Genomic DNA, 57,671 nt, shown 5'->3' on the forward strand with positions numbered 1-57,671 from the left:
AGTGTAGAGTGTTTCATAGGTGTCCCAAGGATTATCTTCAAGCTGCTTGTGGCCGAGACTCAGACGGCGGTTCTCTTTGTCAATGTCAAGAACTACAACGTCGATTTCAGCACCAACAGTCGTGAATTCAGATGGATGCTTTACTTTCTTGGTCCAAGAGAGATCGCTGATGTGGATTAAACCATCAACACCTTCTTCAAGTTCAACGAAGATACCGAAGTTAGTGAAGTTGCGAACCTTTGCCGTATGCTTGCTACCAACAGGATATTTGCTTTCGATAGCCTCCCATGGATCTTCCTTGAGCTGCTTGATGCCGAGGCTCATCTTGCGTTCGTCGCGGTCGAGAGTCAGAATGACTGCTTCCACTTCGTCGCCTACATGCATGAACTCCTGTGCTGAACGCAAGTGCTGACTCCATGACATTTCGCTTACATGGATAAGACCTTCAACACCTGGCTGGATTTCAACGAAAGCACCATAATCTGCAATAACGACAACTTTACCCTTTACATGGTCACCTACCTTCAGGTCTGGGCTGAGTGCATCCCATGGGTGAGGAGTGAGCTGCTTCAAGCCGAGAGCAATGCGCTTCTTATCTTCATCGAAGTCAAGAATAACGACATTAATCTTCTGATCGAGTGCAACAACCTCGTGTGGATCGCTTACGCGGCCCCAAGAGAGGTCTGTAATATGAATGAGTCCGTCAACACCACCGAGGTCAACGAATACACCATAAGAAGTGATGTTCTTGACTGTACCCTCGAGTACCTGTCCTTTCTCAAGGTGAGAGATAATCTCTTTCTTCTGTGCTTCCAACTCAGCTTCAATCAAAGCCTTATGAGAAACGACAACATTGCGGAATTCCTGATTGATTTTTACAACCTTGAACTCCATGGTTTTGCCTACGAATACATCGTAGTCGCGTATAGGATGAACGTCAATCTGGCTGCCTGGGAGGAATGCCTCAATACCGAATACATCAACAATCATACCACCTTTAGTGCGACACTTGATGTAACCCTGAATGATTTCCTCATTCTCGAGCGCTTCGTTAACCTTGTCCCAGCTCTTGTTCAGACGGGCCTTGCGGTGAGAAAGAACCAACTGGCCTTTCTTGTCTTCCTGGTTTTCTACGTAAACCTCAACCTTGTCACCGACCTTCAAATCTGGATTGTAACGGAATTCAGAAGCAGGAATGATACCATCGCTCTTGTAACCGATGTTAACAACCACTTCTTTCTTGTCGAGAGAGATAACAGTACCCTCTACAACCTGATGCTCCTGAATCTTGTTCAGGGTTTCGTCATAAGCCTTTTCAAGGTCTTGCTTGCTGACGTTTGCGCTTGAACCATTCTCAAACTCGTCCCAATTGAAGTCTGCCAATGGCTGTACGTTCTTTAATTCTGACATAAAAAATTTAATTTAATAAAGTTAGACTTTATGTGAATGTAGCGTATCTCTAATAAAGAGCATACGCTCGAAACGGGTGCAAAGGTACGGCTTTTCATAGGAATGAGCAATTCCTGGAAAGGATATTTGTAAATTGGTTAAAGTTATTTAACATTATAGTGTGGTATGTTTGGTCTAACGGATTTATGCATTCAAGCAGAACCTTCAACGAATATCATGGTTACATTTAAATCAGATGACGCTATGCCACAATGTCTGCTACTGTGTGTTTTTATGCTGTATCGTTTTCATTATCAATTGTGTTGGGCTTTCGATTCAAGGCAAATTACATGGTCATTTGATACGAATTATGCGGTTATTTCATAAAGATTGTAGCATGATTTAATAGTGTTTAGTGGGTTCTTTACAAAGAATTTATGTGCAGAAACGACACTTTGCCTTGGTGAGTGAATTGAATGTTTCGTGGCAAAACGCCTTTTTTATATTATTTTAAGTATCATTAAATATCACTATTATTGAGTATTGCCAGATCAATTGGTTCTTTATAATTTTGCATCCATAAACGAATCTTACAGTTTGTTTCTGATCAAACAACCACGATCTTTTGGACTTTGAGTGTTGCCAATATCATCTTTGAGATGGAAAAATGCATTGAGATGATTTATACTTATGAGTAAAGAGGAGAAGAGAAGTTGTTGTAAAGAGAATCTTATCTTTCGTTTTGGATAAAGATCTCAGATCTTTTAATCATCAATCTCTTGTAGTGTATGTTGCGAGGGTTATGGGAAAACATAGCTGAAGCTTTAAAGACATCATCAGAATGCATAAAAAATAAAGTATAATTTAACAGATAATAGAAATGAAATTCATGAGAACAATCTTCCCGTTGATTGTTATTTTCTTCTTGGTAGTGGCCTGTAGAAACAATAACGAGAATGATGTGCAGATGTCAAATGGCATAGCCCTTTCTGTGGTTGGCAATGCCTTTATGTCTGAAGATGATGCAGAGGGCGTTACACTCAATGTGTTGATAGCCTTTGCTCCCACAAAAGACGAGACCATAGAGTTGACTTTGGAGGGCAATGAAGACGACATCGTGCACTTAGACCATAATGTTTTGCATTTTAAGGCAAAGCAAAAGGAGGCTACTGTGAAAGTGATATCCAATGCTAAGCATGCGCTTTCAGTACCAAAGACGCTGAGTATAACCATCGGAAATACATCAGACCCACGAATGAAAGCTGCAGATGAAGGGGTGAAAATCGTGGTTACACCTGATGCCGACATCCCCGTTTTGACGCCTGAACAGCTGCAACTCATTGCAGGATATAAAGAAAAGTTTGGTTTTGACCTCACTTCTCTATTAGGCAAGGTGCCTGTTGAGGTCACAGTTTTATTTAACACCAAAGATAAAGAGGAATTTTTCAAGGGGCAATCCAAGGCTTCTTTTAAGGGGTTCAGCATCATCACGCTCAGTGAGAAGGCAACAGCCGATGCGCCGATACTAAAGATTGTGGACAATCCTATGGGGCTAACGTCATTCTTTTACGATGTGTTGAAAGCTAAAACCGTGGAAGATCATGAGTTCTTTTTGCAGCAACCTTATGGCAGTGCGATAGTGCAGGCTATTAATTACGATGCAACAAAGGAACAATTCAGCATGAGCCTCGACGATATTAAGCTCATTCCGTCCTCAGGTGAGGTGGAGTTTGTGGTTCAACGTTCTAACCACTACGACGAGATGATATCCGCTTTACCCTTTGTTTATTACTTTTCAGCATGGGAAAGGGTTAAGGAACTACGTGACAAAGGAACTTTGGTATATGTGAAAGAGAATGGAAAGATTGTGGGTTATCAAATTACCGACGAGTTTCTTTTAGCCGGTGGCTCGATTGATCCCCAACGTTGGCTTGGTATAAGTGATATAAGTCGCGACACATATAATAACACTCCTTCTGATTGGGTGACGCCAAAAGGTCATGTAGATTTTACGAAAGGGACGATGACATTTGTGTTTCCATGGGACTTTGAGGCGGCAAATGGCTATCAACAAGTGAGTGTCACCTATACGATGCACAAGTAAATCGCGAATATCTAATCATCATTGACAACGGCAACATCATTTAGTTTGCAATCCAACTTACTCTTGTAATGATAAGTTATCAGGTGATTTACAATGCAGCTATCAAGCATATAAACAATGAAAAGAAACATAAAATTCAATCAACAATGAAAAGTAATCTAATCAAATTATTTCTGTTCGGATGCTTAGTCATGCCCTTGGGAGCGAAAGCAGCAGGGCCTGTGAAGTTCTTTTGCATAGAACTCCGGAACGGAACGAAGACAGAGTTTGCACTTTCTGACACACCCAAAATCACTTTTGCTAGCGGAAGCATGACCGCTTCGACAGAAAAACGAAACATTACCGTGGCTTTATCGGACATCGTTCATTACAGTTTTAGTGAGAAAAGTCTTACCGATGGTATTTCTACACCGTCCCAACGCCGTGTGGATAAACTGCAGGCAGATTACGATGAGGGGCATATTCGCTTGCGAGGACTCCTTGCTGGAGCACCAGTTAGTGTGGTAACAATCGGTGGGCGATTGGTTTTTAAGACACAGGCTTTATCAGATGGTTTGCTCGACATCAGCCTTTCGTCCTATCCAGCAGGCGTATACATGGTATGCACACCAAATGGTAATCTCAAGATAGCCGTTAATAAATGATGTAAGTATCAATATATTACACAGAATTACAACTTAAAACAATAATAAAAATGAAGAAGTATCTACTCTCAATTGTTTTCGCTTTCACCTTTGTAACCTTGTCTGCACAAACTTATCAGATGAAAATTGTAAAAAAGGGAGGTGAACTCGTGAAACTATCTGCTGATGATATCCAAGAGATTTCTTTTGAAGCAGATGAAAGTTCGCAACAAATTCCAAAGCATGTAACGCTATTTGGAGTGAAATGGGCAACGGGAAACCTACAATATGACAAAGGAACATGGAAGTTAGCCGACCATCAGTGGGATTATTTTAATCCTCGTTATGGATTTCATAGAAGCTCATCAGAGGCTTATAAGTTTGAGAAGATACAGGCTGATGACCAGATAGACCACTTCAACTTTGGTGTTTGCGGTAAGAATGCACTCACCTATTCGAAAGATGTGTATGGAAACACAACAAAAACAAATATTGCTGGGAAGATGTATACAGATGATAAGTTCCTGCACGAAACCACTGATTTCAGCCAAGCAGCCTTTGGTGACATTGCTTATTGGGCTACAAAAGGAAAGTATCGCTTACCATCTTATGACGAGATTTACAACTTAGCACAGCGCGGGAAGTGGCAGCTTGGCTATGTAGTTGTGGAAAACAATGACAGGATATATGGTTATTTAGTAACCGAACCAGGTGAAGGTGACTTTGCAAGAACCATTACTCGCCCTATACAACTGACGCAAGATGATCTCTCAAAAGGCCTATTTCTGCCTTTCGCGGGCTCTCGATATGATGACACAAAGGGAGTGAAATATGCAGGTTATGGTGGATATTACTCGGCATCTATTCTCTTTGAAGACAGTAAAGACTATGCACGCATGTTGGGTATAGATTGTGATGGCGTTAATGCTGATAATGGAGATAACTGCCGATATGGTCAGTCAATTCGACCTGTAGTAATAGAATAATTGCATGATAATAGGAAAAGACCACTCAAGAAAGTCTAATTGGCTCTTTTTGAGTGGTCTTTTTTTACCTAAGACTTATATAAAAATAATGAAAATGCTTATAGGGTGGTAGCAGAACTTGCTAGTATAGAGATGTTCATACGTTGCTGTTTTTGAAGCCCTTTTCCAAAACATTCCGATAAGCTATTTGCCTATATGTTGCCATGTAACGGTTGTGTAATTTCAACTGTATCAAGGCTCTAATCCTTCATATTTCACCTCATTTTGGATAATACGATTTTTAATCGTGTTGGCCAGATGAGAAACCTTTCTTCCGAGGCAAAGTTACATGATTTCAAAACGTTCTCCAAATTTTATTGCTAATTGTTGTGATAACATGTCTATAATTTGATCCGCCATACCTTCTGCAAGGATCGTTTCACGCTTTTTGACGGTCTGAGGTTCAAAGGAACCGTCACGGTCACGAGGAGTTTCTACTGTGACCTCACCATAACGTGTCTGCACTTGCTTAGGTATCTTACCATTACGGCGATTGCCTTTTGAGCGTTCTTCAAGAGAGAAATGGACATTCATCTCACCTTCAAGGGCAGCATTCAAAATGCGTTCCAACATTGGTGCAAAGCACCATCCTTACCAAATAATAGCTCTCCGTTACGAAGCTGTTCCACAGCTCTCTTGTAATTAATTTCGTTGTTGTCCATAAAAAATAAACTGTATAAAACTGTTTCTTATTGTAGCCTGCCACTGTTTACTTTACACTCTCAAATTTAAAGGGGGCGACAAGTGTTTGATACCTGTCGCCGTCTTTCGTGGGGTAATACTTGAAGTAAGCATCCATGTTGATTACCTTATTCTGTTTTTAACTGCCTATTGATGTAATCTCGCAATACAACAGCTTGGTTGTGGACTTCATCTTTGGCGCCGAACAGAATAGTTACATTGCTCTCTTTGAGTTGTTTTCGGCAAAGCTCAATGAATACATTTGTCTCTGGGTTCGCCTCAAGTTCTGTGATGTAGCGTTCTGTGAAAGTAGGGAAATTCTCAGGGATATGGCCGAACCATTTCCTTAATTCTGCTGAAGGAGCAATATTTTTCTCCCAAAGATCAATGTCAGCTTTTACTTTTGCAATTCCTCTTGGCCACAATCTGTCAGCCAAAATGCGATAGCCGTCGTGTTCATCGGCAGCATCATAAACCCTTTTAATCTTTATTTCGTTCATGAAAGCAAAGATACTAATATATATTAAAAGCGGGTAAGAATGAGGCAGAAAAATCTATTTAATTTGTAATTTTGCGGCTCATTAATATATTAGTTGTCGTGGAAATAAAGAATAAGAAGATAAAACAATTAGTCTCTTTTGTTATCTGTTTCGTAGTAATGGCCGTTATAGCTGTTGTGCGTGATGGGCAGATTTTGGGGCATAAAATGCGTGTAATGCCAGGTGATTCAATAGCAAAGAATATAGCTGTTGATACAATGTATCACACAAAGGATAATGTGACAGTTATCAATACGGCTTCTCTTGCAAAAGATGTGACGGGATTTGGAGGAACCGTTCCATTAGAGATTTACTTAAAGGATGGTAAGATTTTGAAAATCAAGGCACTGAAGAATCATGAAACACCAGAGTTCTTTGAACAGGCAAGTAAATTGCTGACAGCGTGGAATAGAAAATCCGTTGACGAGGCACAGCAACTGAAAGTCGATGCCATTAGTGGTGCAACATTCTCATCGCGTGGGATTATCGGTAATGTGGAACGTGGCCTTCAATATGCTGCAAAGAATGTGCATGAGAAGAGTTTCTTTGAAAAAATGGATCTTAATACCAAGACTGTTGCGGGTTTGATAGTCGTACTTTTAGCGGCTGTTGTTCCTTTGTTCTATCGTAAAAAGACCTATCGAACGATACAGCAGATACTGAATGTGGCCGTATTGGGCTTTTGGTGTGGCACGTTTATATCTTATTCCCTCATGGTTGGCTATATGTCAAGTGGTGTAAATCTATGGACTTCGCTTATCCCTGTCATTATGTTGATAACGGCATTTGTTTATCCTTTGTTTGGTAAAAAGTACTATTATTGTACGAATGTGTGTCCTTGTGGAGCACTTCAGGAGTTGGCAGGAAAGGTCAATAAGCATAAAAAGTTGAGAATGAGCCAGGAAACAGCCAAGCAGTTGGGACGCTTTCGCGAAATATTATGGGCCACACTTACGATGTTAATGCTGTTAGGCGTTGGCTTCCAATGGATGGATTATGAGGTGTTTGCAGCCTTTATCCTGCAAAGTGCATCGGTCGTTGTGTTGGTTTTGGCAGTCGTAGTGCTTGCATTGTCAATCTTTATACCACGCCCTTACTGTCGCTTTATTTGCCCAACAGGTGTTTTGTTCAAGATAGCTCAAAACTCGAAGTCATGAAAATACGTTTGATTTTATTTGATTTAGGTGGCGTCATCTATACCAGTGACCGCCATGAAGCGGTGAGACGCTTTGGAAGTTTAGGTCTGAAAGATGCTGAACATCAACTGAGTATGTACACCCAGACGGGCCTTTTTGGTGCACTTGAAGAAGGAAAGATTAGTGATAAAGAATTTGTTGCACAGCTTTCTGACAAAGTCGGGAAATCGCTTTCATGGGATGACTGCAGGCTGGCGTGGTTGGGTTATGCCACCTTTTTGCCGCAACGTAATCTCAATGTGCTACTTCGCTTACGTCACATGGGTTTTCGTTTGGCCTTGGCCAGCAATACCAATCCATTCATGATGTCGTGGATTGACAGCTGTGATTTTGATGGGAAAGGCAATAGTATTCGGTCTTATTTAGATGAACTTTACGTCAGTTATAAGATAAAAGCGTTGAAGCCTTCACCTGTTTTCTTCGAATATATCCTTCAGAAGGAGAAGATACAAGCCGAAGATGTGCTGTTCATTGATGATGGACCACGCAATGTTGAGGCTGCCCATAGCTTAGGCATCCATACTGTTCTGGCTGTGAACGGGGAGGATTGGACAGAAGATGTGTTGCGTTTGTGCACGCAAACAGATTTTTGATATAAATCAAGAAAGTAGCTTTTAATCAATGAAATGCGTCATGATATTTGGAGCATTCATGAAACTTGCCTAACTTTGCACATACAAAAGGTTAATAGATTGTTTAGGTTTTTAGTTATTAGGTTTAAAGATTGTGATTCTGAAAGGTATTAGTTTAAGGTAAAAGTCATAGATTGTGGATAACACCGAGTGAGCAATCACTCAACAATGAAATTTCAAATCACAAAATATAGCAGTCTTGGAAGTGATTCCGGGACTGCTTTTTTATGTCTGCTAACCAATGAATTCATTCTTAACTCTATTGATGACAGATGATGATGACTTATTGTTATAGTGGGAGATAAGGTTTCTGTATGCTGTAAACTCAAACGATAAGCTGAGTCTTTTGATGCATATGAACTCTAAGATGTTTACAAGTCCCGTCATCATTTACGCTTTCCCAAAAGCCTTCCTGTATCAAGAATAGTTCTCGTTTTGTAAGGATTATTGGCCAAAATCTATGACTAAAAAATTGCACCAAATAGAAATAGAAAAGCAGGAAAATAGGTTAAATCTTCCAATTTCAAAGTCTGCAGTGTGTAATTTGAGGCATACTACAGTGTAATTTGATGCAAAACGCGTGGCTATTTGAGTCAAAGTACACGATGAAATGGCGCATATTGCACTGTGATTTGATGCAAATTATGGCTGTTTTTTACATGATTTCACTTCACTTTTTCTCTTGAATTCAGTAACATGTTGATTGTTAGGAGCTTATAAACTATTGGAAAACAGCGGTTATTTGGAGCAGGGAAGACTCTCGTTTCAAATACGCAAATCTGACAAGGGTATTTGTAAAATCATTTGATAGCCTTGATTTTAATAGAATGGAGTTCGAAAGTTAGATTTTGTTCCCTTTGTCCGGACATGTTTTTCTCCGTGCATATGCACTTCAATGTGCCGATGATGTTAGGTTATAGTATTGCAGATGAAGATGTTGATTGGGCTTAAACTTTCTCTGCCTCTTGAATATTTATTAGCGATATCAACATACTTCCAGAGAAAATTCGTATTTTTGCAGGGTATTATTAAATAAAAACAATGACAGACATCATTACGAAATATTTCCCTCATCTTACGGAAGTGCAGTCCCGACAGTTTGCAATGCTTGATGCACTCTATCGTGACTGGAACAGTAAAATCAATGTGATTTCGCGTAAAGATATCAACAACTTGTATGAGCATCATGTGCTCCATTCCTTGGCAATTGCCAAGGCTATCCGCTTCAAGGAGGGTACGGAGATACTCGATTTTGGCACGGGTGGCGGTTTCCCCGGCATCCCTTTGGCCATCATGTTCCCACAATGTAGGTTTCGGTTGATTGACGGAACGGGTAAGAAAATACGTGTAGCCACCGAGATTGCACAGGCAATTGGACTGACGAATGTCGAGGCCTTGCATCGTCGTGGAGAGGAGGAGAAAGGAAAATATGATTTCATCGTGAGTCGTGCTGTAATGCAGTTGCCCGATTTGATGAAGATTATCCGCAAGAACATCCGTAAGGAACAGCGGAATGCTTTGCCTAATGGTCTGCTGTGTCTGAAAGGTGGAGACTTGCAAGAAGAACTCAAACCGTTCAAGAACATTGTAGAAGTGACTCCGTTAGCAGATTTTTTCGACGAGGAATGGTTTCGTGAAGACAAGAAACTTATTTATGTCCCAATAGGCTGATTATGTTAAAGATAAAACGCTTTTTGTGCAACATGTTGCAGGAAAACTGCTATGTTGTGAGTGATGAAACTGATGAATGTGTCATCATTGATTGCGGTGCTTTCTATGAAGAAGACTTAGCTGCAATCAAAGATTATATTCATTTTGAAGGGTTGAAACCGGTGCATCTTCTTGCCACGCATGGTCATATAGATCACAATTTCGGCAACGGAATGGTTTATAAGGAGTATGGCTTGAAGGTTGAAGTGCATGAAGGGGATAAGCCTTTGATGCTGAAACTCAAGGAACAGGCGCTTCAGATAGCGGGTGTGAAACTTGAGGAAGATCTGCCGTCGGTAGGAAAATATCTCACGGGTAAGGACACAATTGCCTTTGGCTCACATGTGTTTACGATTATAGAAACACCGGGACATTCTCACGGTAGTGTGTTCTTCTACGATGAAGAGGAGCATGTTGCTTTCACGGGCGATACTCTTTTTCAGCGTTCCATTGGGAGAACAGACTTTGAAGGAGGCTCAATGTTCCAGATGATACAGAGTCTTCGCATTGTATGTCAGCTTCCTGATGACACCAGAGTGTATCCCGGACATGGCCCGGAAACAACAATTGGCGCAGAACTTGCCACTAATCCCTATTTAGACCGTTAGTTTATGGCGGTGAACAAAGCAGAAAAAATCATCTTAGGTATTGACCCTGGAACGAATGTTATGGGCTATGGTGTACTTCGTGTGAATGGAAACAAGGCGAAGATGGAGGCTATGGGTGTTATAGATTTACGAAAGGTGCATGATCCTTATTTGCGTTTGGGACATATTTTCGAACGTGTAACAGGCATTATTGAGTCTTATCTTCCGGATGAGTTGGCTATTGAGGCACCGTTCTTTGGTAAAAATGTACAGTCGATGCTGAAGCTCGGACGTGCACAGGGGGTAGCTATTGCTGCTGCAATACGGCGTGATGTGCCCATTCACGAATATGCTCCGTTGAAGATTAAAATGGCAATCACAGGGCAGGGGCAGGCTTCTAAGGAACAGGTGGCGGGCATGTTGCAGCGTGTGTTGCATCTTGAAGAAGAAGACATGCCAAGATTTATGGATGCAACGGATGCTCTTGCTGCAGCCTATTGCCATTTTCTGCAAATGGGAAGACCCGAAACTGATGCCCGACATTACAGCAGCTGGAAAGACTTTGTCGTGAAAAACAAGCAGGTTGTTTCTAAGACTTCAAAGACTGTGGCAAGTGTTGTGAGACCGCATAAGATACCTTGAAACAAGGTCTCATGATGTTTTAGTAAGATATATAAAATAGCAATGAAAAGAGAGGTAAAGGCAGCTTTGTTTGATTTGGACGGTGTTATATTCAACACCGAACCGCAGTATACGGAATTCTGGAGGTCGCAATGCAGGTTGTATCATCCCGAAAAGCCCGGATTGGAAAATCAAATTAAGGGACAAACGCTCGTTGAAATCTATGAGAAATATTTTGCTGACGTGAAGGAAGAACAGGTAAAGATAACCGAAAGATTGAACGAGTTTGAAGCCAATATGCATTTTGATTATGTTGATGGCTTTCTGGATTTTGTTGCCGATCTGCGTCATCATGGTGTGAAGACGGCTGTTGTCACGAGCAGTAATGTTGCTAAGATGAACACGGTTTATGCGAAAAGGCCTTCTTTCAAGAGTTTGTTTGACCGCATTTTAACCAGTGAAGACTTCACCGCGAGTAAGCCTGATCCTGCTCCTTATTTGAAAGGTGCTGAATGTTTTGGCTTATCTCCGTTGCAATGTGTAGGATTTGAAGATAGTTTCAATGGCTTGAAAGCTGTCCGTGGGGCTGGAGTGTTCACGGTTGGTCTGTCAACTACCAATCCGAAAGAGGCGATTAAACCTTATGCAGATATTGTTATTCCCAACTATGTCGGCAAAAGCTATGACTGGTTGGCAGGCGAATTAGATTGATATATATTTTGACATGTCGTGTTTTTGATGTACTTTTGCATGCTGAAAAATAAAATGACATGGGATATTTATCAATTGACAAGAAAAAGATTACATCGAAAACCTTCGTGGAATTAAAGCAGGTTGGTGAGAAAATCACAATGCTTACCGCCTATGATTATACTACTGCAGGCATTATTGACGCTGCAGGCATTGACGGAATTTTGGTGGGTGACTCGGCTTCTAACGTCATGGCTGGCAATGAGACCACTCTTCCTATTAGCATAGATCAAATGATTTATCATGCAAGAGCTGTGGCTCGTGCTTGCAAGCATTGTTTGGTTGTCTGTGATATGCCTTTCGGAAGCTATCAGGTGAGCCGTGAAGAAGGTGTCCGTAATGCTGTCAGGATGATGAAAGAGACAGGCGTTGACGCCTTGAAAATGGAGGGTGGCATTGAAATTGCAGATACCATAAGAGGCATTATCGATGCAGGTATTCCTGTAATGGGACATTTGGGATTGACGCCACAGAGCGTACATAAGTTTGGTGGTTATGGTCTTCGCGCCAAAGAAGAAGCTGAAGCAGAGAAACTTCTGAATGATGCGCGGACGCTTGATGCTGTCGGTTGTTTTGCGATTACCCTTGAGAAAGTGCCTGCAAAGCTTGCGGAAGAAGTCACAAAGTCTGTTAGTTGTGCAACTATTGGTATTGGTGCGGGTAGCGGTACAGATGGACAGATATTGGTTTATGCAGACGCTTTGGGAATGACACAAGGTTTCAAACCAAAGTTCCTGCGTCATTTTGCGGATGTGAGTAAGTGTATGACTGATGGTGTTCAGGAGTATATTCACACCGTGAAGGCTTGTTCTTTCCCGAATATTGACGAAAGCTATTGAACTTATGGATACTCAAAACACCCCAATACATATTAATCTGTGGCATCGGGAGTTCTGGATGCTGTCGTTAGCTAATCTCTTTCTGTGCATGGCAATTTATATGTTGCTTCCCATTGTACCGAAATGGTTGATGAAAGTGCATCATACTGTGCATTGGCAAGTGTCATACGCTTTTGCTTTCTATGCCGTCGGATTGTTTTTCTTGGGTGGGTTCTGTAGTTATTTTGTTCAGAAATACCGACGCAACAGAGTTTGCAGAGTCGGTATTTTCATAATGATAGTGTGTCTGTATGCCATGACATTCTTCCATAGATTGGAGAGTTCTTATGTTTTCTGGGCAGTCAATATGCTGAGTTTTTTGCTTGGTGCTGTGTTTGGGTTAGTGCAAATGGTACTTTCAAGTACGCTGATTATAGATGTGTGTGAGTCATTTCGGCGCACAGAAGCAAACTATGCATCTTCTTGGTTCGGTCGTCTTGCACTCTCACTTGGCCCCATTGCAGGAATAATCATCAGCAGATTTTTGGGTTTCAATAGTTTTATTGTGGCTTCAGTATTGCTTTGTTTGGCGGCAGTTTTATTGATTTACGGTGTGAAATTCCCTTTTAAGGCACCTGATGACAATATTCCTCTTTATAGTCTTGACCGATTTTTCCTCCCACAAGGCAAGTGGCTGTTTGTCAATTTGATGTTGGTGTCGATGCTGTTAGGTGTTCTTCTTTCCATTTTTCATACGCTGACATTCTATGGAATGATGTTAGTCGGTTTTGCCTTTGCTATCTTAGCTCAGAAGTTTGTCTTTGTAAATGCCGATCTGAAGAGCGAAGCTATTACCGGACTTCTTGCTACTTCAATGGCTTTGTTGCTGTTATTGACACGTCGGCAATTGTCTGTTGATATTCTGGCACCGGCACTTATCGGGTTTGGGGTGAGCCTGATAGCTTCCCGTTTTCAGTTGTTTTTCATTAAATTAAGCAAGCACTGTCAGCGTGGAACCTCTCAAAGCAGCTATTTCTTAGCTTGGGAATCGGGGCTTGCATTGGGCCTGTCAGTGGGTTGGGGCTATCTTTATAGCCAGGAACAATTGGCTTTGTTTGTAGCATTGGGACTTGCAATCCTTGCTTTTCTCTATTATCAATTCTTCACTCATCGCTGGTATATGAAAAATAAAAACCGATAAATTGCGTTATAGCAATAATGAAACGGTTTTTATCAAGCATCTTTATTCTTGGTGCTTTGTTTGCAATAGCGTCCTGCAATGATGAAGAGACATTCTCTTTGTCGAGGGCAGATAAGCTGACTTTCTCAACAGATACGGTCAGTCTTGATACGCTCTTTTCTACTACATCATCTTCAACGTATCAGTTTTGGGTTTATAATTTGAATCGCTCCGGATTGCGGTTGGCTAACATACGGTTGGCACATGGTAATCAAACAGGCTTTCGGGTTAATGTGAATGGAACTCCCTTGAATGGCAATAATGGCTTTCAGGCGAGTGATATGCCCATTTATCATGGTGATAGTCTGCGTGTATATGTTGAAGCTACCGCTCCTAATACTGGAGTAACTGCACCGCAGGCATTCACAGAAGACCTTGTTTTCACTTTGGAAAGTGGGGTGGAGCAGCGGGTGAAATTACGTGCCTGGGCATGGGATGCCACGCACTTTGATTTCTTGGATGTACGCCATGACACTGTTATTGACAGCCCCTCGCGTCCAATTATAATTTCCAAGGGGATTAAGGTGAACGAAGGAGCTACATTAACTGTAAAGGCAGGTACAACGATTTACTTTAATCATTCGGCAGGTGTGGATGTTTTCGGTCGGTTGGTGCTTGTTGGAGAGGCGGGGAAAGAAGTGCTAATGCGTGGTAGTCGATTGGATAAGATGTTTGACTATCTACCTTATGACCGTGTTAGTGGGCAGTGGCAGGGATTGCATTTTCATAGTCCTTCCTATCAAAATCAGTTGAGTCATGCTGAAATCCATGGTTGTTTTGACGGGATAGTTTGTGACAGCAGTGATGTTAATCGTGAGAAATTGAGACTTGAACAGGTCACAGTGCATAATTGTCAAGGTGACGGTGTGCGATTGACCAATAGTAAAGCAACACTGGTTAATACGCAACTGACAAATACATTGGGCAACTGTTTGGTTGTTGATGGGGGAGATGTGGCTTTGAATGCTTGCACATTGGCGCAGTTTTATCCTTTCGACAGTAATCGAGGTGTAGCCCTACACATTGCCGCCAAACATGCTTTGGTGAATTTTATGGTAAGAAACAGCATTGTTACGGGCTATGCAAGTGAGCAGGTTGAAGTATCCTTGAGCAGGCTTTCTACGTCAGCTTATCGTTTTGCACATTGTTTGTTGCGTGCCTCTAAAACTCAGTCGGCTGATAGTGTGAACTATACTAATGTCATATACGAAGTTCCTACAGACACGGTTTCTATGGGAGCGAAACTCTTTCTGAAAGTTAATGGCAATCGTCAAGACTATGATTTTCATCTCAGTAAGCAGGCTTTTGCTATCGGTAAGGCCGATAAAACAACGGTTCCCTCTATTGATAGGGATGGAAAAAGACGCAATACTGTGCCCGATTTAGGTGCTTATGCACATCATTGAAATAAGAAGATAATACTCATGTTCGGGATATGATAAAATAAGGTCCATTACATGGTGTTGTAATTTGTATCGAATTACAACGCAATTTGAGTCATTTTACCGTGTAATTTGAGTCAAAATTGATTGTAACTTGCATCAAGTTGCATGGCAATCTGAATTAGGTTACACCTCAGGGCATTTGACATTGTCAAATCACGTCTGTTTTCTCATCTTCTGTTTCTGTAGATAGTTGTTCTTCATCACTAAGCGTCTGTCTTGTTTACGCAAGTTCGGAAAGTTCCAACCACCGCATGCTTTTCTCATCTAACAGCTCTCTCAATGCAGGGAGTTGTTTGCTTTTCTCTGTCAGTTCGTCTACGGATAAAGCGCCGGAGCATAAATCTTCTTCTATTTTCTTGCATTCGTTTTCCAACTGTTCGATTTCTTTTTCCAACTGTTCAAACTCTCGCTTTTCCTTGAAAGTCATCTTTTTGCGGTCGTCATGATGATAGTTGACTTTGGCTTTCACCTCTTTTGTCTTGCTGTTTTTCTCTGCTTCTTCCTTTGATTTCAGCTGTGACCACTCGCGATACTGCGTATAGTTGCCTGGGAAATCGGCTATCTGACCATTTCCCTTGAACACCAACAGGTGGTCGATGACTTTGTCCATGAAGTAGCGGTCATGGCTGACAATGATTACACAGCCAGGAAAATCCTGCAGATATTCCTCTAATACCTGTAAGGTTTGAATGTCAAGGTCGTTGGTCGGCTCGTCTAATACAAGGAAATTAGGGTTTTTCATCAGAACCGTACAAAGGTAGAGCTTGCGTCGTTCGCCGCCGCTGAGCTTGTAAACATAGTTGTGTTGTTGCTCAGGAGTGAACATAAAATATTGCAGGAACTGGCTTGCCGTCATGTGTCGGCCACCCCCTAAGTCTATATAGTCAGCAATTTCCGTGATAACATCAATGACTTTCTGTTGTTCGTCAAACTTTAATCCTTCCTGTGAGAAATAACCAAATCGAACGGTTTCACCAATATCAAACTTGCCACTGTCGGGCTTTACCAAACCCAACAGCATTTTAATGAAGGTTGATTTTCCTGTTCCGTTATTGCCTACGATGCCCATTTTCTCGAAGCGGGCAAAGTTATAGTAGAAGTCCTTCAGAATGACATTTTCCGGGCTCCAGGCTTTGCTGACATACTGACATTCAAAGATTTTAGAGCCAATATAGACATTGTTGGCTTTCAAACGCAGTTGCCGTTCTTCGATACGTTGCTTGGCTTTGGCCTCCAAGTCATAGAAAGCCTCTTCTCTGTAGCGTGCCTTATGACCACGTGCCTGCGGCATGCGCCTCATCCAGTCAAGCTCTTTACGATAAAGGTTGTTTGCACGGGCAATCTCTGCTCTTGTGTTGTCAATTCGTTCCTGCCTTTTTTCAAGATAGTAACTGTAGTTGCCTCGATAGGTATATATGGTTTGATTGTCGAGTTCAAGAATGATATTGCATACTCGATCAAGGAAGAAACGGTCGTGGGTCACCATCAACAAAGTTTTATTTCCACGGTTCAGATAGCCTTCAAGCCATTCTATCATCTCTAAGTCAAGGTGGTTGGTAGGCTCATCCAAAATGATGAAGTCGGGTTCTGTAATGAGAACATTGGCCAAGGCCACGCGTTTTTGTTGCCCACCGCTAAGCTGTCCCATGGGCTTTTGCAGGTCTGTAATCTTCAACTGCGTAAGAACCTGCTTGGCTTTCAATATCTTTTCAGGACTTCCTTCATGATTGAAGCAGGCATCAAGCACGCTCTCTCCCATATCAAACTTAGGACATTGCTCGAGATAACCGATGCGCAGGTCATTGCGGTAGATGCAGGCGCCACCGTCCTTGCTTTCTTTCCCCGTGAGAATAGAGAGCAGTGTGGACTTCCCGGTACCGTTTTGTGCAACGAGTCCGACCTTTTGTCCCTCGGCAATTGAAAAGGAAATACGGTCAAAGAGAACCTGGGCGCCAAAATGTTTCGTCAGTTCCTGAACGTCAAGATAGGGTATCTGTGCCATTATAGCGATTTGTTTATTTCGTCAATATAGGCAAGGAGTTCTTCGCGCCCCAGCTTTTTCTCTGAAGAAGTAATATAGTAAGGTGGGAGCGTTTCCCATCTGTCCTTCAGTTGTTCCAACCATTTCTGTGCATTCTGTTTAGCTTTTCCCGGGCCTAATTTGTCTGCTTTTGTAAACACAATGGTGAAAGGAACATTGCTTTCTCCGAGCCAATCAATAAACTCACGGTCTATTTTCTGCTGTTCATGCCTTATATCTATCAATACAAATACGTTGATAAGCTGCTTGCGTTGCAGGATATAGGATGCAATCATCTGTTCCAATTTCTGCTGTACAGTCTTTGAACGTTTGGCAAAGCCATAACCTGGAAGATCAACAAGATACCATTCATTGTTGATGATGAAATGATTAATCAGAAGTGTTTTCCCTGGAGTTGCGGAGGTCTTGGCCAATCCTTTATGGTTGCAGAGCATATTGATAAGGCTCGATTTTCCAACGTTTGAACGCCCGATAAAAGCATATTCGGGTTTGTCATCCTTTGGACATTTGCTCACTGTTGGGGCTGAAATGACGAATTCAGACTTCTTGATTTCCATATTATTATCAGTTTTTTATTTGCAAAGATAGTAAAAAATATTATCTTTGCAGGTAAAACAAGGATAATATGAAGCTGATCAGTTGGGGATTTATCGGTTGTGGAGAAGTGACGGAAAAGAAATCCGGTCCGGCCTTTGATGAGGTCGAAGGTTCACATGTCGAGGCCGTGATGAGTCGCAGTGAGGCTAAGGCCCGTTCCTATGCTGAACGTCATCATATTCGTAAATGGTATACTGATGCACAGGAACTTATTGATGACCCTGATGTCAATGCCATTTATATTGCGACACCTCCGTCAAGCCATGCCACGTTTGCTATCATGGCAATGAAGGCTGGCAAGCCTGTTTATGTGGAGAAACCCTTGGCAGCAAGCTATGAGGACTGTGCCCGGATTAACCGTATCAGTGAGCAGACAGGCGTGCCATGTTTCGTTGCTTATTATCGTCGTTACCTTCCTTATTTTCAGGAAGTGAGGAATATTCTCTCTCAAAATGTTATAGGCAACGTGACCAATGTACAGATACGTTTCTCCGTTCCACCGCGTGATTTAGACTATCAAAGCACAGAGAAGCTTCCTTGGCGACTGCAGCCGGATATTGCCGGAGGCGGTTATTTCTACGATCTTGCCCCACATCAGTTGGATATCCTGCAGGAACTGTTTGGTGTAATCACCCGTGCACATGGTTATTGTGCCAATCGTGCCCATCTGTATAAGGCCGAAGATACAATCAGTGCGTGTTTTCTTTTTGAAAGTGGACTGCCGGGAAGCGCTTCCTGGTGCTTTGTCGGACATCAGAGTGCAAGGGAGGATTGTATTGAAATCATTGGTGAGAAAGGGTCACTTTCATTCTCCGTGTACAACTATGACCCTATCAGACTTGTTACAAGTGAGGGAACAAGCAATATCGTTGTGCCTAATCCTCCTTATGTTCAGTTGCCGATTATCAAGTCGGTGATAGAGGATTTGCAGGGATTTGGTGCCTGCACATGTACTTCGGTCAGTGCGACTCCCGTGAATTGGGTAATGGATAGGATATTAGGTAAATTCTAATGATGTAATGGACATAAGGAAATTATCTGCTATTACCATTTTTCTATGTTTTTCGATACTGTCCTTTGCAGGTGGATATCATCTTAAGAACCGTTTCCTCGATAAGCTTTACAGCATAGCAAAGGACTTCTCTCGGATTGATACAGCCTATATTGAACCTCAGAAATATAATTATGCAGTCATGCTTCAGAATACCAATACCTACGAAATGTATCGTATTGCGAACAGTCTGCATCAAAGTGTGGATTTAGCTCCAGACCCAAGTTACAAGATTGGGCCGTATTTCGGTTGGCGTTGGATATTCTTGGGTTACACGTTGGACGTAACCCATCTGTCAAGCAGGAATAAACGAAAGGGAATTGATCTCAGCCTTTACAGTAATCAGTTAGGGATTGATCTTTTCTATAGAACAACGGGTGATGACTATCATATCAGGAAGATAGACCTTAATGATAACCAGAAAATTGATGTCAGTTCGTTAAAGGGAGTGAACTTTGCCGGCTTACATGCTGATATACGTGGGTTCAACTTGTACTACATTACTAATCATAAGAAATTCTCATATCCGGCAGCTTTCAGTCAGAGTACTTGTCAGATAAAGAGTGCTGGTTCGCCTATTCTGGGCATAGGTTATACGCATCAGAAGCTTTCTATGGATTGGGAGGCTCTCTATGATGTGGTGACCAAGCATTTGGGACCGGTTGAAGGGCTTGACAAAGCGAGGTTAGACAGTGCCGGCATATCTGTCAGTCGTGTCAAATATGATAACTATTCTGTCATGGGGGGCTATGGATACAACTGGGTTTTTGCCCGCCATTGGCTCTTTGATGTGTCTCTTTCGGCTTCTCTTGCCTATTTACACACGATCAGTGAGGCCGAGAAACAGCAGAATTTCTTTCGCTTCAATAAGTTTACTATTGATGGTATTGCCCGCTTTGGTGTTGTTTATAACAATTCAAAATGGTTTGCCGGGATGAGTTCAATCTTCCATACTTATAATTATCATGAGCGTGAATTCTCTACCAACAGTGTATTTGGAAGTGTGAACTTCTATATCGGTTTCAACTTTGGAAAGAAGAAGTAGTTCACTTATTTGTTCTTTCCAATCCTAACGATGCGTATGCCAATCTGCATAGGATGCTTTGACATATAGGTGCGTAAGGGCATCGGTTCTTCGACAACCTTATGCCTGATTTGGCTTGCATTGAGCATATGCAGACCGTCTTTGTGCCATACCGCAATCCCAATATGGCTGGTATCAAGCCCTTTCTTAGACGTGATAATGGCAATGATGTCTCCATCTTTTATGGTCTTACGATAGAGACTGGTATTGGCTATCTGCGCTTTGGGTATATAGTGAAACTTCTTCCCGGTCAGCTGTTGTTCCATTTTAGAAATTGCCTGTATCCATTCCGGGTGTGCTTTCAGCATAGGATAATTGTCAATATGCTGGCTCATATAGTCCACATCCAACGTCTGTACTTTTGTGAATGGTGCACTGTTCGCTTGAATTTCATGAACGAAGCCAAGTTTTGTGTTGTCAGAAATCCACGCTGTAAAGTAGTGCAGACGGGTAGGGTAATCCACTTTTCCTCCTTCGTATCTAAGCATTCGGAGATAATAACAGAAGTCTGCAAATGTCGGTAGCTTCTTGTTTTCTGTGCATAGTGTGAGTGCGAGTACGTTTTCTACGTAAGTAGTACAGTCCAATTGCCGTAGATTAACAATCAGCTGCTCCTGTTTGTTCACTTCTAATGTCTGTGCAACATATGGAACACCAATCAATTGCCGGGCATAGAAAAGTATAATATTTTTGTCTTTCGAAAGTTTTTTCCCCTGTTCCAACAGCTTCATGACTTTGATGCTGTCTGCTTTCGTATAGCAAACAGCAGCATTCAAATGCACTGATACTATGAAGAACAATGCCAAGAAGATTTTCCTTATCACTTTGTTTATAATCTAAATTCTTATAATCTGTTTGACTCCTTTTACCGTTTTCAGTTTTTTGATAAGTTGATTGAGTTTGCTGTTGTCTTCAATCATCAATACTACGTTACCACTGAACAACCCATCGTGTGAGTCAATATTGATAGATCGCATGGTAAGTTTATCCTCTTTAGAGATGATATTGGTGATATTGCTGACAATTCCGATGTCATCATTGCCAATGATGCGTAATGTAATGGCATACTGACAGCTTCCTTTTCCACTCCATTTAGCTTTCACAATGCGGTAGCCGAAGCGCTTGCGGAGTTCTGGGGCATTAGGGCAAGTGTTGCGATGGATAGTAATCCCCCCGCTGACTGTTACGAAACCGAAAACATCGTCGCCATAGATAGGATGACAGCATTGTGCCAGTTTATAGTCAATACCTTTCAGGTTACGGTCAATCACCAGTACATCATCTTCCTTATAGGCAAATTTCTCGTTTGGATTCTTGTATTCAAAGTTCTCTGCACTCTCTGCTTGTCGGGTGCCACTGTCATGGTCGCGAACTTCTATATAGCGTTCAATAACCGTGTTGGCATCCAGTTTTTCATCAGCAATATCTTTATAGAAGTCTGACGTTTCCTTATATCCTAATTTCTTGATGATATGCGACATCAGGCTTTCTTCTATCTCAATCTTCTTATTCTTGAATCTTCTTTCAAGAAGTTCTTTGGCATAAAGTCCATCCTTAGCCTGCGTTTCTTTCAGTGCAAGACGGATTTTTGCTTTTGCTTTTGAACTTTTCACAATGTTGAGCCAGTCGCGTTTAGGCTTTTGGTTGCTCTGTGTCAGAATTTCAACCGTGTCACCAGAATGCAGCTTTTCCCTGAAACTGACAGCCTTTCCATTGATTTTCCCACCGGTACATGTGTTGCCAATATTGGAATGGATATAGTAAGCAAAGTCTAAAATGGTTGCACCCTTGGGGAATTTCAATAAATCTCCCTTTGGTGTAAACACATAGACTTCGTCTTCATAGAGGTCCATTTTGAACTGATCCATCAGTTGAAGGTCATCATTATTTTCCAAGGCAGACCGTATATTGGCCAACCATTCGTCAATGCTGCCTTCACTTTTGATGCCTTTATACCGCCAATGAGCTGCCAGTCCGTGTTCGGCAATTTCGTCCATGCGCTCAGTACGGATTTGCACTTCAACCCATTTGTTCTCTGGCCCAAGTACAGTGATATGCAGACTCTCGTAGCCATTGCTCTTCGGTACGCTGAGCCAATCGCGCAAGCGCTTGGGGTTGGGTTGGTACATGTCTGTGATGATAGAGTAGACCTGCCAACATTGCATCTTCTCTTTCTCTAAGGGAGAGTCCAAGATGATGCGAATGGCAAAGAGGTCGTAGATGCCTTCAAACTTGCATTTCTGTTTCTTCATCTTCTGCCAGATAGAGTGAATGCTCTTCGTTCGTCCCTTCATGTGGAACTTCAGGCCTGCATTTCTTAGCTGTTCCTCTATTGGCCCGATAAACCGTTTGATATAAGCATCGCGGGAAGTCTTGGTCGCATTCAGCGAATCCTTAATCATATAGTAGGCATCATGCTCAAGGTATTTGAGGCTTAAATCTTCTAATTCACTCTTCAGTTTATACAAACCAAGTTTGTGAGCGAGTGGAGCATAGAGATAACTTGCCTCTTCGCTCACTTCCTTTTGGGCCTCTTTCGCTTCCGTATCACGGATTTGACGCATGAGATTCACTCTGTCTGCAATCATAATCAGAATGACACGCATGTCTTCAGAGAATGATATCAGCAGGTTTCTGAAGTTCTCACTCTCTATGATGGGGTTCTTCTTGTAGAGGTTATGGATTTTAACCAGACCATGAATAATGTGAGCTACGCTGGTTCCGAATTTTGTTTCTGTGTCCTCAAGGGTCAGATGACCATTGAGGACAAGTGTAAAGAGCATGGTGGCAAGCACGCCATCGCGTTTCAGGCCAATCTCGTCTACGGCAATCTGTGCCGTGCGTAAAGCCTGGAGTATGGGGTTAAGTCCGAAAATGTCACGCTGTATGTGTCCCTCAACGATAGCTGTTGTCAACTGTTCACGCAGTTGCTGTTCGTCATCGCTCTTCAAAGTCTCACCTATAATATCACGAAGATGATTGAGAATCTCCGTTGTTTCTTCGAGTTCTGATTTTGTAAATTCGAATTTCTCCATGTTTATTGATGTTGTTCCCTCAGAAGATCGTTCACGGTCTTGACGGGATTGAACGTTTCAAGAGGTACTTCTACGAATATTGTGTTCCAGTCGCTCATAGCACCATTCCACAGACCTGGCAGTTCAAGCGCTTTCAGTTCGCGTCCGTCCTTGCTCTTGTTGCTGATGAAACCTGTTGAATGATCTATGTAATCTGGTAAATGGAAAGCATGTCCCTGATAGTCTTTGATAGCACAAACCAAGTCGACGGGATTGAAGTGTGTGCCATTTCTGAACATCTTCATATATTCTTCGTTGGCGGTATCAATCTGACTGCTCTCTAAAATCTGTAGGCTCACAGTGCCGTCCTGATTATAAGTAAGGAAAGGTCCACCGCCAGGTTCGCCTACATTCTTCACGACACCACACACGCGGATAGGGCGATTAAGTTTTGTTCTAAGGTATTTTGCTAATTCTGCATCAGTCAGTTTGTCAATGTCGGGCTTTCTGCAGCATAAGTCATTCTGCACGAAACGTTTGATTTCTTCAAGCTCTTCATGACTGCATTTCCCTGCGTCGAGCAATGCAAGATAGTTGAAAATCTTCTGCTGTATGTCCACGAGTATGCCGGCAAGCAGTTGCTTATAAGTCACGGTCGACGGTTTGAGCCTGTCAGGTACGACGTTGTCGATATTCTTGATAAACACGATGTCAGCGTTAATCTCATTGAGATTTTCTATCAATGCACCATGTCCGCCGGGGCGGAAAAGCATACTTTGGTCTGCATTTCTGAAAGGAGTATTGTCCGTATTGGCTGCAATCGTATCCGTACTTGGCTTTTGTTCGGAAAAACTGATATTGTATGACACTCCGAACTTCTTTGCAAGATGGTCTGCCTTCTCTTTAACCTTAGCCTTGAACAAAGCCAAATGGTCATGACTTACAGTGAAATGAACATTGGCCTCACCGTTACAGCTGGCATAGAGTGCCGCTTCCACAAGGTGCTCTTCCATTGGAGTGCGTGGGCCATCCTCATAGTTGTGGAATAACAGCAGGCCCTTTGGAAGGCTGCCATAATTTAATCCGGCCGGTTGCAATAGATTGGCAACGATATCCTTATAGCGTCCTTCTGCAATCAAGTCAACAATATCTTTGCCTTGGTTGGCTTTACATGCCTCGTTCAAAGCATCTTTGAAAGCGAAATGTTCTATCTCGGCAAAGAATGTCTTCTCAAAATCTGTGGTCGGAACTTCATAAGGTGAGGAGAGAAAAGCAAATATATTCTTGAACATTCTGCTGGCTGCACCGCTGGCAGGAACGAATTTTACAATCTTATGCGGACGCTCTTTATATTGCTTCCATTGTTGAATGAAAGCGTCACGTTCCTCATTTGAGGGCGCAACTATGCCATTCCCGACAGACGCTGCAGCTTCAAGGCGCAGAAAGGGAAAGCCTTCTGCTATCTGTTTCAACTGTTTTTCCACTTGCTTCTCACTGATACCACGTGAAGCTAACTGTTTTAGGTCTTGCTTTGATAGTGTCATATTTCTTTCGATTAGATTAAAAAAATCAATTATCATCTACAAATTTACAATATTTTTTATTATTCCTCACAAAAGAAGATGAAATGAATATTAAAATCATCATATTTTCTTTATTCGTCAATTTGCATCATCTTTTATGGCAACATTCTACGTTTAGCATGTTGGAAAGGGATGATTTGCAGAGCAATGATTTTACCTATAGCTGTCAATGGCAGCGATGAGAGTTGAAAACTTTATTTTTTAACGCAGGGTAGTTTCAACTACCAAATGCGAATTTACTTAAGTTTTTTGTAAAAAACAAATTTCGGTGTCCTAAAGTTAAGTTTCTTCCTGGGTCTGTCATTTAATTTTGCTTCTATTGCGGCAATATACTGCGTTGAGAGTTTGTTTATATTACATTTTTTATCGATATACTGCCTGATTAACATATTCAGATTTTCTACAGCTCCCTTCTGCCAGGGGCAGTGTGGATGTGCATAATATACGCTGCATCCTAAAGATTTTTCAATGTCCTCATACTGCATAACCTCCGGTCCGTTGTCTGTAGTTATGGTATGTACAGCATCCTTTATGGGTCTCAAAGCCTCTGTTACGGCCTTGGAAACCTCCCGGGCCGTCTTGTATTTAGCCAACTTTCTGATAATCCCAAGGTTGGTACTTCTCTCCACCATGGTTAATGCCGATGAGTTTCCCGGGCCGATGATCAGATCCATCTCCCAGTCTCCGAACCGCTTTCCGTCAGCACAGGCAGGACGTTCGTCTATGCTTTTCCGATTCCCAGAGAGTGACTTTTGGTCTCTTTTAAGCCAGTGGTTCCTGTATTTGAACTGGAAACGACAGAACCTATAGATGTCTCCACCATCATTAAGGTCCCGCCAGATGTACTTGTATATGGTCGTGTGAGACACACACTTCCTTCCAAGTGTCTTCATACGCCCGCATATCTGCTGTGCAGACCAGCCCATCCTTAGATATTTACTGATATTCCGCCACATCTCAGGAGTCATCTTGCGAGGTCTCTGATAGCATCGCTTGCTCCTTCTTGCTCTCCTGACGGCAACCGTATAGGTGTATTTACCCGTATATTCAGAAGAGTTACGCTCTATCTCACGGTATACTGTACTTCTGTGGACGCCTATTGCTTCTGCAATTGCTTTCTTGGACATTTCTTTTTGGAGTAAGACAGAAATTGTGTATCTTTGCTCCGAGGTTAATTGATGGAACTTCATAATACAAAATTAATTAATCTTGGGGAGGCCGTGGTCTCCCCTTTGTTTAATATATGTTTAATCGTAATCTTCTGTTTCGCTCTCGGGGGCTGCGAGCCCCCGCCGCTGGGCACCCCTCGGTGTTTTTCATAGTTCTTTGTAAACTATTTGTCACCGAAGACTATCCATTTACTAATTTAAACTACACACCGTTAACAAATGTATTCTTAGAATATTGTGTTAAAGAGTGTCGCTTTTTTCCTGTTCTTTCTTTTGCACGTTTTTGATATCCTCTTTATTTAAATAGGGGATTGGAATAAACAACCTGTCCTGCTTCTCGCATAGAGAGAATTTATATAGCTTTAGAAAATTAAAGATCTATAGTTTTGTGAATTTTCCTTTATCATTAATAGTATATCTATCAACCACATCTTTTTTTATAATTTTTCCTTTACGTAATCTATTCCTATACACAGTTATATTAAGATTCTTAGATATTGTAAAGGAATTAGCATTCCAATCTTTGCTATTTTCTCCGACTTGTGAGAAGACTGTTACTTCATCTATTATGCTCTTATTAACTGATGTTATTAGTCTGTAGATTAGTGAAGGAGTATTCTCAAGATAATAACAAATCATATCAAGTTGATACTTTTTTCCTGTATGGAAGCGATAGAATAGGCTTGGCAAAGAATTGTCCCATCGACTTTTATAGATTTGCTCCAATTCTTTATTTCCCCTCACACTGATAGGATGGTATGGCATTTCATCTTGTTCTCCCATGTCATAGCGTTCTTGTTCTTTCTGGAATTGGCTAAAATCAAAGGGTAATAGGATTTCTTCCATATCTATTTCAGATTGTCCTTCAGCAGCTATCTTCCTTTCTTTTAGAGAGTCAATAGCTTTAATTTCTGCTTTATATTTATCTGCATTATAGCGTGTTAACAGGACCTTCTCTGGTAGGTAAAATACCCCCTTACATTCCATTAACTTCCAAACAACATCACTATTTTTTTGTTTATATATTTTTGCTTTTCCCCTTGCATGATCGTCATAGAAACCATAAAAAGAGAGATAAAGTGTATCATTTTTGAATATCCCTCTTATATTATTTACATTTTCCGTGGAGCAATCTATCCTACTTCCACTTTCCAATGCACTACAGTAGTAACCGATAACAGAATTTTGTTTTGTTTTTTTCAATATAAGATGAAAAGTTTGATTAGTGTGAGATTGCCTCCCATCATATCGGTAATATATCCAGTTTCCTACTAAACTATCTATTGAAGTTTCCAATGTAGCCTTCAATTCAGTTTTGGCTGTACAACCACTGATAAAGAGACTTACTACCATTGATAATATAATCTTTTTCATTGTTGTTATAATTCATCGAACTCACGTTATAATAGCCAATTCAAGCATCATTTTCTCCAACTTAGCGAGCATCGCAAAGGCTTTTTTCTAGGTAAAGTTGCTCTTCAAAGTGACAACTGTTTGGTTATAATTCACTCCGACACTGCGGAATTGCCCGTACAAAGTCGTCAGTTTCTGGTAATAATCAAGCAAGGGAACGATCCACTTTTATCACCCGAAAAATCTCATTAAAGATTCTTACCTTGATGAATAGTGACAGACTTGGTACACCGCTTTCCTCTTTCATCGTGAGAAAATGAGCGTATTCCGTCGGTGTGAAATTGACCGAAATACACTTTTCTGTCTTCTCTTTGGAGCGTGTGCTCCGAATTTTCTTCATTTTCATTTCTTTCTTTGGATTTTAGTGTTTCACGACATCACTGGCATTTGAGACATTGATTCTCCCTTTCAAAAAATGACTTCGGAGTTTTTTCAGCTCTCTGCAAGAGCAAGGGTTTTATGCTGCAAAAACGAAGTTTCGGCACTGTCTTTCAAAGTGTGTAAATATTCCTTCTATTCTATTCTATTCTCTCTTTCCATTCGTTTTCTATTTTCTGTTTCCAGTTTTTAAATTGATATATTCTTCTGGCATATGTCTTCTTTGTTTCCTCCACAGCCACAGCAGCCAATAGGAATATCACTGACTTGTCTGACGGCATAGAGGTCCTCATGCTTACGGTTCTCTTGTATTTTCTGTTTAACCTTTCAATCCAGTTGGTCGTGTATATGCACCTTTGTACTTCTATGGGGAAGTCCATGTACGTGAAGTAAGCTGCGTTACGCTCCGCCTTATACCTTCTCAAGGTTGGGTACTTCTTTTCCCATTTGGTTACAAAAGTAATGAAATGTCCGTATCCCTGCAAGGATTTCATCTCTTTGTTCTCCAAGGAAAACACTTCGCCAAGTTCCCGGGCCACTTCCGGCTTATCCTTATGGGATACGCTACCAAGTATCTGTCGCTTGACATGTGCCACACAGAACTGGTGGGCTGCCTGCGGAAAGGCAGCACAGACGGCATTCTCTATGCCTTGCAGCGCATCGGAAACGACAAGGTCAATTCCCTCGACGCCCCTTTCTTTCAACGCCTCAAGCTCCTCTTTCCAGCATACGGCCCCTTCTGTGGGATGGTTGACTACGGTGAGCACTTCCCTGCTTCCGTCCTCCAACACCCCCAGCATGGTATAGTAGGCCTCCTTGGATACCTGCCCGTCCCTGCGGGTGGAGATAAAGGTGGCGTCAATGTAGACGGCTAAGTAATGCGGGGACAAGGCACGGCCGAGCCACTGTTCAACGTCTTCACGGCAACACCTGGACAGATAGGAAACCTGCTGCCTGCTGTAAGCGCGGCCATAGATGCTGTCGGAGAACTCGCCTATCTGTTGCGTAGTAAGTCCCTTGGTGTAGAGAAGGTTGAACAGCCTCGCACGTTCCTCGCTTTCATTGCGTATCAGGCCCAGGAGAACGGGATAGAAGTTGCCGCTGCGGCTGCGGGGGACGCGCAGGGAAAACTCAAAGCCGTGACTGTACCAACGTCGAGAACGGAAACCGTTGCATTGCTCATTGCCGTTTGCACTGACGAAAAGCTCCCGTTCATGAAACATCAAGGAGTTCATAATTAAAGACTGAAGGGTGACAAAACCCTCGCTGCTGCTTGTGTAATTCGAAAGAATTTCCGAAATTTGTGAATGTGTAAGTTTCATTTGTTCGTTTCTTTATTGTTTTCAAGTACAAAGATAAGAATTAAATGGGCTTACACACTTTTATAGGATACTACCGAAGTTGTGCTGCATAAGACATACTTTGCTATTTGCTCCGACGCAAATAAAATCGCCTCGAAAGGCGGTGCTTTATCTTATCGAAATGTATATTTTCAAAGCCATGAAATACCGACTTATCGCTGCTGCAAAGTTACTATCTCTTGTCCCCCAATCCATTAAGAGGGACGAAGCCACAACTATCCAAATCGAAGGCACAAGTACGCACTAAAAAAATCACGCTGATTACAGCATCACCGAGCCATATATTTGCACTGTCGAATATGTCGGTGGGGGTATGCGTCTTCGATAACATCACGTTTCGATGGGCGATATGAGCGATGGGCTATATCAAAGGACATGCCCTTATTTCTCTCATCCGAACGTGGGAATGTGCGAAAGCAGATACAATCGAACGATTGTATTGATGAGCACTAATCAATATCTCCACAGAAAGGATATGAACGAAAGGATGTAGCCCTACCGGTACAAGCCTATTATTAGCCATATCTTCAATAGCGGATGTATTTATCTTCGTCGGTAAAGATATCGGCAATGAAATGAACAGTGAATTGTATAACAATAAAAAATAAGGAAGTATGACAGAGAACCAGAACGGCAAGATAGATCTCGTTGCCATCCGAGAACTTATTTCATAGGGTATTCTCATGAAAAGAAAAGAGAGTGAGATGAAACGCTCTCAATCAGAAGAACTGTGTGTCGAACCAGAACGTCCAAATGACGAACCAATATCAAAGGATTTTTCAAGAGTCTCAAGAAGAGAGAGGTGAAAGTCTAATAAGGGCGATTATGAGTCGCTTTTCATCTGTCGCAACACTTTGAAAAATCGAAAGACCATCTAGATTGCCAAAGAGTTGCAGGACACATTGGCGGAGATAGTCATGTCAATGAGAAACAGGGATATGACCATCGGTATCTATGTGGGAAATATCATCCTTCATCATCTTGAAACCTACAAAGATGAAATCAACAGATTAGCGGAGATTGAGTTCAAGAAATTATTGTGAGGCATTTAGCAATGGCTTTTTGTTACTTTTGAGCCGTATCAACTCACTGTCAAAAGTAATGAGGTGCTTTTTCATTGTGGGGCTTTGTCCGTCCAAAGCTCACGAAAGAAAAGGAGCGGTTGGCAAATCTGCCGACCACTTTACTCCATCTATTCTCTTGAATGATTATTTCTGATTTTATGCGGATTCCAGAGGTGAGGGAGTTGAGTTTCAACCTTTTCTCTTTCCCTGCTTCTTGCATATCCGACATTTTTTATGCGTTTTTCCGTCGGTCGTTTTCGTTTCAGTGGTATAAAAGGTAGGGCTTAGGACAAACAAGGTTTTATGGCGAGAATACTACCTGCAATGAAATGGAAGTGTGGAGATTGTCGTCTAAACGGCTTACCACCTTGATCTTTTTTGTTCGTAGAAGCCTGGAACTACCTTTGCCGCTGACATTGAACAACCGATCCTGACATGATACACGAACATAAGTGGAGGATGTGCAGGGAGAGAAGCTGGGAGAAAACAAAAAACGCTGTCTTCGGAGACTGCATTTCATCATAAGAATAGAATACACAAAAAACCAAAAGCCGTCCGTTGAGACGGCTTTACGAAAAATTTAAGAGAGAAAATTCTTTTTTCTCACGACATACCTTTATCTTTGCAATAGGTTCTTTGAGCCATGCGAAATGCTGTATATCATTGTTATAGTTTTATCGACTAATTGTTTCTACAGCATTCTATAACTCAAGAATTTGTTGACATTCAATTAGTAATTTAAAATAAAAGAGAAACATCTTATGGCAAGAAAAATTAGTTTAGCCCTCTATCAATTATCGATAAACAGAAAGGGAAACAGGGATGACCGAATAGTGCTTTCGGACTTTATGAATGGATTTGATATTATTGATATTGCTAATGAATTATTTAATACCTTAAGGTATAACTCAGTAAATGAAGATGTTGCTCAAAATCGAGATGAAGAAAAATTCTTTCGAATTATGAAAAGAGATGGGAGGGATTTGCTATTTACTGACGGAAGGTATATCTCTGGAATTATTGAAACAGGTGATTGCGGAACAGAAGAAAATATGGTTAATGTTTTAACAGGAGAAGCAACACATACCAAAAGTGTAAATGAAGCTCTTCTTATTCCTTTCTATTTCCTTTTTATGTTCCTGAAGATTCTAAAGTTGCTTTTTTGCTTTTAGAAAGAATTGGGAATCTAGGTATCTATAGCTTATTGGAAAGTAAACTGAGAGGATATTTAGCCCCCCGAATTATTGAAGATGATGAAAACAATTTTGTTTTAAAAATCAATCCATTAGTTTTACAAAGACTCATAAATCAACATCTTGGTTTTATAGGAGGAGGGGCAAAGAAGATAACTTTCGAACAGGTGCACAAGGAAGATCTCAAAGTTTCGCGCATGACAAACGATGAAATATCTAATGATGAGGTGGGAAATACAGAAATTGTTTATACTGCTAAAAGAAATAATTCCTTTAATATCAGAAGTCTTCTTAATAGAATACAGTATGTTGATTCATCTAATGTTTTTAGCATTGAAGGTGTGCAATATGGAGATGTTAAATTTGAAGTAATAATTGAAGGGCAAGCAAGGCAGTTATCAGTAAAAGACATAGAAAAACTTGGAACTTTTATGGATATAACAGACAATATTGAGCTTGCTCCAAACAATTATCCTACTTATGAGTCGCTTAATAGGCAAGCACATCTGTTGACAACATTTATTATAAGGGAAATACAGGAGGATAATTAGAATGAAGAAAAATTTGATGTTTTGGATGGCTATTATTTTTTTAGTTGCAGGCATACTCCTATGTGTATACTTTTTGTATATGGGTATTTCACAAAAGGTTTTTAGTAATAGTTATGTTGTTGAACAACTAAAGAATAACCTTGGAAGTTTTATTTCAGGTACGATTGGTATACTCTTTACAATAACAGCAACTATCTTCTTATTCATAACATTCAGAGAACAACGGAAACAGTTTGAATTATCTAAACAGTCTCAAGAGCAATCTCGCTTTGAAACGACATATTTTAATCTCCTATTAATGTTAGATGATGTTAGGGATAATGTGAATAAAAACATTGCTCAACACTTTAATACCCCCGACATTACAACGATATGGGACTATTATGGATTAATGAAAGAATATTACACAATCTATCCGAAAGAAGAGAACAAGGATAATTTTGAAACTATTATGGATAGGCTGTCAAGCAATTCATTGAATACCGAGAAAGATATGGCTCAAGGTTGTATATTAGATTTTTTTGATTCATTCGTTGGAAAGCATAATTTTAGTATAGGCTATTTTTTTAGATATATTTACAATACGATCAACTTTGTCGTAACAGAAAGGAATGCAGTTCAAGATAAAACCGAGAATACTGACATTCAACGTTATTTAAATATTTTACAAGCACAATTGTCAGACGAAGAATTAGCCTTGATTTTTTACGATGCTCTTTCATCCTTTGGAAAAAATAAGCATGGGTATAAGCAATTTCATACTTTATTAAATACATACCAATTTTTGGAAAATATTAACGAGCACTTTTTGCTACATAGAAATCACCATGTATTTTATCAAAAAACATTTTTCAAATTTTTAAATAGAGATGAGAGGCGTTTAAAAAAGAAATGCCTCTAAAGAGAGATTTCTTTCATAGATAACTAGTAAAAAAGTAGAGAAATATTTGTCTTTCTGACTTATACTGCTATAAGTAGACACATTTAGAACTAATAATAAATGTGTAAAAATTATGAGTAAAAGTATGAAACATTACAGTGAGGAACTCAAATTATCTCTGATTCGTTCCTACTACGAGTCGGGCCAATCGAAAGGTAAGTTTTGCAGAGAGCATGGTCTGTGTGACACTTCATGGCTAAATTATTGGCTAAAGACCTATGAGAACAGCAAAGAAATGTTACCTTTGCGTTCAGAAGCAAAATCAGACGGTGATATGACAAATCGAAGCAAAGACAGCTACCGGGAAGAGATTCATGAGTTGAAGAAGCGTGTCAGAGAATTGGAGAAGGCCTTGGACTACTCCAAATCGGAGACGTCAGCCCGTGACTTAATGATTGATAAGGCTGAAGAATATTTTGAGATTCCTATAAGAAAAAAATCCGGGGCCAAGCAGCGTTAGAACCGGTCAACGGGCGAGAGCAGAAAATCTCGGTCGTCTGCAGGCTGTTTGGCCATTGTCGTCAGGCTTTCTACCAGTTACGGACTGACATTATTCAGAAGGCAGAGCATGAACGCAGGGTCATAGAATCCGTCAGGGAGATCCGTGCAGAAGATGCCGGTATCGGCGGTTATAAGCTATGGCTGATGCTCATAGCCATGTATGGTCGAGACTATGTTCCCGGCCGTGACAGCTTCTTTGCACTCTTGCGATGCAAGGGGTTGATGCTTCCCAAGCCCAATCCCCGCCATACGACAAACTCAAATCATCGTTATCACAAATGGAAAAATCTCATCAAGGGCTTTGTGCCCACAGCAGCCAACCGGCTTTGGGTGGCAGATATCACTTACATTCCCATAGCAACAGGCGATGTATGCTATCTGTATCTCATCACCGATGCCTATTCTCACAAGGTAGTCGGATGGGCCTTGGCCGACACCCTTCGTACAGCCATAACAATTGAAGCGCTGAATATGGCTGTTGAAGAAGCCAAGGCAATGATGAATACGGATACCTTGACAGGACTGATCCATCACTCTGACCGTGGTGTGCAATACTGTTGTGATGCATATGTGAAGATACTCCGGGACAATGGCATATCCGTTTCAATGACCGAGGATTATAATCCGACAGACAATGCTGTGGCAGAAAGCATCAATGGTAAAATAAAGGTGGAATGCGTTTATCGGACCCGCTTCAACACCTTCGGGCAGGCCCGCGAGGTTATCGCACGATACATCCACTTCTACAACTGTCACCGGCCGCACATGAGCATCGGATATAAGGTTCCCCAGGTAGTCCACTTCGAGCAGGGGGCACAGGAAAGAATGTGGAAGAACAAAGTTTATCCTCAAAAGAACAGGAGGATTGAAAACAATCCACTATCTTTGCGGACAACAGTTCCATAGCCGAGGGGTGAGCGAACAGGCATAAAACCGAATACCTGTCGAAGGGTATAGAAACGCTTACGCCTATGTATTACCATAAAACCGACTACCCGTCAAAGGGTATCCGGTCTGCCTGCTGAGCAAAGCCACAAGCTTTACGGACTCAATGAAGACCGAGTGTCTGTCATTTCAGCATGATGCTCTGCTTGTGTCTATCATCATAGTATGGATTCGGAACTTGTGTCTAATTATTTAGTAGACCTGAAAAAGGGTGTCTATTGATTCAGTTAATGTAACAAAAAGGTGTCTAGTGAAATCAGGAAAAGTCATTCGTTTAGAAAATAATATTTTTGCAAAACTAAAAAGCGGTTCTTTGAAATGGCAAAATAAGGTGGAGTATAGAAGTTCGCTGGTTTCCTTATCGTTACCTCCCTTCATTCATAAGCAATTTAATCTATTGATTATTTGGTGTTTACAAAATTCTCTATGCCTTGCAAGATGAAAGATTAGGTTCTTCTTGATACCGCAAAGGTCGGCAATTTCCTTGAGATAAGCGTTAATCTTCTGGTTTGTAAGTACCGGAAGGAGTTTACCGTCCCGATAGGTCTTATGCCCATATTTGGTGATGATACGCTTAGGAATGTCAAGAAGCAGCACATTGGTTTCCACGCTTGTCTTCTGTCGTTTGGTCATAATCCATTGCTTGTCGTCAAGCGTAACGATGTTGTCCGGCGTAAGGTTGGACACGTCTATATATGCCAGACCTGTAAAGCAAGAGAAGATGAAAACATCCCTTACCAGTTCCAGGCGGTTGATACCGAAATCCTTGTTGGCAATCTTCATGATTTCCTCGTCAGTGAGGAAGCCACGGTTTACCGGTTCCAAGTGGAAATGATGATTTATGAACGGGTCGTGGTTCAACGCGCCCATCTTCCTTCCCAGTATGGTGATGGTCTTGAAAGTCTTCATCGTTTTCGTGGCCGTATTGGGATTCTGCCCAGCGGTTGTACGCAGATAAATGTCAAAGTCATGAATGACGGTGAATGTCAGTTCAGACAGGCGAATGTCACAACGCTTGTACTTTTCGTTCAAGAAGGCCGCAAAGTGTTTCTTACACACGTTGTATTTCTGCAACGTTGCCACACTCACCGAGACACCAACCTGTTCCTGTATGTCCGTATTATGCTTCTCGAAAAGCTGCATGAGTGTGCAGACATTGTCCTGCCTGCCGAGATACTCAGACTTGATGCGTTCCAAGCACAGGTCGTCCGTCATTTCCAACTTGCGATAGATGGTTTGCAGGTCGTTTTGGATGCTGTCCAACTGCAAGTTCATGCTTAGGGCTTCGGTATTGCGTCCTTTCACCCGTTCTCGCGTACTGTCCCATTAGTTCTGTTCAACGGCGACCCCGGCTGAGCCTATGCACAACCGTTCGTTGTTAAGGTAAATCCTCAACATCACAGGGGTCTTGCCCTCCTTGTTTACATAGTTGCTTCTGAGATAGAAGACTGTTCTGAAAATTGATTTCATACATTGACTGTTTTTAATTGTAGCTGGATTCATGGGAAATTGTTCCACATCGAAAGGAATTTTATCGCCTAAATGGATGGAATGAACTTCCATATATCCCACTGCAAAGTTCTACATAATCATTTGAATAACAGCAACATATAAGTACTCTAAACAATCTCTGTACGTACTCTTGGTTACAATTTTTATTCGGCTCATCTTTTTGTAACCAGATTGTAACCGTAGGAGAGTATTTTGGGCGTTTCGGCACCCTCCTTACGTACTCTGAAAAAACATGTAAGTATAAAACAAAAGTATCGTAACTTATTGAAGCTACGATACTTACTGATTTTGTGAAGTGTTTTCTGAAGTCTTCTCCAGAGTACTTCCTGCGGAGAGAGAGGAAAATGAATATTCCTCGTATCTCCTTGTATCATAGTTATTTATAAACTTTCTTCTTTTCTGTGTAGCCAGATTGTAGCCACAACAGAGTATTTTGAGAGTACACGTGGATACTGCTGCTTGAAACACGCTCTTGTGTTTCTTGGGTTCAAAAGTACTAAAAATATGAACATGCTCCAAATATTTGATAGAAAATGTTTTATAGATTCTTTGGCTACAATTTTCAGTGCAAGGTGCAAGCCTATATATATAGATAGGTCTTGCACCTTGCACTGATGGTCCCTACCTTATATTTATACCGTTGATTATCAATATGTAAAATGGTATTATACCACCAGAAAATGGTATTTTAATATTCTATCTAAAGCCTGTTTCATTAGGAACTTTGCAGCCATAATAATTACAATTATATATATATTATGGCTAATAAAAACAAATTAAAACCCAAAGGGCATCTTTATATTAGTAGCCCTACACTTGAGGGTTTAGCTCTTTTATGTGAAAATGCAAAAGAAGCAGCTCATATAAGTGGCATCGAGTATTCAAATTTCCTTAAAGCTTGCAAGATGGAAAAGGATATAAGATTTAGCACATATCGAAAGTGTGCTGCAGGCTTGGGGAAGGAAGTTCTGGTTATCCATCTTCCTTTGGGAACCATAGAGTCAATGATTGAGCCCAAGACTCATATGAACGGTTTTTATGAAACTATAGAGCAAGATAAATTGATTAAGGTGCTGATGGCGGTTATGCCGAGTGACGGAATAAAAATTTTTAACTTCATGGAGGATTTCAAGAAACACCTAACAAGTCACGATAAAGAACATCTAATGAAACCATTTTTGTCTGCTATCATTAATCTTTGCCAAACCCTACTTAAAGAAGATGGAACACCACGAAACACTCTCCCTAATAAATGAACTTCAAACACTTCATGAAGAATTCAGACAGATAGCCTGCTTTATCAGGGAGCTAAAGCGTGATTATTCCGTTTTGGAGGAAAAGATAGAGTTGAGTTCGGCAGATGTTCTGCACCTGCTTGGAATATCAAAGGCATCACTTGCAAGATGGAGGGAATCTAATTCTATTCCGTACAGATATGTATCTAGTAATCATGTAGTTTATCCATTTAAAGGACTCTATCTCTCTGTCAAGACGGGTAGAGCCACTTTCAAGGGCTTTCGTCGTTTAGAGGCTTTGCAGCGTCTAAACGCTTACAAGGAAGGTGTGCTAAAAGGCTATATGGGAGAATCTCAAACCTTATTCGAAGAGCTATGAACATCAAAGAAGAAATATTATTGCGTACCAACAAAGGACTTGAAATATTCTGTTTCTATATGCCTATTGATTTCGTGATTAAGCGTAATTTCCGTAATCCTTTGTACGACGATAAACGTGCTTCATGCAATATATATCTTGATAGAAAGTCAGACTGCTATCGCATGAAAGACTTTGGAAATGATGCTTATTCTGGAGATTGTTTTTGGTTTGCTGCCACAATGATCGGATTGGATGTTAAGAAAGATTTTATTAAGGTACTTGAAACTATTATACGAGACTTGCAACTAAACATCTACATAGGAAAGCAAGAACGCTTTGAACAACGATCTACGATAATGAAACCTCCTAAACCTCCTATTTCACAACCAGCAGACCAACCAAAGTTAATGGAAGAGAAGAAGTGGTTTAAACTAATAGAACAATCTTTTGGTATCGAGGAAATGAAATATTGGCAACAATATGGTATTGATTCCAATACCTTACAACGTTTTCATGTAAAGTCGCTTGCTCGTTATGAGTCTATCTCTAATCAAGGTAAGCCGTTTACATTAGGGTCGACAAATGAAGAGCCGATGTTTGCTTACAATATGGGGGAGTTTGTAAAGATTTATCGTCCTAAAAGCAAGCTACGCTTTCTTTATGGTGGCAAGAAAGTGACCGATTATGTCTTTGGCTTCCAACAGTTGCCCAGTAAAGGAGATATCATATTCATCACTGGTGGAGAGAAAGATGTACTATCTTTATCTGCCCATGGTTTTAATGCTATTTGTTTCAATAGTGAGACGGCAGAGATTCCTGAGAATATTATCGAAGGGTTACAGCTTCGTTTTCGACATATTATCATCTTATATGACACTGATGAGACGGGAATAAGAGAAGCCAAACAACAAACAGATCACTCAATATAAGGTTTTGAGTCTGACCTTGCCGTTGCAAGGAATTAAGTCGGAGAAAGATATATCTGACTTCTTCGCCTTGGGAAATAACTCGAAAGACTTGAAAGTCCTCCTTTCTGATATGTTTACCAATATGTATTCGCAGACAATGATGATATTAAAATCTTGTGAAATCGACTACGATAATCCACCTGATGCTTCAAAATCAGTTGTGGCAGTCAATGGTGTTCCACTTGGAACACAGGATAATTTGTTTTGCATCACAGGTGGAGAAGGAACAGGTAAGAGCAACTATATTTCTGGAATCCTTTCAGGCACACTTGGTTCGGAACGATTACAAGCTGAACAGACATTGGGATTAGAGATAACTGCTAACCCAAAAGGATTAGCGGTACTCCACTATGATACGGAGCAGTCTGAAGCACAGCTGCACAAGAACTTGGGAAAGACACTTCGTCGGGCAGGAGTAAAGGCAGTGCCAGAGTTCTACCATTCACTCTACTTGGCATCGCTATCCCGCAAAGACAGGCTAAAAATCATTCGTGAGAGTATGGACTTATTCCATCACAAGCATGGTGGTATCCATATTGTGGTAATTGACGGTATTGCTGACTTGATACGCTCTGCCAACGATGAAACGGAAAGTATAGCCATTGTAGATGAACTGTACCGATTGGCAGGCATATACAATACCTGTATTGTTTGTGTGCTTCACTTTGTGCCTAATGGCATAAAGTTGCGTGGGCATATTGGTTCGGAACTTCAACGTAAGGCGGCGGGTATTCTCTCCATAGAAAAGGACGACAATCCTGAATATTCGGTCGTAAAGGCATTGAAAGTCCGTGACGGAAGCCCATTAGATGTTCCAATGATGCTCTTCGGTTGGGATAAAACTGAAGACATGCACGTCTATCGTGGCGAGAAATCGAAGGAAGATAAGGAAAAGCGCAAGACCGATGAACTCTTGCTTGTCATCAAATCTGCATTTCGGACCAAACTAAGGCTTTCATACCAGGAACTTTGTGAGGTGCTGATGTGTGAAATGGAGATCAAAGACCGAACTGCAAAAAAGTACATTGCATATATGAAAGAGCAGCGCATATTGACGCAAGATACAAGTGGAAACTATCAAAAAGGAGAACTATGCCATACTTAAACGATACTTCAGAAACAGATTGGTGCAAACAATTGTTTGATAAACTAAGAACTGTCGAGAATAAACTCGACCAGTTACTTGTCCTGCAAGAGCAATCCGTCGATACAACTGTCCGTCCACCTTTGAAACCGGAATATCTGGATATCATAGATGTTTCTATAATCTTGAAAGTTGAGCAAAAGACTATCTATAACTGGGTTTGGGCGGGTAAGATCCCATTTCTCAAAGCTAATGGTAGGCTGCTGTTTCTTCGTGAAGAGATTGATAGTATACTACGTAAGCGAGAGTGTAGGTAAATTCTCTCAAAAATTAGATTCTTTCAATATTCTTCTATTGTTCACTATTATTGAACAAAATTAATTTATTGAACAAAATATTTGGTGGTTTTGTATTTGTTCATTATCTTTGCAGTGTTCAATATTATTGAACAAGTAATAAATAATGAACAAGTATGGGAGAAATACATATTATAGAACAGGCAGTAAGTGCAATGAAGCAACAATGGGGAGAAAGTGGACTCAATATCACCTATGATTTAACCCCACAAAGTAATCCTATACTTAAAGGACGAGTTAACATCATAGGAATAGACTTTCCTTGCCTTGTAGAAAACGAGGTGAATAGTATCAACATTGGCCGCATTCAGGATTTGATAAAGGGGTGTGCTGAACTACAAAAGATACCTATTTTGCTTATTGCACGATATGTTCAACCAGGTGTTTATAACATTTTACGAACGGCAGGCATTAATTTTGTAGATACTGTTGGTAACTATCAAATCCTATATACAAAAGGTAAGAAGTTGATTTTTCAACTTTCTCACACAGGTGAAAAAGCACCTATAGCGCTTAACAAGGCTTATCCAATCTTTCAAGAAGCGGGCTTAAAAGTCATTTTTTATTTGTTGCAAGATGTAGACAATGTGGGTAAAACTTTTAGGGAAATCAAAGAACAGTGCGATGTTTCGTTAGGTACTATAAAAAATGTACTTGATGAATTAGAAGCTCGAAAGTTTGTATTGACTACTAAAAGAAAGCGTATACTGAAAGACAAACGCAGGTTGCTTGACCTATGGGTGGAAAACTATCATCATGTTCTTAAGCCAAAACTTTTGGTGAAGCATTTTGCCTTTCGAGATGAACAGTCTAAAGCACAATGGGATAAAATAGTGTTGCCCGAAGGAATATGCTGGGGTGGAGAGTGTGCTGCTTATCAAGTAAACGGATATTTAACTCCACAAAAGTTTGAAATATATACCGATGTAGCTTGGGGTAATCTGATGAAAACAGGTGCCATGCGTGCTACAGAAGGAGAAATTACAATATATCAGAAGTTTTGGAAAGGCAGTACAATGCCAATAATTCTTATTTATGCAGACTTATTAGGTGATGGCAATAGTCGTTCAATAGAAGCTGCAAATAAAATATTGAATGATGAGCTTTCAAATTTCAAGTAATAAGATAGACAATCCATTTTTGGTTGAATTATTAAGAACCGCCAGTGAATGTTTTAAAGAGGTAGGACAAGACTTCTTTGTAATTGGTGCAACTGCACGTGATATACTGATACAGCAATTAGTAGGCATTAGCTCTGGTCGAAAAACGAGAGATTTAGATTTAGCTATTGCTATCCCTAATTGGGAAGCCTTTGACGAAATAAAGCAGATGCTTTTGGCGCATGGTTTCACTAAGGATGAGAAAATGTATCAACGCTTCTATTATGGGGTTTATGAAATGGATATTGTTCCTTACGGAGATGTTGCAAAAGAAGATGGATATATTTATTGGCCACCAGAAGAAGATATAGCCATGTCTGTGAAAGGTTATGAGGAGGTACTAAAAGATGCTATAACCATAAGTATTGATAATGAATTTGACATCAAGCTAGCATCACTTCACGGACTTTTTATTCTAAAGTTTAATGCTTGGTTAGATCGTAACCTGCAAACAAATAAAGATGCTGATGATATGGGGTTTATCATTGAGAACTACTTCATAGCCAACTTAAATAGGAGTGTATACCAAGAAGTTTTTGATTGGGACGATTTTGATGAGTTTATTGTCGGTGCATATTGGCTTGCCAATGACATTGTGGGTTTTCTCCCCATAAAGTATTTGTCCTATTATGAAAAATGCCTACAAAAGGAAATCGCAAAAGAAGAGGACAGTAGGCTTCTTCAACAAATACTGGACAGTAACTCAGTTCTTCAGTATGAGCAAGTTTTATATGCATTCCAAAAAATGATAGAAGTTTTTAATAAGTTTACCCGATGAAGATATGTATTGCTTTTCAAAGCATAGCTGCTAACGAAAAGAATGGAGACTTTATTCTTCAGAAGAAAATAGCAGACGGAACTTTGGTTTTACTTGCTGATGGTATGGGAGGATTAGATTTTCCTGAACAGGCATCGAAAATCGTTTGTGAAGCAATCCTTGATTACTTTGAAAGTTACAATGCGTCTGCCCCCTCAAAGATTATTCGAGAGAGCTTAGAATATGCCGATAAAACCTTACGTAAGGCATGCTACCAAAGAAAGTGTAAGATGGGTACTGCCCTCACGCTTGTGTATCTGACGGATAGCTTTCTCTATTATACTTCATTGGGTGATGTTCGTCTATATCATGAACACATTAATGGGACAATCACACTGCTGACGTCCGATGATGTAATCAACATTGGAGGTGAGAGTTACCTTACAGTCTGTATTAATGGAAGAGGGTACAGAACTCCAATAGAAGTATATCAAATGTCAGTACAAACAGGAGATCGCTTCATACTTTGTAGCGATGGCTTCTACAAACAATATGATGTAAGTGAGTACTTGCAACAGAGAACTTTACCACCTTTACAATGCACGGAAGATGACTGTTCTGTGGTTGATATTAATATAAAATAAAATGTTAGATTTCGGCAGCAATATATATACTACCGAAAATCTACTCTTCTATATATTGGAGAATTAGTGCCTCCATTTTGGACGAAAACCTTGTGAACGACCATCCTCACTGTCTTCATGTATCTTAGATTGTTTATTATCTATTTGGTTAGGTAGTCCACTTATGGATATGGATTTGTCTTGTTCTACATCTCCTTTTGCCTCTTTATTGGTAGAAATTGTCAATGCAATCTTTCTGTCCAATTCTGCAGCTTCACTTTTAAGTGAGCGAAGTTCGTCCTCTTTTTTCCAAGAACTGTTGGCAATGTTGGTGTAAACTTCTTTATTGGCCACAACCTTTGCCATTTCCTTCTCATGCGATTCTATCACCTTTGGAATACGCTCCAAGGCATTAATGAAGTTCTGACACGCAAGTTTCGGGTCTGTTGCCAACTTACCGTTATTATAGGTATAGTAGATACTCTCCTGTCCTTTGACGAAGAAGCGGTTCACCGAACAGTCAAACAAATCCTTGGAAGTGCTCTCTGTCTTGACCATAATGGAGAAACCATAGATTTCGCCAATTTTGTGGTATTCCCCTTTGGTGCGAGCTTTCTCGTCAATCTCCTGCAGACGTGCAGCAATGGCCTTGATATCGGTGCTGTCTTCCACACCTTTGATAGTCAGTTTATTTATAGGTGTACCTTCATCATCACGCTCCACACACTTCTCAAAGAGAGCTAAGTCAGACTGTGCCTCCTTGATTTTATCCGTATGGAAGGACACGGAACTGTTAATCTCTGCCAACTTACCCGTTGCGGCATCACGCTCACGAAGGAAGTTCTTACGTTCTGATTCCAAGGTGGTAATCTTCTTATCCAATCTTGCTTTCTCTAAAAGGTCGGTATTACCTGAAAGCACTGCTACATACTCTGAGAAGTTCATGCCGCTGTCCTCATCCATCGAACCCTCATCAATGGTACGACTACCAAGCGTGTTTGTCTTTAACTGATTAATGAAGAGCTGCTTGTTATGCAGCAGGTTAAACTTGTAGCTATCCAAGGAACGTTCCACGGCATAGATAATCACATCGACTTTGTTGTCGGCAAACTCTTTGGCGACAAGGTTTCCCTTGCGCACGGCTCGCCCGTTACGCTGCTCCAAGTCCGATGGTCGCCAAGGCGTATCCAAATGATGGATTGCCACGGCACGCTGCTGTGCGTTCACGCCCGTGCCCAACATGGAAGTTGAGCCGAAAATGATGCGGATGTCGCCCCGATTCATGGCATCCACCATTGCTTTCTTTGCCTTCTCATTCTTGCATTCCTGAATGAAGCGTATCTCGTATGCTGGGATATGGTAGTCTTCCACCAACTTTCTTTTGATTTCCGAATAGATGTTGAAGTCTCCACCGGGCTTGTAAGTCCCCAAATCAGAGAAAACAAACTGCGTTCCTTTCTGTGCATCGTACTTCTGATAATAGTCATTCAAGAGTTTCGCACAATGACTTGCCTTGTTGTCAATATGATCTGAGTACGCATTTTCATCAATCATGCGTAAATCAAGGCTCATCTTGCGGGCGTAATCCGTTGCGATGAGCATCTTTGCTCTTTCCTCGCTCTCACTCAGTGGCGCTCGTCCCAAGATTGTGGCATCGCCACTCTTGGCAAACTCCATCAGTTTGCCGATAAAAACCTCCTGCTCGGGCGTGGGCGGTATGTTGTGTAGTATCTCGTTCTTTTCCGGGCGGTCGATACCGATGTCCTTGGCTGTGCGAAAGTCACAAATCTCCGCATAGAATGCAGCCAGCTCAGGCACCTTAATGAATGTCCTAAACCGCTCTTTCTGAATGATGTCGTTTGTGATGGAGAACTCATAGTCGGTAGACTTCTTGGCAAAGACGGCTGCCCAGGCGTCAAAACTGTTGATACCTTGCTTCTCTAAAGCCTGCGGGCGCAGATACTTGAACAGGAGATACAACTCCGTCAGGCTATTGGAAATAGTCGTTCCTGAAAGGAAAGTGGCTCCTAAGTCCTTGCCGGACCGTTCTTGTATGGTACGAATAGCAAAGAGCATGTTTAAGGCACGCTGTGAACCATCAGGATTGCCCAAGCCCGACACACGGTCGTGGCGGGTATTGAACATCAGGTTCTTGAACTGGTGGCTTTCATCGACAAAAAGGTGGTCGATACCCATCATCTTGAAGTCCACGGCATCGTCTTTTCTTTCGGCGATGCTGTCCTGTATGTTCTGCAACTTGGCTTCAAGTGTCTGCTTGCGCTTCTCCAAGCCTTTGAGCATACCACGGGAGATGTCTCTTCCTTGTTGTCGCAACACTTCGAGATTCTCTTCCACGGAGTCCAGTTCCTTTTGCATAATCGCTTCCTGTATCTCCAAGGCCTGCGGTATCATACCGAACTGTTCGTGCGTCAAGATAATACAGTCCCAGTCGTTGTTCTTGATGTCGTTGAAAATACGTTGGCGGTTCTGCTTATTAAAATCGTTCTTGCCCGGATAGAGTACCTTAGCATTAGGATAAGCTTTCCTAAAGGTGTCGGCAATATCAAAGACGTTTGCTTTCAGTCCGATAATCATTGGTTTGTTCGCCAGTCCCAAGCGTTTCATCTCGTAGGCTGCCGTACACATAATCAAGGTCTTACCCGCACCCACCTCGTGGTCACATATACCGCCACCGTTGGTCTTGAGCATCCATACCGCATCCTTCTGACTTTTGTAGAGGTCGGCAATGCCCAATCGTCTGAGGTCAAGGTCGGGAAACGTCTGGTGCGTGCCGTCAAAGTTGGGTCGCACAAAACAGTTGAAAAGACGATTATAATGGTCAGATAACTGCTGCTTGAACGTGTCAGGTGTCCGTCCGAGCCAATCGATAAAGCCCTGCCTGATTTCCTCAATCTTGGCATTTGCCATCTGGATGGCATGCCCGTCCCTTACTTTGATAGTTTTAGTCTCTCCCGTAACCTTATCCGTCACCTCCTTACTCTTGTTGATGTCGGGAATGGTATTGTGCAAGGCGTGCTTGAGGAGATTGATACCGTCATAGCGGCGGAACTCCCCCTGTACGGCATACTTGTGCCAGATATTGGCATTCTTATGGTCACATACAATGCTGTACTCGTCCATATTGGAATGGTAGGATACGCCAATGTCCGTCTCGAAAAACTCCGAAGCGAACCTGCCATAGACCTTGGCAGGTATCCAGCGTTCACCGAGATTGAAGTCAAGGTCTGCAAATGGAATGGGTGTTGGTGTGGCTGCACGCAAAGCGGCAAGGCTCTGCTTTGCCTCTTCGTGGTCGGGATGGTCCAAGAGCCACGACTCGATACGCTCCGCCTTTTCTATTACATTGCCCGAAATGAACTTGTCCGCCACTTCGTAGGCATTCTCTTCGGGATTGTAATAGATGCGACCTTCCAAGGAAGAAATGATGTCGCTTTCCTCCATATCAGGTAAAAGCGAACTCATGTAGCCAAGTTCCACCGTGCCGTACTTGTTGAGCGATGCACCCAGTGCCTCCATCGGGTCTGTGGCAACGGTCAGTTCCGTGGTAGAAAATGCCGTGGGATGGTCGAAGATGTCCGCCTTGATGTACCTGCCGTTTTCGGAGCGTTCCAAGAAGAGCATTTCCACGCCTGTAGCATCCATCTTGATAATGTCAGTGTTTGCCTTCTGGTTAAAGTAGCCCCAGCGTGCAACATAGTCATCATACAGGTGATTGAGCCTGCTGCGGTCTTCCCTGTCTTCTGCATGGTTCTCTGCCTCGTAGTCATAGAGACGATGATAGCACTCCCGTATCTCGATATAGCTTTTTAGACGGGAAAGCTGCGCATACGGCAAGTCCATCGGGTTAAAGGTCGGATGTCGCTTCAGATCAGAAAGAAACCCCACCTGCCCTTTCTGCACGACAATGGAGCCGTCTCTTAGGTGTGAGTCCGGCGAAGAGAGAAAAGGGCGTGGGGAAGCGTCAAACTCCTTTCTGACTTCCGCTATCGGTTTTGGCTTGCGCTCCTCGTCTTCGTTCATGAAGTCGAAAAGGGATGGCTCACGTGAAGATGAAGAAGCTGCTTTCCTGCTACTACGGGTACGCCGTTGAGGAGAGGTTACTGACTTTTGTATCTTGGACTCCGATGGTTTCTGGGGAGCAGTTTGTGTTATAGGACGGTGCGCCTGTGAAGTTCCTGAATTATCCTTGATTTCATTGTTTACACGGCTTACCTCTCTTGTCCAAAGGCTGTATTCCTCTGGGGCAAACAGTGACAGTTGCTCCGGTTGTCCGATGTCTTCCATGTTGTTGTCCACCACTGGATGATGATCGTCGTCAAAGAACACCGTCTGTCCGTTCATCTCTCTTGGGGCTTCAATATCCGTACGGATTTCCGACCTTTCCTGTTCGTATTGTCGGTGAAGTGTCAAGGCGGGTACACCTTCGGGTGCAGGTTCAACGTTTATGGATGGTTGCTCTGACACAGATTGCTGTGGTACAGACTCCGATGATGGTGGTTGCAATGGAGTAGTCTCTCCATTGGAAACGGTATTTTCTGTTGCCTGTGCCTTGGTAATGGTAAAATCGTCCGGTTCTATGACTTGCCCGACATTAATTTCTGTTTCAGTTTCCAACTCTTCCTTGGATATCTTGATTCCAGAAGTACCGTTCACAGTCTTCTTAACCGTGTCTTCTGTATTTGTTACCGCTTCTTCCTTAATTTCCTCTGCCACCACTTCTTCTTTGGTATATTGTTCCCTGACGATTTCTTCCAACTCGGCTATCTCGTGCAATTTCTTAGGAGAGAAATACAGGTCGCGTTCAATCCCCAGTCCTCTTACCTTCACGCCTTCCATCTCATCAAGGGACATATTGCCAAGCTCCCAGCCGTAACCCATTGTCACGGCACCGAAGCCAATGCGGCTCTTAGGGTCATATTCCAGAAGGTAGGCTGTGTATGCTCCCATAGGGAAGAAATAGCGTGCATAGGCTATCTTATCGCCAATGAGTTCCTTTTCCGTGCTGTAAAGTTTTGGCAACTGTTTCCTGATACTGTCGGGCATGAGGTTATAGGCATCGTTTATTCCCTTGTCTTCTGTCTTTATCCTCTCTGTTTCTTTTTCCCGACTTATGGTAATACCCAACTTGCGGAGCTGTTTTTCTGCTTCTGCCTCTCGCTCTACCTCTGTCATAGGTATACCTGTTTCATATAGCTTATGGTCGACACGTTGTCCCATTTCAAGGGAGAGTTGTGTTCGGAGACTTTCTACCATTTCCTCAATCCCTCCCGTGAACCGATACTCCCATGTAGGTCTTCCATAAGGGTCTGTACCCATTATGCGCTCTGTGGCAATGGTGCGATGAGATATGTCCTTCCAATCTCCTACAAAAAGAGAGTTATGCTTGAAGACGACAGAAGAGCCTTCTTCCTTGGGAACAGAAACAGTTTCTACGAACTGCTGCTCAATTCCCTTGCTGATTTCTTTACCTGTCTGCTTCTGTAGTACGATGAGGTCACTGCCTACGTCCGTTCCTGCATTGTCAGAAAACATACCCGATGGTAGTCGGAGAGCGGAGATAAGGCGGCTGTTCTGCATGAGGTAACGGCGTATGGATTCATTGCGGGGACTGTCCAATACACCCTGTGAGGTGATAAATGCCAGTAAGCCACCTTCTTTGATGCAGTCCAGACCTTTCACGAAGAAGTAATTGTGAATGGCACGTGTGGACTCGCGCTTGAGAGTGTCCTTGCCTTTGCTATACTCTCGGTCATAGACCATGAAATCACCGAAAGGAATGTTACTTGTAATAAGGTCGTACTTATCTTTCTCTTCCAGTTCTCCAATAGCTTCAAAAGGCTCGTTTCTAACGAACACGTTGCCTTTACCATAGGGGTGCAGGGCTTGGCTGATGCGAGCAGTGAGCAAGTCCTTCTCCATTGCATCTACAACTCCTGCTTGCTTTGCAAAGGTCTCGGCAAAGGCACCCATACCCATAGAAGGGTCTAAGCATCGTCTTACCTGCAGGTTTGTGGATACAAGTGCATCAGAGATGGCAGAAACGATACGGGTATCGGTATAGAAGGAGGTCAGTACGCTTGCCTTGATGCTCTCCCAATACCGCTTGGCAGTGTTGGCATCTATGGCTTCACGATAAATCATCTGCTTGAGCTGCTGGGTAGGTTCAAAGAGATTCTGCTCTGACTTGCTCCAATAGCGGATGTCATCGGGATTATCTGTGCGGTTGAGTACACATTTCAAGCCACCGAATCCTTGATAGTTCCGTAAGATACTTTTCTCAGCTTCGGTGGCTTCGCGGCGTTCCTTCTCTAATCGCAAGACCACTCGGATAGCTTCCGTGTTGGCTTGCAGGACTTCTTTCTTTTTGTATGCCATAAGGTATAACTTGTTCTATTATGGGAATAACTACTCTGATACCAAAGCTTGACCGTAATGTCAGACTTTAGTATCAGAAATGAAGTAATATGCTATTTCCGTTTCTTGTTTTGTTCAAACTCAAAGGTGGTGGTATAATCATCCTTCAAAACAAGTCGGGCATTGAATGTCTTGCCTACCTTGCTGGTCAGCCCTTTAAGGATAGGCGTACGACCGGAGCTTATCAAGTCACGGATGTTATCTTCAGAGAGATGTATGCCGCAGACTTCACGAAACATGTGGAAGCCACAGGTTTCATGTCTGCACTTGGCTACCTTGGCATAGATGCCGACACTCTGCTGTCCGCACTTTGGGCAGCGGTATACAGGATAGGACTTCTGCTCTGAAGAAAGCGAGAGGAGTTCCTCGCAGATTGTTCCCACGTATGAGTTGATACCCTGTGAGAACCTTTCAGATGGCATCTTTCCTGCTTCAATAGCGGCAAGTGCAAGTTCCCAACTGCCTGTCATTTCCGCATTGGCAATCTTCTTATCCTTGACAATCTCATAGACAGCTAAGCCTTTCTCGGTAGGTATGATGGATTTCTTGTCCCTTCGGATATAATCACGGAGAATCAACGTTTCGATGATGTTGGCACGGGTGGCTGGTGTTCCAATACCACACTCTGCCATTACCTTGCGCTTATCGTCTTCCTTCACTTCCTTGCCTGCGTTTTCCATCGCAGAAAGCAGTGTTGCTTCTGTATAGAGAGGTTTAGGTTTGGTCTTATGCTCGGTGATTTCGGCAGAAACAAGTGACAAAACCTCTCCCTCTGTAAAATCATGCAATGAAGGTAAAACCTGTTCATTGTCGTTTTCCTTTTCCTTTTTCTCTGCATCAGTAACCTGCTCTTTCTGCACGACTTTCCATCCCAAGGAAATCTGTCTACACGCTTTCCAAGTAAAGATGTTGGTACCGTCAATGAATCGCACCTGTATACGCTCTTCCTCGGAATCGGGAGAAAAGGCTTCTATGAAGCGATTAACTACCATTTGATAGATAGTTGTTTCATCTGCCGACAATCCTAAGGGTGTTTCACCTGTTGGAATAATGGCGTGGTGGTCGGTAACTTTGGTATTGTCCACCGAGTGGCGGTTAAGCGGATTGGACAGCGTCTTGCCTATCTTGCGTAGCAGGGCGGGGATTTCCTCGAAGATATCCTCGCTGATGTATCGGCTGCCAGTGCGGGGATAGGTCGTGATTTTTTTCTCATAGAGGCTCTGAGCTATCGAGAGGGTTTTGTCTGCAGAAAAGCCGTGGCGTCTGTTGGCATCTTTCTGCAAGGCAGTAAGGTCGTACAAGAGTGGTGGCGGTGTACCAGCCACCTTTCTTACGACCGATTCCACTGTAAGCTGGCTCTGACTGCGAAGTGCAGCGAGAGCACTCTGTGCCGATGCTTCACTCTCATAGTCTGCACTGCCAATGGCTTTCAGCGACAAACCCTCTTTTTCTGTGTGAACGGATAATTTCCAATAGGATACGGAAGAAAAATCACGATTCTCTATGTACCGACGGCAGACCATAGCAAGAGTTGGGGTCTGTACCCGTCCCAAAGAATAGCCGCCTTTGCGGACGATGGACAATGCACGGCTGGCATTGATACCCACCAACCAGTCGGCTTCGCTTCTTGCCTTGGCGGAATGATAGAGATTGTCGTAACAGTTTCCAGGTTTGAGATTGGAAAGTCCCTCACGAATGGCTTTGTCCGTGAGTGAACTTATCCAAAGGCGGTCAAAAGGCTTTCGGCATCCCAAATGTTGATAGATATAACGGAAAATAAGTTCACCCTCCCGTCCTGCATCAGTAGCGACGATGATACGATCTGCCTTGTCAAAGCAGGAGCGTATCACTTTGAGTTGTTTTAGTGCTGCTGGGTCGGATATATACTCCTTGTCCTTGCGCACTTGGCGGACGATTAATTGGAAAGGATTGGGACGGATGGGCAGGTCTTCCGCTTTATAGGCTGTAAAACCATAGGCTTCTGGCATAGCAAGGGCGATGAGGTGTCCCATTGCCCAAGTAACGACATAGCCGCAGCCTTCCATATATCCGTCTTGCTTGCTCGTTGCTCCTACGATGTGGGCAATATCTCTGGCTACCGAGGGTTTCTCGGCAATAATACAAGTTGTCATAGTGCTGAATGGTTTTAAGGTTACAATCTACGTCCACGGGACTTCTTCTGCTTGTTCTCGTCCTGCTTTTGCTTCTGCTCGGCAGTAGGTTGTGTCTGTCCCGTTTTGAGAGGCTCTTTCACATCCTTGGTGGCTTCGTTGGTCTTGCCGTGATTATTCACGGCTACCTGCGTTTTGTGTTCTTCGGCTACGGCAACCATCTTTTCTTTGCCAGTTTCCTGCTTCTTGTCAGGATTCCACTTGTAAAAACGTGGGCGGTTCTGTTCCTTGTCCATGCGAACGTATGCGTTGAAAGGTTGTCCCTGTTTGTCCACCATATTCTTTAGATATAGTGTACGACCGCTATCCAAGGCTTCACGCTGTTTATCTGATAGTTCCAGTCCGCAGAGCTTATGGGGTACGCCTTGCTGCTGTGTCTGTTTGTGTTCCTGTCGTTCTCTTAAACTCTTGTTGTCGCCAAAGATAAACTCAATGCCCTTTCGCTCGGCATTGATCTGCAGGGTGGCGTTGAAAGACTTACCGCTCTTAGCAGTCATACCTTCAACCTTTACTGCTTTGCCCTCCACAAGGTCTTTATACTGAGTGTCAGAGAGCGTCACGCCCTTGATTTCTTTGGGGATGTTCACACGGTCGGCGCGCAGGGCTATGATTTCATTCGTCTGCGGATCGATAGAGACGTAAGCAGAAAAAGGCTCAGCGTTCTTAGGTGTTACCTCAATGGTCTTGCCAAGATTACCCGTAGCAAGGAGTTGCTCCTTTTCTTCGGGAGAGAACTTGTAACCCATATAGGGAAAGTCAAGCTGTGGTTCTTTTCTCAAAGGATGAATTGCCAAACCGATATTGCCGTTATCGTCCGTGCGAAAAGCAAGGCGAGCTTCGGTGTAGATGATTGTGTCGCCAATGGGAACGGCAATCGTCAAGAGATTGCTCTTCTGCCAATTGAGCATCTTTTCCAATTCTCCACTCTGCTTCAATCGCTCACGGGTAAGTCCGAGATTATCGAGTTGCTTCCAATCAACCTTCGACTCATCGATAGCAGTAGCATTCTTCTGCTGGGGAAGATAGTCCTCAAAGGGAACGCCCATCTCAGCCAGCTGCTGATTGCTTTCTGGCTTTTCACGGCTTTGTAGCATGGTGCGCAGATTGTCCACGCCCTGCTCCACATTGTCTGCCAATACCTTGTACAGTCCAAAATGAGTCGGGTTATTGAACTGTTTGAGGAAGTTGGCCATGAAGTTCTTCAGCAGTCCGTCCTTGTTGTTGAACTTCAAGAACGCTGCCTGATTGGCAGCAATTGCCTCAGTGGTTTTAAGGTTTCCCTTTTCGTCAACACTGGATACGACGGACAATTTACCCGCTTCCTGTTCATTCTTTACCTCCGTGCGGTCTTCCAGGACCAGCACGTAATTGTCATTACTGTTTGATTCCATTTTTTGTATTTAAGATGAATAAATAACTATTTTCTGCAAAAATACATGTATAAAACAAGCCTTTTATAAGGCAAGGATATAGCAGGAAATGATGGGGAAATATTGGAAATATGAAGATTTTTCGGAATTTCTGTGAACGTTCTTGCTTAATCTGATCAGAAAAGAGTACCTTTGTGTGGAATTTAATCATTGTCCAGATAAATAAAATCATCGTATGGCGATAATAAATAGAATCAAAATTATGCTTGTTGAAAAACAACGAACAAGCAAATGGCTTGCAGAACAACTCGGAAAGTCGGAAAATACTGTCTCGAAATGGTGTTCCAACAAGGTTCAACCCTCTTTGGAAAATCTTTACGAAATTGCTAAGCTGTTAGATATAGAAGTACGTTCTTTAATTTGTTCTTCAAAAGAATAAGTATGAATCTATTACGTATTCTTTTGATAATAGATACTAAGAAATCTATTAGTGATAGACATTTTGCTAAAAGCTTTAATTGTAATTCTAACTATGGTTATAACTAAATATACATTTTCAGGACACGAATCATTCCCCTGTAAGACATTGTGGCTTAAAAAAGGATATGATTTTGTTCTAGAAAATAATGATTGGAACAATCTTTACTCTGTTGTTAAACTCGGAGTTGGGAAAAATATGGTAGCATCTATACGTTATTGGATGCGATCTTTTGGTCTAATAAATAATGATGGGGTAACTGATGTTGCTCATCTAATTTTTGATTCAAATAGTGGTACAGATCCTTTTATGGAAGATCTAGGTACATTATGGCTTTTACATTACCAACTTGTAAGATCTAATGAAGCAACCCTTTATAATTTATTTTTTACACGATTTCAGCGAGAACGTATGACTTTTGACAGAAATCATGTTGTTGCATTTGTCAAACGTTTTATGCTTGAGAATGGGAAAATAAAACAGTTTAACGAAAATACTATAAAAAAAGACGTTGGCGTTCTTTTGCAAAACTATACTCTTTCACGCACACCCTCTTCTATGGAAGATTATTCTGTTCTATTAGCAGATTTAGATTTAATATCGTTATCAAGTGATGAAAAACAATACTCTTTTAATATTGAAGGAAAGAGACAATTACCTATTGAGATACTCCTTTACGCTATCGTTAAGGAAAAAGGTAATACTGATAGTGTAGACTATGATACACTTCAGATGATAGGCAATGTATTCTGTCTTAACGATATGGGGCTCATCAATATACTTATGAAACTACAGACAAAATTCCCAAATATATTTCGTTATACCGATACAGCAGGATTGAGACAAGTACAATTTCTCAAGAGAGTGCTACCCTACGAAGTTCTTAAATATTACTATAGAAATGAAGAATTATAGTCCATCGGCCAATATAGAATCCGGGGTTACAGGTAATGAAAAATACATTATTACACCCAATGTTCAAAAAGTAGCGGGCGAAATCGTTAATCAGTATCAAGCAGGCATTCATTCTTTTACCATCATTGGGACATATGGTACAGGAAAGTCGTGTTTCCTTCTGAAATTAGAACGAGACCTAATTGGATTTGATTCTGAGGCTGCTTTGATAAAAAGCCTAAGAGTCTTAGCTCCAGTTAGCGGAGTTGACATACTAAACATAATTGGAGAGTATTCTTCATTAGAGCGGCTAATAATTGATAAATTAAATAAGAAGGCGAATGGAGATACTGCGATAGAACTATTAAAAAACTATTACAATAGATTGAAAAGGCAGAATAAAATGCTAGTAATAGTCATTGATGAATTTGGTAAACTTCTTGAACACGCAGCAAAAAATGAAGTTGAGAAAGAACTATACTTTGTGCAACAGCTGGCAGAGTTTGTCAATATGCCTGAAAGAAATATTCTTTTGCTAACAACTCTCCATCAAAATTTTAGTTCATATGCATCCAAACTCAGTTCGGTTCAAAAGAACGAATGGACAAAAGTAAAAGGACGCTTCCAAGAAGTGGTGTTTGCAGAACCTGTAGAGCAGTTGTTGTATATGGCTGCGGAGTCTCTTAACAATGAGGTTATCAATGCTGACATGCAGGTATCTAGTATTTATGCAATGGCTCTAAAGTGTAAGCTTATAGTGCCGACACTCAAAGAAGAGACGATACGAAAACTCTTTCCTTTAGATGCATTTTCTGCAGTAATACTCACAAAGGCTATTCAAAAATATGGCCAGAATGAACGTTCTTTGTTTTCATTTCTGAATGCTAATGGATCTCATGCTCTGAATTCTTTTGAGCCTACGCCTACTTGTACATATAATTTGAGTATAGTTTATGATTATCTTGTAGCTTATTTCCATTCATATTTGTCTGATGCAAATGCAGATTCAATGGGATGGAGAGCTATCCTTGTAGCCATAGAACGTGTGGAAACTGCCGACTGGAAGACTACTCAATTAATGGAGGAAGCAATAAAGACAATAAAAGCAATCGGTCTTCTCAATATTTTTGGAGGGGCGGGATTCTCTATGTCAAAGAATGAGCTTGTCGATTATATGAAACAAGCTATGTCAATAGATTTTGCAGAAAATTTACTAGATGAACTGATTCGACGTCGTATTATAAGGTATGCAGAGTACAAATCACGATTTATCCTGTTTGAAGGGACTGATGTAAACATTGAAGATGAAATTATAAAAGCTTCGACTATTGTATCTATTCCAACGAACCCTGTTGATTCTCTTAGAGACATTTTAGGCAATCATATAGTTCCTGTTAAGGCATATTATTACTATAGTGGTACACCTCGCTATTTTGAGTATCTTCTCTCTGAAAGTCCTTTGGATTTAATTCCAGTTGGAGAAGTTGATGGGTTTATTGAATTAATTTTCTCAACAAATGAAAATACAACAGATGAGGTACGAAAGTTTAGTGCAAATTGCGAATATGCACGTGTATTTGCAGTTTTCAACAATACAGAATCTTTTATTTTACATTTGCACAAAATACAGATTTATGACTATATCATTCAAAAAACTTTGATAGATAAGACTGATCATATTGCCTTACGTGAAATTAACAATCTAAAGTCATATGAACATAACTTGTTAAAAAAAGAGCTTAAAGAAAGCCTATTCTCATATAATGGACACGTCGTCTGGTTCTACAAGGGAGAAGAAAAGATAATAAAGAATCAGCGAGACTTCAATTCTTTATTATCTTATGTTTGCAAGGATGTTTATCCTCTTAGTCCTGTTATAAGTAATGAACTTATTAATCGTCATAAACTGAGCGGAAGCATATCTGCCGCACGTATAAAATACTTACAAGCCCTTATTGGTGAATCAGAAAAAGACGATTTTGGATGGGACAAAGAGAAATGCCCTCCAGAGAAATCAATCTATTACACTCTACTCAAAACGACGGGCTTACACAAAGGCGGAGAATTTGCAGAAGAGCCGACAGTAGATAGCATTATGCCCTTATGGAATGCCTGTGAGAGTTTTCTTCGTAGTACTCAAGATAAATCGCGAAAAATATCTGAACTGATTAAGATGCTATCCGAAAAACCCTACAAGGTAAAGATGGGAGTATTGGATTTCTGGATTCCTACATATTTGTATATGAAGCGGCTTGACTATTCTCTATTTGGAAGTAATGGTATGTATATCCCGGAAGTCAATATGGAATTCTTTGATTTATTAAAGAAGCATCCTTCAGATTTTAGTATAAAGGCATATACAGAAGATGGTGTAAAAATAAAATTCTATAACCAATATCGAAGGTTTATCAATGTAAGTGAAGACGAAAAGATTAAAGGAGACAAGTTTATAGAAACAATAAAACCTTTCTTTTCTTTTTATAGCCGTCTGAATGATTATGCTAAATACACACGTAAATTTGACAATATTACAACTCTTCGTTTTCGAGATGTATTGGCTAAAGCCAAGGATCCGGAGAAGACGTTTTTTGAGGATTTACCTGAAGCTTTAGGATACGATAAAAAATCTCTTGACAATGAGGTGTTTGTAAAAAATTATTGCAATCTCATCCAAAAGGCTGTGAGAGAACTTCGTTCGTGTTATAATGCGCTAATAGATCGAATAGAAGGACAATTAATCGAAAGGCTTGAACTACAAGGATATGAATATTCAGATTACATCATTGAGATTCGTCATCGTCTTTCACATATAAAAGAACATCTCCTGTCGGACAAGCAACATGATTTTTATAATCACGTTATGACAATATTCGACAATCGACAAGAATGGTTTCAAAGTATTGCATATGCTGCTCTGGATCAACCTCTTGAGCGTTTAAAAGATGACCAAGAGGAACAACTAATAGATAATATCGTATATCTCTTCCGTGAGTGTGAGAAACACTCTATTGTTTCTGAAGCCATGTCTTTTCAAATAAATGCTGAAGAGAGAAAACGCTCTAAAGAGTTAGAAACGAAAATAGAGAAGCTATTGTCAGAGGATGTTAATCTCAATATCTATGCTTTGATGAATTTATTGAAAAAGAAAATGAAATGACAAACGTAAGACATATACTCGGCATATCAGGAGGCAAAGATAGTGCTGCCCTTTCTATCTATCTAAAGCAGAAATATCCTCAGATGAAGATAGAGTATTACAATTCTGACACGGGTTGCGAGTTGGAAGAGACCGAGAGGCTAATAGATAAACTTGAAGCCTATTTAGGGAGTATTAAGCGATTACGTGCAGCAGAAAGGAGTCCCGAAGCAACTCCCTTTGACCACTTTCTGAAAGCCTGTGGTGGATTTCTTCCATCTCCACAAGCTCGATGGTGTACGCAAAAAATGAAATTAGCTGAATTTGAACAATATGTTGGAGATGATTATGCGGTATCTTATGTCGGCATACGCGGTGATGAAAATCGTGATGGATACATCTCCTCAAAGCCCAATATCCAAGCGGTCTTTCCTTTCCGAAGAAATATTTGGAGCATTGACATTATTAATAAGATTCTCCATAATGATCAGCGGGAACAACTAATTGATATCTATAATCATTTTTATTCGGAGTCCCAGCAAGAAAAAATTATGGGAATATTAAAAAGACCACTTAGTAAACAGTTTTATTATTCTAAAACGCTTAATGCTTTACTTGACATTGACGTAAAATTATTCAACCGCGTAGTTTTTGAGTATCTAAAGACCACAGACTACCCAGTGGGAAAATTGGATTCATTTCCACTAATAGATAATGATGAAGTTCTCGTCAAGGAGGATATATTTCGTTTGTTGCACGAAAGTGGAGTTGGAGTTCCTGCATATTACGAAAAGATACCTTTTGAAGTTGATGGAAAGATTGGAACATATTGTCGAAGCCGTTCAGGCTGTTATTTCTGTTTCTACCAGCAGAAAATTGAATGGGT

Annotated in this window: 42 protein-coding genes and 5 pseudogenes (2 of these 47 running past the window's edge); 31 read left to right on the top strand and 16 right to left on the bottom strand. The window is 41.4% G+C overall.

What is annotated here, in order from left to right; genetic code table 11:
* On the bottom strand, positions 1–1,410 hold the 5' portion of the coding sequence (gene rpsA, locus EL210_RS05370) for a 30S ribosomal protein S1 (protein WP_004374133.1). It extends 372 nt beyond the left edge of the window; 1,410 of the gene's 1,782 nt are visible here — the first part of the coding sequence; it begins with the start codon at positions 1,408–1,410; its stop codon lies beyond the left edge, outside the window.
* Positions 1,411–2,269: 859 nt separating this feature from the next.
* On the opposite strand from rpsA, the gene EL210_RS05375 reads away from it, so the two are divergent.
* The 3 genes from EL210_RS05375 (at position 2,270) to EL210_RS05385 (ending at position 5,102) form a co-directional block, all read left to right on the top strand.
* Positions 2,270–3,493 carry a DUF4929 family protein gene (locus EL210_RS05375; RefSeq protein WP_018920735.1) on the top strand — a complete coding sequence of 408 codons (1,224 nt, stop codon included), beginning with the start codon at positions 2,270–2,272 and terminating at the stop codon, positions 3,491–3,493.
* 146 nt (positions 3,494–3,639) lie between these two features.
* A complete protein-coding gene (locus EL210_RS05380) occupies positions 3,640–4,137 on the top strand; it encodes a T9SS C-terminal target domain-containing protein (RefSeq protein ID WP_232000442.1) in 498 nt (165 codons plus the stop codon).
* A gap of 50 nt (positions 4,138–4,187) precedes the next feature.
* A complete protein-coding gene (locus EL210_RS05385; protein ID WP_025879642.1) occupies positions 4,188–5,102 on the top strand; it encodes a hypothetical protein in 915 nt (304 codons plus the stop codon).
* Positions 5,103–5,477: 375 nt separating this feature from the next.
* Here the strand turns inward: EL210_RS05385 and EL210_RS05390 are convergent.
* A pseudogene (locus EL210_RS05390) lies at positions 5,478–5,803 on the bottom strand (transposase); the annotation flags it as partial.
* A gap of 147 nt (positions 5,804–5,950) precedes the next feature.
* Positions 5,951–6,322, bottom strand: a complete 372-nt coding sequence (locus tag EL210_RS05395; RefSeq protein ID WP_018920731.1) for a DUF488 domain-containing protein — start codon at positions 6,320–6,322, stop codon at positions 5,951–5,953.
* A gap of 98 nt (positions 6,323–6,420) precedes the next feature.
* On the opposite strand from EL210_RS05395, the gene EL210_RS05400 reads away from it, so the two are divergent.
* The 9 genes from EL210_RS05400 to EL210_RS05440 all read left to right on the top strand — a co-directional run bounded on the left by EL210_RS05400 (position 6,421) and on the right by EL210_RS05440 (position 15,321).
* A complete protein-coding gene (locus EL210_RS05400; protein WP_026285977.1) occupies positions 6,421–7,518 on the top strand; it encodes a 4Fe-4S binding protein in 1,098 nt (365 codons plus the stop codon).
* A complete protein-coding gene (locus tag EL210_RS05405) occupies positions 7,515–8,150 on the top strand; it encodes an HAD family hydrolase (RefSeq protein ID WP_018920729.1) in 636 nt (211 codons plus the stop codon). Before EL210_RS05400 ends, EL210_RS05405 begins: the two co-directional genes overlap by 4 nt.
* A gap of 1,080 nt (positions 8,151–9,230) precedes the next feature.
* Positions 9,231–9,860, top strand: a complete 630-nt coding sequence (gene rsmG / locus EL210_RS05410) for a 16S rRNA (guanine(527)-N(7))-methyltransferase RsmG (RefSeq protein ID WP_018920728.1) — start codon at positions 9,231–9,233, stop codon at positions 9,858–9,860.
* Positions 9,861–9,862: 2 nt separating this feature from the next.
* Positions 9,863–10,507: an MBL fold metallo-hydrolase gene (locus EL210_RS05415; protein ID WP_025879644.1), complete on the top strand. Its 645-nt coding sequence runs from the start codon at positions 9,863–9,865 to the stop codon at positions 10,505–10,507.
* Between the two features lie 3 nt (positions 10,508–10,510).
* Positions 10,511–11,128 (top strand): crossover junction endodeoxyribonuclease RuvC, encoded by a 618-nt coding sequence (ruvC, locus tag EL210_RS05420; protein ID WP_018920726.1) that lies wholly within the window; start codon positions 10,511–10,513, stop codon positions 11,126–11,128.
* A 42-nt stretch (positions 11,129–11,170) separates the two neighbouring features.
* Positions 11,171–11,818 (top strand): HAD family hydrolase, encoded by a 648-nt coding sequence (locus EL210_RS05425; protein WP_018920725.1) that lies wholly within the window; start codon positions 11,171–11,173, stop codon positions 11,816–11,818.
* 59 nt (positions 11,819–11,877) lie between these two features.
* On the top strand, positions 11,878–12,696 hold the full coding sequence (gene panB, locus EL210_RS05430) for a 3-methyl-2-oxobutanoate hydroxymethyltransferase (RefSeq protein ID WP_018920724.1): 819 nt from the start codon (positions 11,878–11,880) through the stop codon (positions 12,694–12,696).
* Between the two features lie 4 nt (positions 12,697–12,700).
* Positions 12,701–13,876 (top strand): MFS transporter, encoded by a 1,176-nt coding sequence (locus tag EL210_RS05435; RefSeq protein ID WP_025879645.1) that lies wholly within the window; start codon positions 12,701–12,703, stop codon positions 13,874–13,876.
* Between the two features lie 17 nt (positions 13,877–13,893).
* Positions 13,894–15,321 (top strand): hypothetical protein, encoded by a 1,428-nt coding sequence (locus EL210_RS05440; protein WP_018920722.1) that lies wholly within the window; start codon positions 13,894–13,896, stop codon positions 15,319–15,321.
* A 259-nt stretch (positions 15,322–15,580) separates the two neighbouring features.
* Here the strand turns inward: EL210_RS05440 and EL210_RS05445 are convergent, their stop codons facing one another.
* Together EL210_RS05445 and yihA are read right to left on the bottom strand one after the other, a co-directional pair.
* Entirely contained in the window at positions 15,581–17,362 is a 1,782-nt protein-coding gene (locus EL210_RS05445; RefSeq protein ID WP_018920721.1) for an ABC-F family ATP-binding cassette domain-containing protein, read from the bottom strand.
* Positions 17,362–17,958, bottom strand: a complete 597-nt coding sequence (yihA, locus tag EL210_RS05450) for a ribosome biogenesis GTP-binding protein YihA/YsxC (protein ID WP_004374149.1) — start codon at positions 17,956–17,958, stop codon at positions 17,362–17,364. Before yihA ends, EL210_RS05445 begins: the two co-directional genes overlap by 1 nt.
* A gap of 68 nt (positions 17,959–18,026) precedes the next feature.
* Here yihA and EL210_RS05455 point away from each other — a divergent pair, with 68 nt between their 5' ends.
* The gene (locus EL210_RS05455) at positions 18,027–19,010 is read left to right on the top strand and encodes a Gfo/Idh/MocA family protein (RefSeq protein ID WP_004374150.1); all 984 of its coding nucleotides are present in this window, start codon (positions 18,027–18,029) and stop codon (positions 19,008–19,010) included.
* A gap of 7 nt (positions 19,011–19,017) precedes the next feature.
* A complete protein-coding gene (locus EL210_RS05460; protein WP_018920720.1) occupies positions 19,018–20,094 on the top strand; it encodes a DUF4421 domain-containing protein in 1,077 nt (358 codons plus the stop codon).
* A gap of 5 nt (positions 20,095–20,099) precedes the next feature.
* On the opposite strand, the gene EL210_RS05465 is transcribed toward EL210_RS05460, so the two are convergent.
* From EL210_RS05465 to EL210_RS05495, 7 genes and pseudogenes are all read right to left on the bottom strand, one after another.
* A complete protein-coding gene (locus tag EL210_RS05465) occupies positions 20,100–20,957 on the bottom strand; it encodes an N-acetylmuramoyl-L-alanine amidase-like domain-containing protein (protein WP_026285976.1) in 858 nt (285 codons plus the stop codon).
* Positions 20,958–20,969: 12 nt separating this feature from the next.
* On the bottom strand, positions 20,970–23,168 hold the full coding sequence (locus EL210_RS05470; RefSeq protein ID WP_018920718.1) for a RelA/SpoT family protein: 2,199 nt from the start codon (positions 23,166–23,168) through the stop codon (positions 20,970–20,972).
* Positions 23,169–23,170: 2 nt separating this feature from the next.
* Positions 23,171–24,691 carry a DUF4301 family protein gene (locus tag EL210_RS05475; protein WP_018920717.1) on the bottom strand — a complete coding sequence of 507 codons (1,521 nt, stop codon included), beginning with the start codon at positions 24,689–24,691 and terminating at the stop codon, positions 23,171–23,173.
* Between the two features lie 275 nt (positions 24,692–24,966).
* Positions 24,967–25,920, bottom strand: a complete 954-nt coding sequence (locus tag EL210_RS05480; RefSeq protein WP_126370210.1) for an IS30 family transposase — start codon at positions 25,918–25,920, stop codon at positions 24,967–24,969.
* A gap of 357 nt (positions 25,921–26,277) precedes the next feature.
* Positions 26,278–27,273, bottom strand: coding sequence for a hypothetical protein (locus EL210_RS05485; RefSeq protein ID WP_018920851.1), 996 nt, complete (start codon positions 27,271–27,273; stop codon positions 26,278–26,280).
* A 21-nt stretch (positions 27,274–27,294) separates the two neighbouring features.
* Positions 27,295–27,658, bottom strand: a pseudogene (locus EL210_RS05490) (plasmid mobilization protein).
* A gap of 172 nt (positions 27,659–27,830) precedes the next feature.
* Positions 27,831–29,012 carry an IS256 family transposase gene (locus tag EL210_RS05495; protein ID WP_126370211.1) on the bottom strand — a complete coding sequence of 394 codons (1,182 nt, stop codon included), beginning with the start codon at positions 29,010–29,012 and terminating at the stop codon, positions 27,831–27,833.
* Between the two features lie 653 nt (positions 29,013–29,665).
* On the opposite strand from EL210_RS05495, the pseudogene EL210_RS05505 reads away from it, so the two are divergent.
* The 6 genes and pseudogenes from EL210_RS05505 to EL210_RS05535 all read left to right on the top strand — a co-directional run bounded on the left by EL210_RS05505 (position 29,666) and on the right by EL210_RS05535 (position 34,206).
* Positions 29,666–30,094 (top strand): annotated as a pseudogene (locus EL210_RS05505) (DUF3408 domain-containing protein).
* 782 nt (positions 30,095–30,876) lie between these two features.
* Entirely contained in the window at positions 30,877–31,287 is a 411-nt protein-coding gene (locus EL210_RS05515) for a hypothetical protein (RefSeq protein ID WP_018919943.1), read from the top strand.
* Positions 31,278–31,859 (top strand): hypothetical protein, encoded by a 582-nt coding sequence (locus EL210_RS05520; protein WP_018919944.1) that lies wholly within the window; start codon positions 31,278–31,280, stop codon positions 31,857–31,859. Before EL210_RS05515 ends, EL210_RS05520 begins: the two co-directional genes overlap by 10 nt.
* Position 31,860: 1 nt before the next feature.
* Positions 31,861–32,760, top strand: coding sequence for a putative phage abortive infection protein (locus EL210_RS05525; protein ID WP_018919945.1), 900 nt, complete (start codon positions 31,861–31,863; stop codon positions 32,758–32,760).
* 112 nt (positions 32,761–32,872) lie between these two features.
* Entirely contained in the window at positions 32,873–33,259 is a 387-nt protein-coding gene (locus EL210_RS05530; RefSeq protein WP_018919946.1) for a transposase, read from the top strand.
* A gap of 26 nt (positions 33,260–33,285) precedes the next feature.
* Positions 33,286–34,206, top strand: a complete 921-nt coding sequence (locus EL210_RS05535) for an IS3 family transposase (protein ID WP_036889250.1) — start codon at positions 33,286–33,288, stop codon at positions 34,204–34,206.
* A 465-nt stretch (positions 34,207–34,671) separates the two neighbouring features.
* On the opposite strand, the pseudogene EL210_RS05540 reads toward EL210_RS05535, so the two are convergent.
* Positions 34,672–35,715: pseudogene (locus tag EL210_RS05540) on the bottom strand (site-specific integrase); the annotation flags it as partial.
* A gap of 800 nt (positions 35,716–36,515) precedes the next feature.
* Between EL210_RS05540 and EL210_RS05545 the strand changes: the two are divergent.
* The 7 genes and pseudogenes from EL210_RS05545 to EL210_RS05575 all read left to right on the top strand — a co-directional run bounded on the left by EL210_RS05545 (position 36,516) and on the right by EL210_RS05575 (position 42,322).
* Entirely contained in the window at positions 36,516–37,013 is a 498-nt protein-coding gene (locus tag EL210_RS05545) for a hypothetical protein (RefSeq protein ID WP_018919951.1), read from the top strand.
* Positions 36,979–37,371 carry a hypothetical protein gene (locus EL210_RS05550; RefSeq protein ID WP_009435344.1) on the top strand — a complete coding sequence of 131 codons (393 nt, stop codon included), beginning with the start codon at positions 36,979–36,981 and terminating at the stop codon, positions 37,369–37,371. The genes EL210_RS05545 and EL210_RS05550 overlap by 35 nt, the downstream gene beginning before the upstream one ends.
* Positions 37,368–39,426 (top strand): annotated as a pseudogene (locus EL210_RS05555) (AAA family ATPase). Before EL210_RS05550 ends, EL210_RS05555 begins: the two are co-directional and overlap by 4 nt.
* Positions 39,414–39,722, top strand: a complete 309-nt coding sequence (locus tag EL210_RS05560) for a helix-turn-helix domain-containing protein (protein ID WP_018919952.1) — start codon at positions 39,414–39,416, stop codon at positions 39,720–39,722. Before EL210_RS05555 ends, EL210_RS05560 begins: the two are co-directional and overlap by 13 nt.
* A gap of 155 nt (positions 39,723–39,877) precedes the next feature.
* Positions 39,878–40,882: a type IV toxin-antitoxin system AbiEi family antitoxin gene (locus EL210_RS05565; protein WP_018919953.1), complete on the top strand. Its 1,005-nt coding sequence runs from the start codon at positions 39,878–39,880 to the stop codon at positions 40,880–40,882.
* Positions 40,860–41,699, top strand: coding sequence for a nucleotidyl transferase AbiEii/AbiGii toxin family protein (locus EL210_RS05570; RefSeq protein ID WP_018919954.1), 840 nt, complete (start codon positions 40,860–40,862; stop codon positions 41,697–41,699). Before EL210_RS05565 ends, EL210_RS05570 begins: the two co-directional genes overlap by 23 nt.
* Complete coding sequence (locus EL210_RS05575) at positions 41,696–42,322, top strand: PP2C family protein-serine/threonine phosphatase (RefSeq protein ID WP_018919955.1); 627 nt, start codon at positions 41,696–41,698, stop codon at positions 42,320–42,322. The genes EL210_RS05570 and EL210_RS05575 overlap by 4 nt, the downstream gene beginning before the upstream one ends.
* Positions 42,323–42,385: 63 nt before the next feature.
* Here EL210_RS05575 and EL210_RS05580 read toward each other — a convergent pair whose 3' ends face one another.
* From EL210_RS05580 to EL210_RS05590, 3 genes are all read right to left on the bottom strand, one after another.
* Positions 42,386–48,697: a helicase-related protein gene (locus EL210_RS05580; protein ID WP_018919956.1), complete on the bottom strand. Its 6,312-nt coding sequence runs from the start codon at positions 48,695–48,697 to the stop codon at positions 42,386–42,388.
* A gap of 92 nt (positions 48,698–48,789) precedes the next feature.
* Positions 48,790–50,868, bottom strand: a complete 2,079-nt coding sequence (locus EL210_RS05585; protein WP_018919957.1) for a type IA DNA topoisomerase — start codon at positions 50,866–50,868, stop codon at positions 48,790–48,792.
* A 20-nt stretch (positions 50,869–50,888) separates the two neighbouring features.
* Positions 50,889–52,298 carry a DUF4099 domain-containing protein gene (locus EL210_RS05590; protein ID WP_018919958.1) on the bottom strand — a complete coding sequence of 470 codons (1,410 nt, stop codon included), beginning with the start codon at positions 52,296–52,298 and terminating at the stop codon, positions 50,889–50,891.
* A gap of 214 nt (positions 52,299–52,512) precedes the next feature.
* Here EL210_RS05590 and EL210_RS05595 point away from each other — a divergent pair, with 214 nt between their 5' ends.
* The 4 genes from EL210_RS05595 to EL210_RS05610 all read left to right on the top strand — a co-directional run.
* Complete coding sequence (locus EL210_RS05595; protein ID WP_018919960.1) at positions 52,513–52,716, top strand: helix-turn-helix transcriptional regulator; 204 nt, start codon at positions 52,513–52,515, stop codon at positions 52,714–52,716.
* A 93-nt stretch (positions 52,717–52,809) separates the two neighbouring features.
* Positions 52,810–53,670, top strand: coding sequence for a DUF4007 family protein (locus EL210_RS05600; protein ID WP_018919961.1), 861 nt, complete (start codon positions 52,810–52,812; stop codon positions 53,668–53,670).
* Positions 53,657–56,806 (top strand): hypothetical protein, encoded by a 3,150-nt coding sequence (locus tag EL210_RS05605; protein ID WP_018919962.1) that lies wholly within the window; start codon positions 53,657–53,659, stop codon positions 56,804–56,806. Before EL210_RS05600 ends, EL210_RS05605 begins: the two co-directional genes overlap by 14 nt.
* Positions 56,803–57,671 carry the 5' portion of an adenine nucleotide alpha hydrolase family protein gene (locus EL210_RS05610; protein ID WP_018919963.1) on the top strand. The gene runs 241 nt beyond the window's last position, so 869 of the gene's 1,110 nt are visible here — the first part of the coding sequence; the start codon lies at positions 56,803–56,805; the stop codon falls past the right edge of the window. Before EL210_RS05605 ends, EL210_RS05610 begins: the two co-directional genes overlap by 4 nt.

Origin of the sequence: Segatella oris, from assembly GCF_900637655.1 — a bacterium.
GTDB classification, from domain to species: Bacteria; Bacteroidota; Bacteroidia; order Bacteroidales; family Bacteroidaceae; genus Prevotella; species Prevotella oris.

What these genes read in the sequence shown, in the direction of transcription:
- EL210_RS05375 (WP_018920735.1), top strand. Translation starts at nt 2,270, where the DNA reads ATGAAATTCATGAGAACAATCTTCCCGTTGATTGTTATTTTCTTCTTG.
- EL210_RS05380 (WP_232000442.1), top strand. Translation starts at nt 3,640, where the DNA reads ATGAAAAGTAATCTAATCAAATTATTTCTGTTCGGATGCTTAGTCATG.
- EL210_RS05385 (WP_025879642.1), top strand. Translation starts at nt 4,188, where the DNA reads ATGAAGAAGTATCTACTCTCAATTGTTTTCGCTTTCACCTTTGTAACC.
- EL210_RS05395 (WP_018920731.1), bottom strand. Translation starts at nt 6,322, where the DNA reads ATGAACGAAATAAAGATTAAAAGGGTTTATGATGCTGCCGATGAACAC.
- EL210_RS05405 (WP_018920729.1), top strand. Translation starts at nt 7,515, where the DNA reads ATGAAAATACGTTTGATTTTATTTGATTTAGGTGGCGTCATCTATACC.
- rsmG (WP_018920728.1), top strand. Translation starts at nt 9,231, where the DNA reads ATGACAGACATCATTACGAAATATTTCCCTCATCTTACGGAAGTGCAG.
- EL210_RS05415 (WP_025879644.1), top strand. Translation starts at nt 9,863, where the DNA reads ATGTTAAAGATAAAACGCTTTTTGTGCAACATGTTGCAGGAAAACTGC.
- ruvC (WP_018920726.1), top strand. Translation starts at nt 10,511, where the DNA reads ATGGCGGTGAACAAAGCAGAAAAAATCATCTTAGGTATTGACCCTGGA.
- EL210_RS05425 (WP_018920725.1), top strand. Translation starts at nt 11,171, where the DNA reads ATGAAAAGAGAGGTAAAGGCAGCTTTGTTTGATTTGGACGGTGTTATA.
- panB (WP_018920724.1), top strand. Translation starts at nt 11,878, where the DNA reads ATGGGATATTTATCAATTGACAAGAAAAAGATTACATCGAAAACCTTC.
- EL210_RS05435 (WP_025879645.1), top strand. Translation starts at nt 12,701, where the DNA reads ATGGATACTCAAAACACCCCAATACATATTAATCTGTGGCATCGGGAG.
- EL210_RS05440 (WP_018920722.1), top strand. Translation starts at nt 13,894, where the DNA reads ATGAAACGGTTTTTATCAAGCATCTTTATTCTTGGTGCTTTGTTTGCA.
- EL210_RS05445 (WP_018920721.1), bottom strand. Translation starts at nt 17,362, where the DNA reads ATGGCACAGATACCCTATCTTGACGTTCAGGAACTGACGAAACATTTT.
- yihA (WP_004374149.1), bottom strand. Translation starts at nt 17,958, where the DNA reads ATGGAAATCAAGAAGTCTGAATTCGTCATTTCAGCCCCAACAGTGAGC.
- EL210_RS05455 (WP_004374150.1), top strand. Translation starts at nt 18,027, where the DNA reads ATGAAGCTGATCAGTTGGGGATTTATCGGTTGTGGAGAAGTGACGGAA.
- EL210_RS05460 (WP_018920720.1), top strand. Translation starts at nt 19,018, where the DNA reads ATGGACATAAGGAAATTATCTGCTATTACCATTTTTCTATGTTTTTCG.
- EL210_RS05470 (WP_018920718.1), bottom strand. Translation starts at nt 23,168, where the DNA reads ATGGAGAAATTCGAATTTACAAAATCAGAACTCGAAGAAACAACGGAG.
- EL210_RS05475 (WP_018920717.1), bottom strand. Translation starts at nt 24,691, where the DNA reads ATGACACTATCAAAGCAAGACCTAAAACAGTTAGCTTCACGTGGTATC.
- EL210_RS05480 (WP_126370210.1), bottom strand. Translation starts at nt 25,920, where the DNA reads ATGAAGTTCCATCAATTAACCTCGGAGCAAAGATACACAATTTCTGTC.
- EL210_RS05485 (WP_018920851.1), bottom strand. Translation starts at nt 27,273, where the DNA reads ATGAAAAAGATTATATTATCAATGGTAGTAAGTCTCTTTATCAGTGGT.
- EL210_RS05495 (WP_126370211.1), bottom strand. Translation starts at nt 29,012, where the DNA reads ATGAAACTTACACATTCACAAATTTCGGAAATTCTTTCGAATTACACA.
- EL210_RS05515 (WP_018919943.1), top strand. Translation starts at nt 30,877, where the DNA reads ATGGCAAGAAAAATTAGTTTAGCCCTCTATCAATTATCGATAAACAGA.
- EL210_RS05525 (WP_018919945.1), top strand. Translation starts at nt 31,861, where the DNA reads ATGAAGAAAAATTTGATGTTTTGGATGGCTATTATTTTTTTAGTTGCA.
- EL210_RS05530 (WP_018919946.1), top strand. Translation starts at nt 32,873, where the DNA reads ATGAGTAAAAGTATGAAACATTACAGTGAGGAACTCAAATTATCTCTG.
- EL210_RS05545 (WP_018919951.1), top strand. Translation starts at nt 36,516, where the DNA reads ATGGCTAATAAAAACAAATTAAAACCCAAAGGGCATCTTTATATTAGT.
- EL210_RS05550 (WP_009435344.1), top strand. Translation starts at nt 36,979, where the DNA reads ATGGAACACCACGAAACACTCTCCCTAATAAATGAACTTCAAACACTT.
- EL210_RS05560 (WP_018919952.1), top strand. Translation starts at nt 39,414, where the DNA reads ATGCCATACTTAAACGATACTTCAGAAACAGATTGGTGCAAACAATTG.
- EL210_RS05565 (WP_018919953.1), top strand. Translation starts at nt 39,878, where the DNA reads ATGGGAGAAATACATATTATAGAACAGGCAGTAAGTGCAATGAAGCAA.
- EL210_RS05570 (WP_018919954.1), top strand. Translation starts at nt 40,860, where the DNA reads ATGAGCTTTCAAATTTCAAGTAATAAGATAGACAATCCATTTTTGGTT.
- EL210_RS05575 (WP_018919955.1), top strand. Translation starts at nt 41,696, where the DNA reads ATGAAGATATGTATTGCTTTTCAAAGCATAGCTGCTAACGAAAAGAAT.
- EL210_RS05580 (WP_018919956.1), bottom strand. Translation starts at nt 48,697, where the DNA reads ATGGCATACAAAAAGAAAGAAGTCCTGCAAGCCAACACGGAAGCTATC.
- EL210_RS05585 (WP_018919957.1), bottom strand. Translation starts at nt 50,868, where the DNA reads ATGACAACTTGTATTATTGCCGAGAAACCCTCGGTAGCCAGAGATATT.
- EL210_RS05590 (WP_018919958.1), bottom strand. Translation starts at nt 52,298, where the DNA reads ATGGAATCAAACAGTAATGACAATTACGTGCTGGTCCTGGAAGACCGC.
- EL210_RS05595 (WP_018919960.1), top strand. Translation starts at nt 52,513, where the DNA reads ATGGCGATAATAAATAGAATCAAAATTATGCTTGTTGAAAAACAACGA.
- EL210_RS05600 (WP_018919961.1), top strand. Translation starts at nt 52,810, where the DNA reads ATGGTTATAACTAAATATACATTTTCAGGACACGAATCATTCCCCTGT.
- EL210_RS05605 (WP_018919962.1), top strand. Translation starts at nt 53,657, where the DNA reads ATGAAGAATTATAGTCCATCGGCCAATATAGAATCCGGGGTTACAGGT.